This window comes from Pseudonocardia sp., from assembly GCF_025965585.1.
Classification (GTDB): Bacteria; Actinomycetota; Actinomycetes; order Mycobacteriales; family Pseudonocardiaceae; genus Pseudonocardia.
Genome location: NZ_JAOPWR010000073.1, coordinates 1 through 46,867, shown reverse-complemented (window position 1 = coordinate 46,867; position 46,867 = coordinate 1). Strand labels below are relative to the sequence as shown.

The following is a 46,867-nucleotide window of genomic DNA, read 5'->3' as shown; positions in this document are numbered from 1 at the left end:
GGCGCGCCCCAGCGTGGTGCGTCGGACGCAGGCCCCGGCCGTGCCGCCGCCCCCGGTCCTGCCGCTCCCGCCGGCCCCGACGTCGGCGGCGGCGAAGCCCGTCTCGGTGGCGCCCACCGCGGCGGCGACCACGACGTCAAGGCCCACCGCGACGTCAAGGCCCACCGCGACGAGGGCGCGGTCGGACGACCTGCCGCTGCTCGACGGCGGGGACGAGGCGACCCCGAAGTCCCGCGGGGCCGCGACGGCGACCCGCCCGACGCCCCCGGGCTAGCGCGCCGCCGCGTTCCCCGCGTCCTGGGCCTGGAACGCGTGACGGTGGTGGCCCCGTCCGCCGACGGCCCGTCGTCCGCAGGGGCGGGCGAGCACGCTGCGAGCGCCACCACGGCGGCGGCGGACAGCACAACGGACAGGCGGCGCAGTCTTCTCAGGCGGACCCCACCTCGCGTCGAGAACGTCTCGGGCACTGCACGGCGGGCAGTCCACGGCGGACGATCACCTGCGGTCGGGCGGCCGGGGCGGCCCTGCGAGGATCGAGGTCGTGCGCAGTAACACCGACGGCCCGATCACCCTCCGTTCGATCGCCCCGTCGGTGTTCCTGCCCGCGCTCGTCTACGAGATCGGCAACGGCGCGATCGCGCCCGTCATCGCCCTGACGGCGCTGGACCTCGGGGCGTCCCCGGGCACGGCCGGGTTCATGCTGGCGTTGCTGGGCGTCGGCCAGATCCTGGGGGACGTGCCCGCGGCCCGGCTGGCCGACCGCATCGGCGACCGGCACGCGATGGTGCTGGCCGCGGGCGTGGCGGTCGTCTGCCTGCTGGGATGCCTGCTGGCCGGGTCGCTGCTGGTGCTGGGGCCCGCGCTGCTCGTGATCGGGGCCGCCAACTCCACGTTCTACCTGGCCCGGCAGAGCTACCTCACCGAGGTCGCCCCGGTGACGTTGCGGGCACGGGCCATGTCCACGCTCGGCGGCTCGCACCGGATCGGGCTGTTCCTCGGGCCGTTCGTGGGCGCGGCGGCGATCGGCCTGCTGGGCCTGCGCGGGGCCTACGTCGTGGCGATGGTCGCGGCGACGTCCGCCGCCGTGCTGCTGCTGGTGGTGCACGACGTCGAGACGTCGGGGGCACGGCCGGTCCGGGGCGGGGTCAGCCCGCGGGAGATGCTCTCGCGCTACCGCGCGCTGTTCGCGACGCTGGGGCTGGCCGTACTCGCGGTGGGTGCCGTGCGGGCCGCCCGGCAGACGGTGCTCCCGCTCTGGGGCGACCACCTGGGCCTCGGCCCGGGGCAGACGAGCCTCGTCTTCGGCATCGCCAGCGCCGTCGACATGGCGCTGTTCTACCCCGCGGGCAAGGTCATGGACCGCTACGGGCGCCTCGCGGTGGCGTTGCCGTCGATGCTGATCCTCGGCGGGGCGATGATGGCCATCCCGCTCACGCACGGCGTGGTCACGCTGACCGTGGTGGCGATGATCATGAGCTTCGGCAACGGCATCGGCTCCGGGATCATGATGACGCTCGGCGCCGACACCGCCCCCGCCGACGCCCGGACGCAGTTCCTGGCCGTCTGGCGGCTGTTCAGCGACTCCGGCAACGCCGCCGGGCCGGTCGTGGTGTCGGTGGTGGCCCTGTTCTCGACGCTGGCCGCGGGCATCGTCGCCATCGGGTCGGTGGGCCTGCTCGCCGCCGTCGCGCTCGGGATCTGGGTGCCGCGGTGGTCGCCGTACGCCACGCCGCGCTCGACCCGCGAGCACCGCGCAGCCGGCTGACCTCCAGCGGAAGCCGGTGATCGTGATCGACCGGATGACGTGCCGCTGGAACACGAGGAACAGCACGCGCAGCGGCAGGATCGCCACGGTGGTGGCGGCTTCCAAGATCGCACGTGCGGCGCTGTCAAGCGCTGGTGAGCGGCCGGTTAGCCTCAGGTGTGCGGTATTTCTACGATACTGAGTTCATCGAGGACGGCACGACGATCGACCTCGTCTCGATCGGTGTGGTCGGGGAGGACGGTCGCGAGTTCTACGCGGTGTCCACGGAGTTCGACCCCGACAAGGCCGGTGCCTGGGTGCGGGCCAACGTGCTCCCCAAGCTCCCCTCGCCCGCCGACAAGGCGTGGCGCTCGCGTGAGCAGATACGCGCCGACCTGCTGGCCTTCCTCGCCGACGCGCCCGGTGAGGTCGAGCTGTGGGCCTGGATCGCGGCCTACGACCACGTGGCGCTCTGCCAGCTGTGGGGCGCGATGCCCGCCCTGCCGAGAGCCCTGCCGCGGTTCACGCGCGAGCTGCGCCAGCGGTGGGAGGACGCCGGCCGCCCGCTGCTGCCGCCGCCCACCTCCGACGCGCACGACGCCCTCGCCGACGCCCGGCTCAACCGCAAGCGGTGGGACGCGATCGAGGCGGCGATGGCCGCGCGCCGGTGAGGGTGCATCCGGCGCCCGGAACCCAGCGGCCCCCCGCCCGTCGGACCGCCTAGTCTTAGGGTGTGAACTGGACCGTCGACGCCCCGGTCGAAGTGCTGCCCGAGCTGCCCCCCCTGCCCTCCGACCTGCGTGCCCGTCTCGACGATGCGCTGTCCCGTCCGGCCGCCCAGCAGCCCGACTGGCCCGACGCCGCGCACGTGGCGCACGTGCGCACGGTGCTGGAGAGCGTCCCGCCGGTGACGCTCCCGCCCGAGGTCGACCGCCTCCAGGAGCGCCTCGCATCGGTCGCGAAGGGCGAGGCGTTCCTGCTGCAGGGCGGCGACTGCGCCGAGACGTTCGTCGACAACACCGAGCCCCACATCCGCGCCACCATCCGCACGCTGCTGCAGATGGCCATCGTGCTGACCTACGGCGCGTCGCTGCCGGTGGTCAAGGTCGGGCGCATCGCCGGCCAGTACGCCAAGCCGCGCAGCGCCCCGATCGACGCGCTCGGACTGCCGTCCTACCGCGGCGACATCGTCAACTCGCTCACGCCCGACCCTGCGCTGCGCGTGCCGGACCCCTCGCGCATGGTGCGTGCCTACGCCAACGCGAGCGCCGCCATGAACCTCACGCGGGCGCTCACCGCCACCGGCATGGCCGATCTGACGAAGGTCCACGACTGGAACAAGGACTTCGTCCGCACGTCGCCCGCGGGCGCCCGGTTCGAGACCATCGCGTCGGAGATCGAGCGCGCGCTGCGGTTCATGGACGCGTGCGGCGTGGACGACCACAACCTGCACAACGTCGAGTTCTACGCCTCCCATGAGGCGCTGCTCGTCGACTACGAGCGCGCGATGCTCCGCATGGACAACCGCGACGGTGTCGAGTCGCGCCTCTACGACCTCTCGGCGCACTTCCTCTGGATCGGGGAGCGCACCCGCCAGCTCGACGGCGCGCACATCGCGTTCGCGGAGCTGCTGTCCAACCCGATCGGGCTCAAGATCGGCCCCACGACCTCGCCCGAGCTGGCCGTCGAGTACGTCGAGCGGCTCGACCCCCACAACACCCCCGGCCGGCTCACGCTGATCAGCCGCATGGGCAACGGCAAGGTCCGCGACGTGCTGCCCGCGATCATCGAGAAGGTCGAGGCGTCCGGGCACAAGGTCATCTGGCAGTGCGACCCGATGCACGGCAACACCCACGAGTCCACCACCGGCTACAAGACGCGCCACTTCGACCGCATCGTCGACGAGGTGCAGGGCTTCTTCGAGGTGCACGCCGGGCTCGGCACCCACCCGGGCGGCATCCACGTCGAGGTCACCGGGGAGGACGTCACCGAGTGCCTCGGCGGCGCCCAGGAGATCTCCGACGCCGACCTGGCCGGCCGCTACGAGACCGCCTGCGACCCCCGCCTGAACACCCAGCAGTCGCTCGAGCTGGCGTTCCTGGTGGCGGAGATGCTGCGCGGCTGAGCTCCACCCTTCCGACGGGAGAGGCCCGGCGTACGTGCACGCCGGGCCTCTCCAGTCGTTCCGGGGACTACTGCTCGAATGTCGGCGTCACCGTCGCGCGAGCGAGGGTGTGACCGAACATGTTGAAGCCCAGGAAGGCCGGGGACGCCTCCGCGGGGACCTCCAGGGCGTCGACGTCCAGGGCGTGCACCACGGTGAAGTAGCGGTGCGGGCCGTGGCCCTCGGGCGGGGCCGCGCCGATGTAGCCGACCCCGCCGCCGTCGTTCCTGAGCTGGACGGCGCCCTCGGGCAGGCCGGAGCCCTTCTCGTCGCCGGCCCCTGCGGGCAGCTCGGTGACCGAGGCGGGGATGTTGAACACCGCCCAGTGCCAGAAGCCGCTGGCCGTGGGGGCGTCGGGGTCGTACACGGTGACGGCGAAGCTCTTCGTGCCCTCGGGGAACCCCGACCACGCGAGGTGCGGGGAACGGTCCTCGCCGCCGGGCACGCCGAACGCGCCGCTCGCGTGCGGGTCGGCGAGGCGTTCGCCGTCGGAGATGTCGTCGCTCGTGACGTCGAAGGCGGGTACGTCGGGAAGGAAGGAGTAGGGGTCGGGCGCCGTGGCCATGACGGGTCCTCTCAGGTGGTTGCGTACCGAACCACCATTCCCCTCCCGCCTCACGGGGCAAACGTGGGGTGGTTCAGCCGTCCCCGTGGGAGTGTGCCCGTAGCCGCTCCGACCACGACAGCGCCCGCGGCGGATCGCCCACATCGGCCACGAGGACGCCGTCGTGCTCCCGCACCGGGTAGGTGCCCAGCTCGTACTGCGAGGTGGTCTCGCACGCGCCGGTGTCGACGTCGAAGCGGTACCAGTGCCACGGGCAGACGACGATCTGCCCGTCACGCACCCAGCCCTGTTCCAGCGGGCCCTGGTTGTGCGGGCAGACCGCGTCGGTGACGCGCGGCCCGTCCTCCAGCGCGAAGACGGCGAAGCTGCGCCCGTCGTCCGCGCGGACGACCCAGGCGTCCCGCCCGTTCGCCTCGCCCAGCGGGACGAGCGTCACCTCTTGCCAGAGGCCTTGAGGTCGGCGAGCGACTCCCCGCCGACGAACCACAGCTCCGGCTCGCACTGCTGCACCACGACACGCACGTTCCCGACGGGTGCCCCGATGGACTCGTGGACGGCCGCGGTGACGGCCTCCCCGAGCGCGGCGAGCTGCTCGGGCGTGCGTCCCTTGGCGAGCGTGATCTGAACGAGCGGCACGACAAACTCCTCCTCTGTGCTGACTGTTCGCTGCCGTGCTGAATGTTCGCTGCGCAAGCTCCGCTCAGCGGCAACCCAGCTCGACGGTGCCGAGCCGGTCGATCGAGGCGACCACCACGTCACCGGGGGCGACGGGCACGGCCGCGGTGAGCCCTCCCGAGAGCACGACGTCGCCGGCGCGCAGGCCCTCGCCGTCGGCGGCCATCGTGCGCACCATCCAGGCCACGGCGGCCGCGGGGTGTCCGAGCGACGCCGCGCCGGACGCGGTCGACACGACCTCGCCGTTCTTCTCCAGCACCACCCCGACGAGACGCAGGTCGATGCCCGCGGGCGGCACCGGCGTGCCCACGACGAACCGACCCGCCGAGGTGTTGTCGGCGACGACGTCGGCCATCGTGAAGCGGTAGTTCCGGAAGCGGGAGTCGAGCACCTCGATGCCCACGGCCACACCGGACGACGCCGAGATCACGTCGGACGCGGTGACGTGCGGGCCCGCGAGGTCGCGGCCCAGGACGAACACGACCTCCGGCTCGCAGCGCGGCTGGATGAGCTGCGAGGTGTCCAGCGGCTCGCCGAGGTCGAGGGCGTTCCTGCCGGCGAGGAACCCGAAGACCGGAGCGCTGACGCCGACCTGCGCCTGCTTCGCCCGCGACGTGACGCCCAACTTCCAGCCGACCAGCGGGCCGGCCTCGTCGCGGAGCACCCGCTGCACGGCGTAGCCGCCCGCGAGGTCGAGCTCGGGGGCGTCGTCGGAGAGCTGGTCGATCGCTGCCCGGTCGGCGACGGCCTTGGTCAGCCGGCCCGCCAGCTCGGTGGTGTCGATGCTCATCTCAGGCTCCTACCCGGACCGTGATCGGGCCCAGCCGGTCGAACTCGGCGCGGAAGACGTCGCCGGCCTGCATCGGCACGGCCGCGTGCAGAGCGCCGGTCATGATCAGGTGGCCCGGTTCGAGGGCCACCCCGTTCTCGCCGAGCACGTTGGCGAGCCAGGCGACGACGGCCACCGGGTCGCCCAGTGCGGCGGCGCCGGCCCCGGTGTCGATCAGGTCGCCGTTTCGGGTGAGGGTCATGCCGATCAGCCGGGAGTCGATGCCGTCGAGCGGGACGACGCGGCTGGACGTGGCCATCGCGCCGTTGGACGCGAGGTCGGCGACGGTGTCGGCAAGCTTGATCCGCCAGTCGGCGATGCGGGAGTCGACGATCTCCATCCCGGCCACCGCACCGGCGATGGCGGCGTGCGCCTGCGTCACCGTCACGCCCGGGCCCTGCAGCCGCTCACCCAGGACGAAGACGATCTCGGCCTCGATCTTGGGCGCGATGAAGCGGCCCAGCGGGATCGTGTCGCCGTCGCGGTAGACGGTGGAGGCGAGCACCGGGCCGTAGTCGGGGGAGTCGACGCCCACCATCTGCTGCATCGGCTTGCTGGTCAGGCCGACCTTGTGGCCGATGATCCGGTCGCCGTCCGCCAGCAGCAGGCCGATGAGCTCCTTCTGCACGGCGTACCCGTCGGCCATGCCGAGGCTCGGGTCGTCGTCGGTGAAGGGGGCGATCGGCACGCGGCTGCGGCGGGCGTCGTAGAGCGCCCTGGCCTTCGCCGGGGCATCGGTCACGGGCATGCAGGAGCTCCTCGTCGATGGGGTACTGGTGTGATCGTGTCGACCACGCGGCCGGCCGTCACCGCCGTGGTTCCGCTCACCGGAACGCGCGCGGCCGAGCCGCGATGGTCAAGGCCCAGACGTCGCGTGTCGATCTCCGCGAACGACATCGTCGCCGTGGTCAGCGGAGTGGCTGTCATGCCTCGCGGCCCCTCGCCGCCGACTCCTCGGTCCAGCCGAGGCGGCGGCTCACGGCCTCGCCCGCCTCCACCAGCGCGCGGGCGAACCGCCGCCGGGGGACCGCGCCGAAGCGCGCCACCGGCGCCCCGATGCTGACGGCCGCGACGACGTCGCCGTGCAGGTCGCGGATCGGCGCGGCCAGGCTGGCCACCCCGATCTCCCGCTCGTTGATCGCCTCGGCCCAGCCGCGTGCGCGGACGGTGGCGAGCTCGCTGCGCAGCACCGCGGCGTCGACGATGGTGTGCGGCGTGAGCGTGGCCAGCGGGCGGGCGAGGAACGCCTCACGCTCGTGCTCGGGGGCGTGGGCCAGCAGCACCTTGCCGCTGGACGTGCAGTGGGCGGGCACGCGGCGTCCGGTCTCGGTGAACAGGCGCAGCGAGTGGGCGCTCTCGAGCCGGTCGACGTAGACCACCTCGTCGCCGTCGAGCACCCCGACCTGCGACGACTCGCCTGTCTGGTCGCGCAGGTGGGCGAGCACCGGGCCGGCGGCGGCGTGCAGGTCGAGGTGCACCCGGACCGCCTCGCCCAGCTCGAACATCACCACGCCCAGCCGGTAGCCGCCGGTACGGGACTCCTGCTCCAGGAGCCCTTCGGCGACCAAGGTGGTGAGCAGCCGGTGGACGTTGGACTTGCCGAGATCCAGCCGGCGGGCCAGTTCGGACACCCCGAGCGAAGCCTCCCGCGACCGGAACTCCTTGAGCAGCCGCGCGGCGTTGCGCACGGTGGACAGCATCGCGTCGGTCATTCGGGGGCCTTCGGCGTCCAGTCGCGTCTGCCGCCCACCGATTCCAGGAGCGTCCTGCGGATCTCGTCCGGGTCCGGGTTCGGCGTGGCCACCAGCTTGTCGATCTCCGCATTGTGCGGGGCGATGGCCTTCGCCAGCAGGGCCTGGGCTCTGGGGAGGCCGGCGCTCGCGGCGCCCACCAGCTCGTCGACGAGGCTCTCCCGCCCGCGGACGCGGCTGCGGATCGTCTCGAAGTCCCGTGCCGCGGCCGAGTCGTTGCTCGCCAGCCCGGAGCCGACGTGCCCGGCGTGGTGCGGGGTCAGGCCCGAGCCGGGCTGCGCCACCACGTGGTAGACGGCGGTGGACAGGCCCAGCGCGTGCTTGACCTCGGCGTATGCGGGCTGCTCGCGCTCGTCGATCAACCCGAGCGCGGGGACGACGACCGGGTCGTAGAACCGCAGCGACCAGGTCAGGCCGGGAAGCTCGCCGGGCAGCGAGACCTCCTGGCCGCGCAGCGGGCCCAGGTCCTCGCGGGTGGCGAGCAGGTGCAGGTTGCGCGCGCCGACCGCGGCCACGGTCAGCGGCGGCGTCGACGAACTCAGGCCTGCCAGCAGGGGCATCCGGCCACGTACGGCGGGCGGGAACGTGTCCGCCTGAGCGAGGTAGGAGCGGTGCAGGGCGGTGACGTAGTCGGCCACGGCCGCGCGCATGTCGAGCGGATCGGCCACGGTGTCGTCTCCGTTCTGATATGCGGAACAGTAGGTCTTCCTTCCGGAACGCTAGGCGGGTTAGCGTCGCAGCGTCAAGGAGCCACCCAACCCCGGGAGCTGATAGCCGTGGGGATCCTCCGCCTCGCTCACATCGACGTCCGCACACCGGATCTCGAGCTCGCCACCGCCTACTACACCGATGTCATGGGCCTCCAGCAGGTCCAGCGCACCGACGACACCGTCTGGTTCAAGTGCTGGGACGAGGAGGACCACCACTCGCTGCGCATGCGCCGCAACGCACGTACCGGGATGGACTCCTTCACCTTCCGCGTGGAGGCCGAGGACGACCTCCACGAGTACGAGAAGAAGCTCGCCAACTACGGCTGCCAGGTCAGCCGCGTCTCCAAGGGGGAGGCGGTCGGGCAGGGCGAGTCGATCCGGTTCGAGGTGCCGTCCGGCCAGATCATGGAGCTGGTCTGGGACGTCGAGAAGACCGGCAACATCCTCGGTAAGCACAACCCGTCACCCGTGCCGCCGCCGGACCTGCCCGGCATCGCCCCGCCGCGGATGGACCACATGCTGGTCAACGCCGAGGAGGTGGGCGAGTCCGCGCGCTTCTTCCAGGACGTGCTGGGGCTGCGCCTCACCGAGCAGGTGCTCGACGGCAACGGCCACCAGCTCGGCGTCTGGCTCGCCGGCAAGACGAACTCGCCGCACGACATCGCGATCGTCAACGGCCCGAACGGCGCGCTGCACCACTGGGCGTACTGGCTCGACGACTGGGACGACATCCGCAAGGCCGCCGACACGCTCGCCTACAACGGCGTGCAGATCGACCAGGGCCCGACGCGCCACGGCATCACGCGCGGCAACACCATCTACTTCTTCGACCCGCTGGGCATCCGCAACGAGGTGTTCACCGGCGGGTACTGGTCCGAGGCCGACCAGGAGATCATCACCTGGACCGAGCAGGAGTTCGGCAAGGGCCTGTTCTACTACGAGAACGTCGTCGCGCAGCGCTTCCTGCGGATGCACACATGAGACCTGTTTACAGGGTCGAATCATCGATACAGAGACCTGTTTGCAGGGTCGAATCACCGATACAGCGAGAGGACGGCCATGCCTGATCGGATCCTGCGGCTGCAGCACGTCGAGGTGCGCGTCCCCGACCTCGAGCTGTGCACCGCCTACTACACCGAGGTGCTCGGTCTCGTCGAGACCGCCCGCGACACCAAGGACGGCGCCGACCGCGTCTTCCTCAAGTGCTGGGACGAGCACGAGCACCACTCCGTCGTCCTGCGTCAGGCGCCCACCTACGGGCTGGACCACATGTCGTTCAAGGTGGCCGAGCAGGGCGACCTGGACTACTTCACCGACAAGCTGCAGGCCGTCAGCGTGCCGGTGAAGCGCTACGCCGCCCGTGAGCTGGGCCCGGGCTGGGGCGAGGCCATCCGCTTCGAGTCGCCGTCCGGCCACCTCGTCGAGCTCGTGTACGGCATGGAGCGGCTGGGCAACATGCTGCCGCTGACCAACCCGCCGCCCAAGCCCCAGGGCCTCGTCGGCATCGCGCCGCCGCGCCTGGACCACGTGTTCGTCATGGCCGAGGACGTCGAGGCGTTCACGGCGTTCTTCACCGAGGTCCTGGAGTTCCGCCTCACCGAGCAGATCGTGGCCAACGACGGCCACCAGCTCGCCGCGTTCCTCGAGCGCAGCCACACCCCGCACGACATCGCCGTCATCACCGGCCCGAACGGCGCGCTGCACCACTTCGCGTTCTGGATGGACGACTGGAACGGCATCCGCGACGCCGCCGACACGCTGGCCTACCACGGCGTGACGATCGACGTGGCGCCCACGCGGCACGGCGTCACCCGCGGGTACACCACCTACTTCTTCGACCCGGTGGGCAACCGCAACGAGCTGTTCACCGGCGGCTACTGGGTGGACCCGGACTTCGAGCCGATCACGTGGACGGAGGAGGAGATGGGGCGCGCCATCTTCTACTACCACCGCCAGGTGAACGAGAAGTTCTTCACGGTGCACTCATGAGCACCCCTCACGACCCGCGCAAGATCGACCGGTACGAGGCGCCCAACTACCTGGCGAAGTACCGGGAGCGCCAGGGCGCGAAGACGGCCCCTCCTGACGACGCGGATGGCCAGGACGCGTCCACGCCGCTCTACCTGCGGCGGTTCCGGGCGCGGGCCGCCTCGCCCGAGGTGCCGGTCATCCAGGTCGACGGCGAGAGCTTCACGCGTGACTTCGCCGAGGCGTCGCGGGAGAAGGAGATCGTCGCGCCGCCCTCGCGTAAGGCGGCGGAGGACTTCGTCGCGGAGATCCGGATCATCCGCCACGGCATCACCCAGGGCTACTCCACCGACGCCGGCCTGACGCCGATGGGCGGCTGGCAGGCCCACCAGCGCGGGCACTCGCTGTCGAAGAGCCTCAAGGAGGGCCACAAGGTCCGCATCGTCTGCGCCGACACCAACCGCGCGCGGCAGACGGCCGAGCAGATCCACCGCGGCATGCTCGACGGGCTCGACCAGTGGCAGCGCAAGGCGGAGGTGTCCGAGCCGGAGTCCATCCCGGAGCTGCGCAACTTCGGCGTCTGGACCCCCGACGGGCTGCGCGACGTCACGTCGGCGTTCCGGCAGTACCAGGCCACGATGGAGAAGCTGGAACGGATGGCCGTGGGGGACCGTCCGCGCTGGCTCGTCGAGATCGACCGGTTCTACCGCGTGCAGCTGGGCGGGGCCGACCCGATCCACATGTGGCTCACCATCCCGCTGATGTACTTCGAGCCTCCCGCGCTGTGCGTGCGCCGGTTCTGGCGGGGCTTCCACCGGCTGATCGCCGAAGGCGAGGACGGCCAGCGGATCGTCGCGGCCACCCACTCGGGCCCGATCCGGGCATTCGCCACCTGGGCGCACGGCTACGACCCGGGTGAGCCCTACAACACCGAAGAGGTCGTGGTGAAGGTGCGCCGCGGCGGTCAGACTGCCCTGGTGGCCTACCGCAACCGAGTCACCGAGGTGAACGTGCCGCCGCCGGACGAATTTCCCCAGTGGGAATCATGACTGCCTCGGAGAGCTGATGCCATGACGCTGACGGATCTCGACGCCGCGATCCTCGATCCCGCCTCCCTCGCACCGGAGGTCCCGGAGCTCGTGCCGGAGCGGGAGGACGGCCCGCTCCGGTCGGTCTCCATCGCCATGGCGGTGCTGGGCTGCTTCGAGCAGGAACGGGAGCTCGGCGCCACGCGTGTGGCCGCCGAGCTGGGCATCGCCAAGAGCACCGCGTGCCGGATGCTGGCGGCGCTGGCCACGAGCGGGATGCTGGAACGGTCCCGCTCCGGGCGCTACCGGCTGGGGCTGCGGCTGTTCGAGATCGGGCAGCTCGCGGTCGACCGGCTGATGCTCCGCGAGCTCGCCCTGCCCGTGCTCGGCGAGCTGCGCGAGATCCTGCGGGAGACCGCGCAGCTCGCGGTGCCCGTCGGCGCCGACGTGCTCTACGTCGACCGGCTGGAGGGCAACAGCGCCGGCACGATGTTCCACACCGAGCTCTACCGGCGTGGCCCGGGCCACAGCTCCAGCGCGGCCAAGGCCATCGCGGCGTACAACCCGTCGATGGCGAGGGCGATCCTCGAGCGCGGCTTCCAGCGGCGCACCCCGTTCACGATCGTCGACCCGCAGCGCTACAAGCAGGTGCTGCGCCAGGTGCGGATCGACGGACACGCGGCTTCGCGGGAAGAGCACACGATGGGCATGTCGTCGGTGGCGGCGCCGATCGTGGTGAAGCGCGGTGACCGCACGGTCGCGGTCGCGGCGATCTCCGTGGTCGGCGGGACCTCACGCGTGCTGGGGGCGCGCAAGATCGCGGTCGTGCAGAGCGTCCGCCGGGCGGCCGCCTCCGTCTCCGCGGCGCTGGAGCGGTCTCAGGAGTAGCGGGGTCCCGTGCAGCTGGAGTGGATCCAGGCGTTCCTCGCGGTGGTCGACCGCGGCGGGTTCACCGCCGCGGCCGTGCACCTCTACCGCTCGCAGGGCCGCGTGAGCAGCTACATCGCCTCGCTCGAACGCGAACTGGGCACACAGCTGTTCGACCGGGACCAGCGGCCCGCCCGGCTGACGTCGACGGGGGAGGCGTTCGTCCCGCACGCCCGCGCGATGGTCGACGAGCTGGACGCCGGTCGCGCCGCGATGGCGTCGGTGCAGGGGCTCATCCGGGGCGACGTCGCGCTGGCGACCTATCCGAGCGCCGGTGCGGCGTTCGTGCCGGACGTGCTGGCGCGCTTCGCCCGTGACTTCCCGGGCATCCGGGTGGAGCTGGTCGAGCAGGCCGTGCACGGCATCGACCTCGCGCTGGACAGCGGGCCCGCCCTGCTCGCCGTGCGCCCGACCCTGCCGCCGCCGCGGAGCACCCAGCCGCTGGAGCACGCGATCCTGTGGCGGGAGCCCATGTGCGTGGTGGTTCCCGAGGGGCACCCGCTCGCGGGCGCGGAGTCGGTGGACCTGGGGGAGCTGCTCGACGAGCAGCTCGTCGTCTCCGGTCACAACCTGCGCCTCGACACCGAGGCCTTCCGGCTGCTCGCCCGCACGGGTGTGGAGCCTCGCATCCGGTTCCTCTCCGACCAGCCGCAGATCCTCGTCGGGCTGGTGCGCAGCGGTCTCGCGATCGGGTTCACCAACCGGCTCGCGATGGAGAGCGTCCGCACCGAGGGCGTCGTCGTGCTGCCGGTCGGGCCGCCGATGCAGCGGGAGGTGGCCGTGTACTGGACGCCGGCGCTGGCGGGTTCCCCGGCGGCAAGGGCTCTCCTGCGGACCGTGCTCGCCACCCCCGTCCCCCCGACGGCGACGGACCTGAGATCCGACGAGCATCCGGATTCCGGATGGCCAAGCCCGAGGACATGCGATTGACCCCTGCCCGTGGCCTGTCGATGCTGGGGGGACCGCGTGAGCCGGACCACATCCACGGAGGGAGGCGGCCATGACCAGCACCGACCTCGGCGGCCTCGTGGCGATCGTGACCGGCTCCAGCTCCGGTATCGGCAGGGCCGTCGCGGCCCGGCTGGCCGCCGGCGGCGCCGCGGTCGTCGTGAACTCCCGCGACGACGGCCGGGCGAAGGAGGCTGCCGATGAGCTCGTGGCAGCAGGGCACCGGGCCGTCGGCGTGGCCGCGGACGTCGCCGCCCCGGACGCGGGCCGCCTGCTGGTCGACGCCGCGCTCGATGCGTTCGGCCGGCTCGACGTGCTCGTCAACAACGCGGGTCTCCCGCTCGTGCGGCCCGCCGAGGAGATCACGCCCGACGAGTGGCGCACGGTGTTCGCGACCAACGTCGACGGCCCGTTCCGCTGCGCGCAGGCCGCGGCGACGGTGATGCTCCCGCAGCGCAGCGGGGTGATCGTCAACATGTCCTCGGTGTTCGGGTCCGTCGCCGTGCCCGGCCGCGCCGCGTACGTCACCGCGAAGCACGCCCTCGACGGCATGACGAAGTCGCTGGCCGTCGAGTGGGCCGACCGCGGGGTGCGCGTGGTCTCGGTCAACCCCGGCTACGTCGCCACGCCGTTCGTCGAGGCGACGATGGCCGCAGGCCGCTTCTCCGCCGACGACATCGCCCGCCGCACCCCTCTGGGCCGGCTCGCCCAGCCCTCCGAGGTGGCGGAGCTCGTCGCGTTCCTCGCCTCGCCCGCCGCGTCCTACCTCACCGGAGCCCAGGTGCCGATCGACGGCGGCTGGCTCGCCTACGGGGGCTGGTGACCAGCCCCGCATGTCCCGGTCCACCACCACGCAAGGGAGTGATCATGCTCGACGCCGAGACCGTGCTCCTCGTCCACTGCCGGATCTTCGACGGCACCGGTGAGGAGGTGATCCCCAACGGCGCGATCTGGATCGACGGCGAGGAGATCCGCCGCGTCGGACCGATGGACCAGTTCACCGACATCGACGAGGACGTGCCGCGCATCGACGTCGGCGGCCGCTTCGTGATGCCCGGGATGACCGAGGCCCACAGCCACCTGTCCTACTTCAACGCGGGCAGCCTGCAGGACCTCGACATGAACTGCACCGCCGAGGCCACCACGATCTTCGCGGTCAGCAACGCCCGCACGATGCTGCGCTGCGGCTACACCTCCGCGCACAGCTTCGGCTCGCTGCACGCCGTCGACGTCGCGGTGCGCAATGCGATCAACTCCGGCGGGGTGCCCGGCCCGCGCTACGTCGCCTGTGGCCGGGACGTGCTCGGCACCGGCGGGATGATCGACTGGAATCCCGACCACCTCAAGCTCGGCATGGACGGTCTCGCGCTGCTCGCGGACGATCCGTGGCAGGTGCGCAAGGTGATCCGCTCGGTGCGCAAATCCGGCGCCGACACCGTCAAGGTCTACCTCGACGGCGAGGGCATGATCGAGTCCGACCTGCCCGGCGAGCTGTCCTACACGCAGGAGGAGGCCGACGCCGCGGCCGACGAGGGCCACCGCCGCAACCTGCGGATGATCTGCCACGCGCGCTCCGCCGACGCCGTGACGATGGCGATGAAGGCCGGCTTCGACGTGATCGGCCACGCCAACTACCTCGACGACGAGTCGCTCGACCGCATGCGCCGCGAGCGCCACCGCATCTTCGTCACGCCCGCCATCCACTGGCAGGTCGGGCTCTACGAGAACGGCGAGCCCTACGGCTTCACCGCGCCCGCACTGGACTCCCTGGGCTACAAGGACGAGATGGTCGAGACCATCGCCAGCGTCGCGAAGATGAGGGCCGCGGGCATCCGGGTGCTGCCGGGCGGCGACTTCGGCCTGGCCTGGACCCCGCACGGCACCTACGCCCGCGACCTGCAGAACTTCGTGGAGCTGTTCGGGTTCACTCCGCGGGAGGCGCTGACCGCCGCCACCCGCGACGCCGGTGCGCTCGTGGACTTCGGTGGCAAGGTCGGCACGCTGGAGGCGGGCAAGTTCGCCGACATCGTGGTGGTGGACGGCGACCCGCTCACCGACATCACGGTGCTGCAGGACCTCGATAAGATCGTCACGGTGATCAAGGGCGGCCGGGTGTACCACAACACGCTCGACTCCGGCCCGCGCTTCGACCTGTCCGCCACGCCCGGGATCACCGCGGCCTCCTACCGCGAGCTGGCCCGCACGCCGTGACGGGACTGGACGTCGCCGCCCTGCGCCGCGCTGCCTCGGCGCAGGGCGAGGACGGCCCGGGACCGTGCAACCGGCGGTGCCGGGAACGCGGCCGGTGTGCGTTCGGCCGGTCCGACCCGCCGGGCTCGTTCTGCCGGGAACGCCGCCCGCCACGCCGTGGCGATCTCCGGAACACGAGTACGGATGGCACCGGTCCTGTCGCGTAGCGTGCAGAAACGGTGATCGTCCCGACCGGAGCACGATGGCTCCGCGCGTTCCCGCGCGGTGCGCACGCCCCCGAACGGAGTAGAGAATGACGTTGGACACCGGGATCCCCGCGCCGACCGAGCCGGTCGACTTCGACCTCTCGGCCCGGTACCGAGCGGGGGCCGGCCCCGTCCTGCTGACGGGCGTGCAGGCCATCGCCCGCATGCTCGTGGAGCAGCACGCGGCCGACGCCGCCGCGGGCCTGCGCACGGCGTCGTTCGTCTCCGGCTACCAGGGCAGTCCGCTGGGCGGGCTCGACCAGACCCTCGCGAAGGCCTCCGAGCTGAAGGAGAACGCGGGGCTCACGCTCGTGCCCGGTGTCAACGAGGAGCTGGCCGCCACGTCGGTGTGGGGCAGCCAGGTGGAGGTGCCCGGCCACGAGCGGAACGTCGACGGCGCCGTCGGCGTCTGGTACGGCAAGGCGCCCGGCGTCGACCGCGCGGGCGACCCGCTGCGCCACGGCAACATGTGCGGTGCCCACCCGAAGGGTGGGGTCATCGTGCTCGCGGGCGACGACCCGAGCTGCAAGTCCTCCACCATCCCGTGCATCTCCGAGCGCACGCTCGCGGGCTTCGGGCTACCCGTGCTCTACCCGGGCTCCGCCGAGGAGATCGTGCGCCTGGGCCGCTACGGCGTCGCGATGTCGCGCGCGTCGGGCATGTGGGTGGGCATGAAGATCACCGCCGACGTGGCCGACGGCATCTACACCGTCGACGGCGGCGCCGGGGACGTCGAGATCACCGTGCCGGAGATCGAGTGGGACGGGAAGCCCTGGGAGTACAAGCAGATCCCCATGCTGGTCCCGCCCGCGTCGCTCGAGGCCGAGGCGCAGATGTACGGGCCGCGATGGGCGATGCTGCGCGCGTTCCTGGCGGCCAACCCCATCAACACCGTCGAGGTCGACGCGGATGGTCATGCTGCGTGGCTCGGCATCGTCGCCGGTGGCAAGGCGTTCACCGACGTGCAGCAGGCACTGCGCGACCTCGGGCTCGACGACGACGGCTGTCGCCGCGCGGGCATCAAGCTCCTGCGGCTGGGCATGATCCACCCGCTGGAGCGCGACCTGCTCCGGGACTTCGCCGAGGGCCTCGACACCGTGCTGGTGGTGGAGGAGAAGAGCGCGTTCGTCGAGACGGCGGTGCGCGACGTGCTCTACGGCCTGTCGCCCGCCCCTGCGGTGATCGGCTCCACCGACGGGTCCGGCGCGCCGCTCGTGCCCGTCGCGGGCGAGCTGACCGCCGGGGCGCTGGCCGGGCCGCTGCGCCGGGTGCTGGGGGACCGCGTCGATCTGACGCCCGTGCGCCGCGACCCCCCGAAGCTCGAGCTGCTGCCCGTCAACCGCACGCCGTACTTCTGCTCCGGCTGCCCGCACAACCGCTCGACGATCGTCCCCGAGGGCGCGGTAGCGGGAGGGGGCATCGGCTGCCACGCCATGGTCGCGCTGACCCACCGCCCCGAGAGCGAGGTCAGCTCCCTCACGCAGATGGGCGGCGAGGGCGCGCAGTGGATCGGACAAGCGCCGTTCACCCGTGCCGAGCACATGTTCCAGAACATGGGTGACGGCACGTTCGCCCACTCCGGCCAGCTCGCGGTGCAGGCGTGCATCGCGGCCGGGGTGTCGATCACCTACAAGCTGCTCTACAACCGCGCCGTCGCCATGACCGGCGGGCAGGACGCGTCCGGCGGGCTCGAGGTGCCGCAGCTGACGGCGAAGCTCCTCGCCGAGGGTGTCTCGAAGATCATCGTGTGCGCCGACGAGCCGGAGCGCTACCGCGCGCTGCCGTCCCTGCCCGTGGGCGTCGACCTGTGGCACCGCGACCGCTTCGACGAGGCGCAGAAGGTGCTCGCGTCGGTCGAGGGTGTGTCGGTGCTGGTGTACGACCAGCGCTGCGCCGCGGAGTCGCGGCGGCTGCGCAAGCGCGGCACGCTCGCGATCCGGCCCACCCGAGTGATCATCAACGAGGCGGTCTGCGAGGGCTGCGGTGACTGCGGCGTCAAGAGCAACTGCCTGTCGGTGCAGCCCACCGACACCGAGTTCGGCCGCAAGACCCGCATCGACCAGACCTCCTGCAACACCGACTACTCCTGCCTCGCGGGCGACTGCCCGTCGTTCGTGACGGTGGAGCTGCCTCCCGAGCGGAGCGTAGGCGGAGCGGGTATCGGCGCGGGCTCGTCGTCGACGTCCCGGCCGGACCGCTGCGAACCCCCGCCGGTCCCGGACGTGGCCCGTCCGGCCACGGGTGACGTGTTCCTCGCGGGCATCGGCGGCACCGGCATCGTCACGGTCAACCAGGTGCTCGGCTCGGCCGCCGTCCGCGACGGGCTGGCCGTGCACGGCGTCGACCAGACCGGCCTCTCGCAGAAGGCCGGTCCCGTCACCTCGCACCTGCGCATCGCCGCCGACGCCGCCACGCTCGGCCCGGCCAACCGCGTCGGCGTCGGCACCGTGGGCTGCTACCTCGCGTTCGACGCTCTGGTCGGCGCCGACACCAAGAACCTCGCCTACGCCGACCCGGAGCACACCTTCGGCGTCGTCTCGACGAGCCCGGTGCCGACGGGCGCGATGGTCCGCGACGTCGCGGCCGCCAGGCCGGACGTGCCGGCGCTGGTGGGGCGCATCCGCAGCGTCACCCGCGACGTCGTGACCCTCGACGCGCAGGCGGCGGCCAACGCCCTGTTCGGCGACGCGATGCCGGCCAACCTGCTGGTTGTGGGGGCCGCGTACCAGTCCGGGGCGTTGCCGCTATCGGCCGAGGCCATCGAGTGGGCCATCGAGCTCAACGGCGTGGCCGTGGCCGTCAACACCGCCGCGTTCCGGTGGGGCCGTGTGGCCGTCGCCGACCCGGCCGCTTTCGCCGCCGCCACGGCGTCGTCCACGGCGGCGGTTCCGCCCGCACCGCTCCCGGCGTCGATCTCGCTGCGGGAGCTCGACGGCGAGACCCGCCGCCTGGTGGAGATCCGCGCCGCCCAGCTCGTCGGCTTCCAGAGCGAGCGCACCGCGCGGCGCTACGTCGACGACGTGCTCGCCGTCTGGCGGGCCGAGCGCAGGCTCGGCCAGGACGCCACGTTCAGCGAGGCCGTCGCCCGCGGGCTGTACAAGCTCACCGCGTACAAGGACGAGTACGAGGTGGCGCGGCTGCTGACCGACCCGGCGTTCGAGGCCACCCTGGCCGCGGAGGTCCCGGGCGGGGTCAAGCAGCGCTACCGCCTGCATCCGCCGATGCTCAAGGCCATCGGCCGCGACAAGAAGATCGCGCTGGGGCCGTGGGCCAAGCCCGTGCTCCAGACCCTCGCCCGCGGCAAGGCGCTGCGCGGCACCCCGCTCGACCCCTTCGGCCGCACCGAGATCCGGCGCCTGGAGCGGCAGCTCCGCGACGAGTACCGGGCCATGGTGCTGCGGCTGGCGAGTGGGCTGACGGCGGACTCGTACGCCACCGCCACGGCCGCGGCCGAGGCGGCCGACATGGTGCGCGGCTACGAGGACGTCAAGCTGGCCAACGTCGAGCGCTACCGCGCGCGGCTGGCCGAGCTCGGCGTCGCCTGACGGTCCCGCCGGCACCCGGACGCGGGGATCCACCGGAGCAGCCCGGCCTCGGTGAGATCCTCGGCGCCCGGGTGCTCGGCGTGACCCCCCGGGGGCCCGCGCCCACTATGACCGCCTCCGCGACCGGGCACCGCTGCGACTCGGCAGCCGACGTCATGTGATGTCCGACCCGACCAACCCCACGCTCAGGCCGCCCCACCTACCCGCGAGGGCCCGGTGTGGCGGCTTTTTGCGCACCCCGACACCATCACCCGATAGTGACAACGGTTATCGTTTAACCTCCAATACTGAGGTTGAACGAGGGGAGGCCGGGTGCGCATCGCGTTCGTCGGCAAGGGCGGCAGTGGCAAGACGACGTCGGCGGCGGTGTTCGCGCGGTACCTGGCCGCGCTGGGCCGGCCCGTCCTCGCGATCGACGCCGACATCAACCAACACCTCGGGCAGGCGCTCGGGCACGACGGCCGGGCTCCGCGCGCGCTCGGCACCGACCTGCCGTGGCTCAAGGACCACCTGCGCGGCGCCAACCCGCTGATCGCCTCGGCCGATCAGATGATCAAGACGACGCCGCCGGGCCCGGGCTCGCGGATGCTGGACCTCGACCCGTCCGGCGAGCTGCTCACCCGCTACGCGGCCACCTCCCCGGACGGCGTGCGCTACCTCGTCACCGGCGAGTTCGACGAGGCCGACATCGGCGTCTCCTGCTACCACTCCAAGACCGGCGCGGTGGAGCTCTACCTCAACCACCTCCTCGACGGCCCCGGGGAGTACGTCGTCGTCGACATGACGGCGGGTGCCGACGCGTTCGCGTCCGGGCTGTTCACGCGCTTCGACCTGACGGTGCTGGTCAGCGAGCCGACCCGGCGCGGCGTCGGGGTGTTCCGGCAGTACGCCGAGCACGCCGACGGGCACGGCGTCGCGCTGCGGGTGCTGGGCAACAAGATCGCCGACGACGCCGACGCGGCCTGGCTGCACGAGCAGGTGGGTGACGCACTGGTCGGGTGCGTCGGGCAGTCGGCGTGGGTGCGGGCCGCCGAGCGCGGTGCGGTCGCGCGCGTGACGGACCTGGAGCCGGCCAACGTCGCCGCGTTCGACTCGGTGCTCGCCGCCCTCGACGCCCGCGAGCGGGACTGGGCCGCCTACCACCGGGGCACCGTCGCCTTCCACCTCCGCAACGCCGAGGCCTGGGGCAACCGGGCCGTCGGTACCGACCTCGCCGCCCAGGTCGCCCCCGATTTCGTGCCCGCGCCGGTCACGAGCCCCACCCACTAGGAGGATCCGTATGTCGCTCGACGTCCCCACCGCTGTTCTGGCCTCGGCCGAGCGCCGCGAGCTGGACGACGCGCAGTTCGTCGCCGTCGTCCGTGACTCGCTGCCCTACGCCTGGGACGTGATCTCCGCGGCGGCCGACGACCAGGCGCCCGGCAAGCCCTTCGGCGAGCACGAGGTGCCGCCGCCGTCCGAGAAGGAGCGCGGTCAGCTGCTGCGTGCCATGGCCAGCAACGCGATCCGCGCCGCGCTGGAGCGGCACTTCGGTGTGGTGCTGGCGTTCCAGAACTGCCATCGGGTGGCGGCGTTCGCCCCCTCGGCCGTCGACGGCGACGTGTACCGCGAGTTCGTCAGCCCGCGCGGCCAGGTGCTCAACCAGAGCCCGGAGCTGCGCGACTGCTGATCGCGGCAGACGCAGAACGACCCCGGTGCAGCGTGCACCGGGGTCGTTCGCCGTTCGGGTGCCTACTCGGCGAGCAGGCGGTAGATGGTCTTGCGGGCCTCGGTCAGCGCCTCGGTGGCCGCGGTGATCTGCTCCGGCGTGCCGGCTCCGATCACCTGCTGTGCCGCCGCGTGCAGCTGACCCAGCTGCTCCCACAGGCCGGCGGCCTCGTCGTCGGCGTCGTGGCCGACCGACGCCCAGACGGCGTCGAGCTCCGCGCGGTGCTCGGCGACGTAGGTGGTGCCGGCCTCGGTGAGGCTGACGACCCGGCGGCCCTCGGTCTTCTCGATCGTGACCAGGCCCTCGTCCTCCAGCTGCGACAGGGTCGGGTAGACCGAGCCGGGGCTGGGACGCCAGGCGCCGGCGGAACGCTCGGCGATCTCCTGGATGATCTCGTAGCCGTGGCGCGGTTGCTCCGCCACCAGGGCGAGCACGGCGGCGCGGATGTCACCGCGGGCCGTGCGACGGCCGCGGCCGCGACCGCGCGGGCCGGGGAAGCCACGGCCGAAGCCGGGGGGCATGCCCGGGCCGAAGCCCGGACCGAAGGGTGGACGTCCGCGCCGGGCGCGCCGTCCCGGGCCGCCGCGGTGACCGCGGGGTCCCTCGTTCTCGTCGTCCACCGGGCCCGCGAAGGGCAGGGCGGACGGGTTGTCCGTCGCCGCGGCCATCGGGCCGAACGGCGGGCGGGGCCGGCCGTGCCGGCGGCGGTGTCCTGGGAACGGGCCCGCGAACGGACCGCTCCACGGTGATTCCCACGGGGGGTTCATGGCAGTCATGGTCGATGTCTCCTCAGACGTTGCGAGCCTCCTGCTCCGATAGCACTGAGTAGCTCGTGTGCCATCACGATATATCGCGATAAGTCAGATAGCGATATGATGTGGGTCACATCGACGAGGTTAGTCCTCGTGCCAGCGCGGCGACGTGGTACGGGGCGGCGTCAGCAGGGCGGGAACGCGCACGAGATGCGGGCCGCCCGAGGCCACGGCCGCGATCAGGGCCTTCTCCAGGCCGACCCCGACGGACGGGACGTTCGTGGCCGGGAGCCCGAAGGCCGTTGCGAGCGCGACGAAGTCCGGAGTGGTCAGGTCGACGCCCACCTCCGCGTCGCCCGCGCGGACCTGGTCGTAGCGCAGCATCCCGTACCCGCCGTCGTCCACGACGAGGACGGTGACGGGCAGCCGCTCCTGCACGAGGGTGGCCAGCTCGCCCAACCCCATCGCGAGCCCGCCGTCGCCGCACACGGCGATCACCGGGTGCCCGGCCGCGGCCGCGCCGATCGCCGCGGGTAGCCCGAAGCCGAGCGTGCCCCAGCCGACGGGGTACGCGACGCGGCGCGGGCCCGGCACTGTCGCGTAGCCGCCCACCCAGTACCCGGCCACGGCCATGTCGCACACCAGCACGGCGTCGTCGGCCGAGTCCCGGGCGGCCTCCACGGCCTCGACCAGCGCGATCGCCTCGGCTGTCGCGGGATCCGCGGCGATCCGGGCGAGCACCTGCCCACGCAGGCCGGGCGGGGCCCACGCCGGTCTCGCGGGCAGGCGGTCGCGCAGCCCGCGCATCGCGCTGCCGAGCGTGCCGGTGACGGCGACGTCGGCCGGCCACTCGGGCACGTCGCGGCGCAGGGCCGGCTCGAGCGTGACGAGCTCGGGCGGCCGCGGCATCGTCCAGTTGCGGGTGTTCATGCCGTCGAGGTCGCCGCCGACCGCGAGCAGCACGTCGGCCGCGCCGATCAGCGCCGCCACCTCGGGCTCGTGCGGCGGCAGCCCGACCGCCACCGGATGGCCGGTGGGCGGGCAGCCCCGGCCCTGGTAGCTCGTGACGACGGGCGCCCCGAGGTGCTCGGCCAGCACCGCGAGCGACGGTTCCACGTCCACCGCTCCGCCCCCGGCCCAGATCACGACCCGCGCGTCGGCCAGCACGGCGGCCGCGGCGTCGAGGTCGGAGTCGGCGGGCTCCATCTCGTGCCAGACGGCGCCGCGCCCGGGCCGCAGCGGCACGGCGTCGTGGCCCAGCACGTCGGCGGGGACGTCCATGTAGACGGGGCCGCGCGGGTGCGTCATCGCGCAGGCGATCGCGCCGTCGAGGGACTCCGCCACCTCCTCCGCGGTGCGCGGCGTGAACACGGCCTTGGCCAGCGGCGCGAACATGCCGGCCTGGTCGCGCGACTCGTGCAGCACCCCGCGCAGCCGCCCGTCCCGGCGCAGCGTCTGCGGGATCTCCGACGCGACGAGCAGCACCGGCGACCCGACCGACGCGGCCTCGCCGAACGCCGCGAGCGCGTTGGCGGCACCGGGCCCGGTGGTGACGACGGCCGCGCCGAGCCGTCCGGTGGCGCGTGCCCACCCGTCGGCCGCGTAGACGGCGGCCTGCTCGTGCCGGACCACGAGCGGCGCCTGCGGCACGTCCTTCCAGAACGCGAGGTTGTGCACCCCCGGCAGGCCGAACACGGTGGTGGCACCGTGCACGGCAACGGCGTCCAGTACGGACCGGGCCACGCTCGCGCTCGCCGCGCCACTCGTCATCGGGCAGACCCTAGTGGCGGTGGCCGCAGACATTCACCGGTTCTCACGGGCCCGGGCCGCCGCTGAACCGGTGCCGAGGTCAGGGCGTGCCCGTGCGCAGCACCCGGGAGAGCCCCAGCGCCGCGGTCCGGACGGCCGGGGCGAGGCGCTCGGTGTCGAGCCGGTTGGCCCAGCCGGTGATCGAGATCGCGGCCACCGCGTCCCCGCTCCCGTCGAGGACGGGGGCCGCGACGCACGCGATGCCGACCGTCGACTCCTCGTGCTCCTCGGCCACCCCGCGCTCGCGGATGCGGGCGAGGTCCTGGTCGAGCAGTCCGGGCGCGACGACGGTGCGCGGCGTGCGGCGGACCAGCCCGGCGGCGACCACCGCGGCCAGCCGCTCCGGCGGTGAGAACGCGAGCAGCGCCTTGCCGACGCCGGTGCAGTAGGCGGGCATCCGGCCTCCGACGCGCGAGTTCACGCGCGGCCCGCGGCGACCGGCGAGCTTCTGCACATAGACGACGTCGGTGCCGTCGGGCACGGCGAGGTGCACGGTCTCGTGGGTGGCCTCGAAGAGGTCGGCGAGGAACGGGGCAGCAGCCTCGCGCAGTCCGCGCTGCAGGGGCGCGAGCTGGCCGAGCTCGAACAGCGCCATCCCGAGCCGGATGCCGTCGGGCGTCCGCTCCACGACGTTCCACGTGGCCAGCTCCGCGAGCAGGCGGTGGGCGGTGGGCTTGGGGATGCCGGTGCGGCGGGTGAGCTCGGCGAGCGTCAGCTCCGTGTCGCCGGGCCGGAACGCGGTGAGCAGTGTGAGCGCACGACCCAGCACAGAGTTGGGGACGTCTCGCTCACCGGAACGCACCGGCCCATGGTGGCCCCGGATGCGGGCCCGGTCCACCGGCACTCCCGTCGGAACCCGGCGACGGGCGTGCTCCTCGGCGTCCGCGCGACGCATACGTTTCGCTGACCGGAACGTGGACGTTCCGCTCCCGCCAACCGGCCGCCACGCTCGACGGCATGAGCACCGAGAGAGTGCCGGCCGCGATCGTCGGGCCGGGGAACATCGGCACGGACCTGCTGGCCAAGCTGCAGCGCAGCAGTGCCATCGAGGTCGCCTACATGGTCGGCGTCGTCGAGTCCGACGGTTTGGCGCGCGCCCGCGACAAGGGCATCGCCGCCTCGGCCGAGGGCGTGGACTGGCTGATGCGCCAGGATCCCCTCCCTCAGATCGTCTTCGAGGCCACCTCGGCGAAGGCCCACATCGCCAACGCCCCGCGCTATGCGGAGGCCGGCATCCAGGCTGTGGACCTCACGCCCGCGCACCTCGGGCCGATGGTCTGCCCGCCGGTGAACCTCCGCGACCACATCGCCGCGCCCAACGTCTCGATGATCACCTGCGGTGGCCAGGCGACGATCCCGATGGTGCACGCGGTCTCGCGGATCACGCCGGTGCCCTACGCGGAGATCGTCGCGTCGGTGGCCTCGCGCGGCGCCGGGCCGGGCACGCGCGCCAACATCGACGAGTTCACCCACACCACGTCGCAGGCCGTGGCCGAGGTCGGTGGCGCGGCGCGGGGCAAGGCGATCATCATCCTCAACCCCGTCGAGCCGCCGATGATCATGCGCGACACGGTGTTCTGCATGATCGGCCCGGACGCCGACCGCGACGCGATCAGCGCGTCGATCCACGAGATGGCCGTGGAGGTCCAGCAGTACGTGCCCGGCTACACGTTGCGCGCCGAGCCGCAGTTCGACGAGCCCCGCGACAACTGGTCGGGCAACGGCCGCGTCGCGGTGTTCCTCGAGGTCAAGGGCAACGGCGACTACCTGCCCGAGTACGCGGGCAACCTCGACATCATGACCGCCGCGGCCGCCCGCGTGGGCGAGCTGATGGCCCAGGCGAAGCTGGGAGCCTCCGCATGAGTGACATGCCGACCATCCGCAACGACGTCCGGATCACCGACACCACGCTGCGCGACGGCAGCCACGCGATGGCCCACCAGTTCACCGAGGGCCAGGTGCGCGCCACCGTGCACGCGTTGGACGGGGCGGGTGTGGAGGTCATCGAGGTGACCCACGGCGACGGCCTGGGCGGCTCGTCGTTCAACTACGGCTTCTCCGCCGAGGACGAGATCAAGCTGATCGCCGCCGCCGTCGACGAGGCCACGCAGGCCGAGATCGCGGTGCTGCTGGTGCCCGGCATCGGTACCCGCGACGACCTGCAGCGAGCCTTCGACGCAGGTGCCCGCGTGGCGCGCATGGCCACCCACTGCACGGAGGCCGACGTCTCCATCCAGCACTTCGGGCTGGCCCGTGAGCTGGGCATGGAGACCGTCGGGTTCCTCATGATGGCGCACAAGACCACTCCCGAGGAGCTCGCCGGGCAGGCCCGGATCATGGTCGACGCGGGTGCGCAGTGCGTCTACTGCGTCGACTCGGCCGGGGCGCTCGTGCTCGACACCGCCCAGGTGCGCGTCGAGGCGCTGGTGCGGGAGATCGGCCACCAGGCGCAGGTCGGCTTCCACGGCCACCAGAACCTCTCGATGGGCGTCGCCAACTCGGTGCTGGCCTACAACAACGGGGCCAAGCAGATCGACGGCGCGCTGTGCGCGCTGGGCGCGGGCGCGGGCAACGCGCCCACAGAGGTGCTCGCGGCCACGTTCGACAAGCTCGAGATCGCCACCGGCGTCGACGTGCCGGGCGTGCTGGCCGCCGCGGAGGACGTGGTCAAGCCGTTCATCCCGCGCTGGCCCTCGATGGACCGCAACGCCATCGTGCAGGGCTACGCGGGCGTCTACTCGAGCTTCCTGCTGCACGCCGAGCGCGCGTCCGAGCGCTACGGCATCCCGGCCTACGACATCCTCGCCCGCGTCGGCGAGCTCGGGTACGTCGGTGGCCAGGAGGACATGATCATCGACGTGGCGATCGAGCTGGCGACGAAGAAGGCCGAGGCCAAGTGATGGAGTTCTTCGGACACGTCATCGACGGCAAGGAGCGCGAGAGCCTCGACGGCAGGCGCTTCGACTCGATCGATCCCTATACGCAGGAGCCCTGGGCGCAGGTCGCTCTGGGCGGCGCGCCCGAGGCCGACCTGGCCGTGACGGCCGCGCGCAAGGCGTTCGACGAGGGCCCCTGGCCGCGGATGGGCTTCGCCGAGCGGGGCGCGCTGATCCACAGGTTCGCCGACCTGATCGTCGAGCACAGCGACGAGCTGGCCATGGCCGACACTCGGGACATGGGCAAGCCGATCAGCGACGCCAAGGGGAAGGACGTGCCGCGCGCGGCGCAGAACTTCCGCTTCTTCGCCGACCACGCCCGCCTGGCGATGGCCGAAGCGCTGCCGATGGACACCGGCCACCACGCCTACACCCGCTATGAGCCCGCGGGCGTCGTCGCGGCGGTGGCGCCGTGGAACTTCCCGTTGATGCTGGAGAGCTGGAAGGTCGCGCCGGCGCTGGCCTGGGGCAACACGATCGTCCTCAAGCCCGCGGAGGACACCCCCGCATCCGCGACGATCATGGCGCGGCTCGCGCTGGAGGCGGGCATCCCGGCGGGCGTGCTCAACGTCCTGCACGGCTACGGCCCGGACTCCGCCGGCTCGGCGCTCACCGAGGACCCCCGCGTCGACCGGATCACGTTCACCGGTGAGTCGGGCACCGGTCGCATCATCACCGGCGCGGCGGCGAAGAACCTCACGCCCGTCAGCCTGGAACTGGGTGGCAAGGGCGCCAACCTGGTGTTCGCCGACGCCGACCTCGACTCCGCCGTCGACTGGTCGATCAAGGCGATCTTCACCAACGCCGGGCAGGTGTGCCTCGCGGGCTCCCGGCTCTACGTCGAGCGCGGGGTCCTGGAGGAGTTCCTCGAGCGGTTCGTCGCCGCGGCGGAGGCGCTGGTGATCGGCGACCCGAAGGACCCGGCCACGCAGCTGGGCCCGCTGGCGTCGCAGGAGCACTACACCAAGGTCACCGGCTACCTGGAGACCCCGGCAGGGAAGGTGCTCACCGGCGGGCTGGGGGAGGGCTGGGTCGTCAAGCCGACGGTCGTCGTCGACGCCCCCGCCGACTCGCCGATCCAGTGCGAGGAGATCTTCGGCCCGGTCGTGACCGTCACGCCGTTCGACTCCGAGGCCGAGGCGGTCACGGCGGCCAACGACTCGCCCTACGGCCTCAACGCGATGATCTTCACGGAGAACCTGTCGCGGGCCCACCGCGTCGCCGCGCAGCTGCGCGCAGGGACGATCTGGACCAACTGCTTCTTCATCCGGGACCTGCGCGCGCCCTTCGGCGGCTTCGCCGACTCGGGTTGGGGCCGGGAGGGCGGCAACTTCAGCCGCGAGTTCTTCACCGAACCCAAGGCCGTGGTGATGGCGATCAAGAATTAGCGACGGTTCTTCACCGATCGGTGCATGGCCGTGGTGATGGCGATCAAGCAGTAGGCGAGTGGCGCGCCCCCGCCCCACGCGCGCGTTCCCGCCCTACGCGCGCGCAGCTACGCACGCGCTGGTGACCCGACGCGCGTGCAGGGGCGGACGCCGTCACGCCCGTCGTCGCAGCGCGAAGGACGGACGGATCGCAGATCCGGCGGATAGGGTGGTGCCCGTGGCTGACGACGGGATGGCCCTGCGGGTCGAGGCGCTGGAGATGATCCTCGTCGAGAAGGGCTACGTCGATCCGGCCGCGCTCGAGAAGATCATCACCACGTACGAGCACGATGTCGGGCCGCGCAACGGGGCCCGCGTCGTCGCCCGGTCCTGGACGGACCCGGCCTACCGCGAGCGGCTGCGCGCCGACGCCACCGCGGCCATCGCCGAGCTGGGCTACGGCGGGCGGCAGGGCGAGCACATGGTGGCGCTGGAGAACACGCCCGAGCAGCACCACGTCGTGGTCTGCACGCTGTGCTCCTGCTATCCGTGGCCGGTGCTCGGGCTGCCGCCCACCTGGTACAAGTCGGCGGCGTACCGCTCGCGCGTGGTGCTCGACCCCCGCTCCGTGCTCGCCGACTTCGGCGTCACGCTGCCCGCGTCCACGCGGGTGACGGTGCACGACTCCACCGCCGAGGTCCGCTACCTCGTCGTGCCGATGCGCCCGGCCGGCACCGAGCACCTCGACGAGGACGCACTCGCCGCGCTCGTCACCCGCGACTCCATGATCGGGTGCGGTCTGTTGTGAACAGTGCCGCCGACCTCGGCGGGATGATGGGCTTCGGCCCGGTCGTCCCGGAGCCCGAGGGTGAGTACTTCCACGCCGACTGGGAACGTCGCGCACTCGCGCTGACCCTCGCGATCGGTGCCGCCGGGCGCTGGAGCATCGACGCGGGCAGGCACGCGCGGGAGAGCCTGCACCCCGCCGAGTACCTGACGTCGAGCTACTACGCGATCTGGGTGAAGGCCCTCGAACGCCTGCTCGTGGCCACCGAGCTCGTCGACGCCGACGAGATCGCCCAGCGCCGCGTGCTCACCCCCGGGGTCCCGGTGCGGGCGTGGTCGGCCACCGACGCCGAGAAGGCCCTCGCCGCGGGCAGTCCGTACGACCGTCCCGCCCAGGGCCCGGCGCGCTTCGCGGTCGGCGACGCGGTGCGCACCCGTGTGGTGCACCCCACCGGCCACACCCGGCTGCCCCGCTACGCCCGCGGGAAGACCGGTGTCGTCGAGCGGGTGCACGGCGCGCACGTCCTGCCCGACGCCCACGCGCACGGCGCGGGTGAGCAGCCGCAGTGGCTCTACACCGTCCGGTTCGACGGCCGGGAGCTCTGGGGCGCGGCCGCCGCGCCGGACCTGAACGTGACGATCGAGGCCTGGGAGGGCCACCTCGACCCGGTATGAGTTGTCCGTCCTGTGTGGACATCCCGTTCACATGCTCCTGACAGAACGGCCACAGCCCGTTGACGGGTGGGGGCGACATGGTGGTCCTCGGCGCACGGAAGCGCCGTCATCCCCGAACACGAGGAGCCCCGACCCCCCATGCTCACCCTCCAGCAGATCATCTCCTACCTCCACGCGCACGGCGCCCCGAACTCCGTGATCCAGCAGGTGATGGACCTGAGCCGGCGCCACGGCCTCAACGGGCCGGGGTTCCAGGACCTGCTCACCCGGTACCACTGGCGGCCGCGCGGCGTCAGCTGGAACGACGCCGTGAACTGGGCCCGCCACCGCCGCTGACCGCGGGCACCACCGGCGCGGGGAGGATCAGCGCCGGCTGCAGTTCTGCTGGACGTAGGTCGTCACGCGCTCGCCTGCGGCGGTCACCTCGGGCGAGTTGACCGCCGCCGTCACCGCCGGGTCGCGGGCCGCCTTCGCGGCGTCCCCGCCGGCGGCGACGAGCGCGTTGAGCTCGACGTCCATGGCGTCGACCACGCGCTGCACGTCATCGCGGATCTCGGCGGGCGCGGCGTCGGCCAGGGCGATGCCCGACAGGCGCGCACTGCTGACGGCCGCGGCCAGGCCGTCGCCCGCGGCGTTGACGGGGCCGCCCAGCGAGAGCCCGTTGAGAGGGCGGATCGCGTCGGCGTTGGCCTGCACGGCCGCGCAGAACGACGCCGCCTGCGGCGACACGGGACGCGTGGTGGTAGGCGGCCGGACCGTGTCGGCGTCGGCGACCGACCCGCCGCACCCGGCGAGCAGGGCGAGGGCCGCGACGGCGCCGAGCACCCGCAGAACGCCTGGCACGAGACCCATCGAGTGCTCCCCGGGAACGATAGGTGGAGATCGACAGCCTAGCGGCGGTGCGGCGCCACGACCGTGGCGGTGTCCGGATCGGAACCGCCGGGTGACGCGTGGCGTTGTGGCCGGTATGGCCACCTTCGGGCCTCGGCGGCTCGCGGCGTTCCGCGCACGGTGGCGCGCCGTCTCGCAGGGCAGGCGTCCCGAGACCGAGCGCTACCCGGCGTGGGAGCGCGCGCGCCCGGTGGTCATCGAGCACGACCGGACCTGAGCGCCGAACACCGACCTTGGCGTGGGCGTGGTCGATCATTAGCGTGACGCCATGCCGATCCTCGAGGTGCATCTCGTCGACGGGAAGCACACCGCCGCCCAGCACGCCGAGCTGCTCACCTCCATGAGCGCCCGGTACGCCGAGGTGCTGGAGTCGCCCGTGGAGCGGGTGCGGGCCTACGTCACGCTGCACCGCCCCGAGCACTGGGCCACCGGCGGCGTCCCGGCCGCGGCAGGGTCGGCTCCCTACTTCACCGCGATCGTGCTGGAGGGCCGCCCGGCCGAGCAGCGCAGGCGGCTGCTGGGGGCGTTCACCGACATCATCGTGGACGTGCTCGGCGTCGACCGGAAGCTCGTCCGCGGCCGGATCATCCAGGTGCACCCCGACGACTGGGCGATCGGCGGGGTGCCGGCCAGCGTGGCGCGGAAGCCCGAGATCGCCGCGCGCGCCGCCTCCGCCTGACGCCCGGCGCGGGCTGTCAGAAGATGCCCCTCCGGGCACCGACGTCGAGCGACAGCGTCGAGCCCAGTAGCGCGTCGGCCTCCGGGGCCAGCAGCATCGCCACCGACCACGCCACCTCCTCGGGCGTGACGAGACGGCCCAGCGGCGACTCCGCGGCCCGCTCGGCGAGCACCTGCTCCACCGGCACCCCCCGCTGGGCGGCCGCCTTCTCCGACAGGCCGCGCAGCCGCGGGGTGTCGGCCGGGCCGGGCGCGACGAGGTGCGTGGTGATCCCGCGCGGCCCGTACGCGATCGCGAGCTGGCGCACCAGGTTGGCCAGCGCCGCGTTGGTGACGCCCGCCGCGCACGCGTACGGCGCGGGCTCGATGCCGTAGTGGCCGCCGAGCGCGACGATGCGTGCGCCGCGCTCCAGCCGCCCGTCGACCGCGCGGATCAGGCGCAACAGCCCGCCCGCCTTCAGAGCGACCGCGTGGCCCAGTGCGTCGGGGACGATCGTCTCCACCGGCCCGGCCGCGGGCAGCCCGGCGGCCTGCACCACCATCCGCACGGGCCCGTCCCCGGCGGCCGCGACGGCGTCGGCGATGGCGGTGACCGCGTCGTCGGAGCCGATGTCGGCGGCGCAGGCGAGCGGGTCGGGCCCACCGGACCGCGACACCGCGACGACGGACAGCCCCTCCTTGCCGAGCCGGTCGGCGATGGCGGACCCGAGCGCCCCGGACGCCCCGACGACGACGGCGATCCCGGCGCTCACCCGCCCCCACCACCGATCACGGCGAGAGGGCGGCCCGCGCAGCCCGTCGGACGACCATCCGCCCGTGATCGCGGCCGGATGGGGGTGGTCACGGCGTCGTCCCGGTCGACATCAGCGCCTCGCGGGCCTCGTCGAACACCTTGTCCGGCGCCGTCAGGTCCAGCTCCAGCGCGATCATGCCCGCCTTCCGCGCGCCCTCGACGTTCCACGGCATGTCGTCGACGAACACGATGTCGGCCGGGTCCGCGCCGAGCTCCGACGCGGCGAGGGCGTAGGCGCGGGGGTCGGGCTTGAGGATGCCGGTGACCGACGCGTCCACCATCGCGTCGATGTTGCGCAGGAACGGGTGCGACGCCATCGCCGTGTCGCCGTGGAAGGCGCGCAGGTCGTTGGTGAGCACCCCGACCCGGTGGCCCGCCGCCCGCGCGTCGGCGGCCAGCTCGGCGGCCGCGGGCCGGATGATGTCGTGGCCGGCCATCGAGTAGAGGGTGTGCATGAACTCCTGGATCGGCCAGTCCCGGCCCAGGGCGGCGCCCATCTCGTCGGAGCGGAGCTGCCAGTAGTCGCGCTCGCTGATCTCCGAGCGCAGCATCCGCTCCCACAGCTCGTCGCGCTCGGGGCCCAGCGGGCCGCGGCGCGCCACCACCTCGCGCACCGCGGGCTCGGCCTCGCCGAACAGCCCCATCATCTCCGAGCCGGAGCGGAAGACCGTCCCGCCGAGGTCGAGCAGCAGTGCTTTCAGTGTTCCGGCTCCGTTCCGACGAGTGCCCCGATCACCACGGTGCACATGAGCTCACACGCCGCGCACCAGCACAGGAAGTGCCGGTCGGCGCCCGACCAGAACTCCTGGACGAACGCGGCCTCCCCGAGCGCGGCGCCGCACCCGGGACAGTACGAGACAGTGTCACCTGATGACCTCGCAAGCTCGGTCAACTCGCCCACGCCGGGACCGGGTCGCCGAACAGCTCGAAGATCTCGTCCTTGATGGGGGAGTAGCGGATCGAGCTCTCCCGCGTCCAGAGCTGCCGGAACTCCACGGCCGAGCCGAACTTGTCCTTCTCCATCGGCAGGTCGATCACCTCGTGCGGCTCGCGGAACGTGCACAGCGGGTCCTCGCCCGCCGCCACCTTCTCCATCTGCTCCGCGTAGAGCTTGCGTAGCAGGATGACGCCCAGGTCGGACCTGCCCAGGTGCTCCTGCGAGCGGTCGGAGATCCGGCCCTGCGTGATCCACGCGACGATGTCCTGGCCGTCGACGTAGTCGCGGAGGTACTCGCCCTTCTCGTCGCGCAGGGGCACCTCGTAGACGGGGATCTCCGGCTGGGGCGGGGCCCCGCCCTCGGGTCGGTAGGTCTGGTACCAGACGTGCCAGGTGTTCTCGTCGTCGATCGGCACCCGGATCTGGAACGTCGCCAGCCCCGCGGCGCCGACGCGCAGCATGTGCGGGAACACCAGCGGGTGGCCGACCTTCCAGTCCTCGTCCTCCTCGGTGTGCCCTTCGAGCACGCGGCGCTTGAGGATGCCGTGCTCGAACACCTCGAACGCGACCTTCACGTGCTTCTTCGTGACAACGGGCAGCGGGGTGGTGTTGCCGTCCAGCTCGCGGAGGAACGTTCCGTAGCGCCCGTGCAGCCACTCGACGTGGTACGGGTCGACGGAGTTCTCCATGATCTGCACGAAGTTGCAGGGCAGCTCGGCGTGGCCGATGTCGCGCCATGCGTCCTCCCACACGAAGAGGTCGTAGCGCGGCAGCTCCGGCGCCGGCAGCGGCCCGAGGTAGGCGAAGATCAGCCCACCCAGCTCCTGCACGGGGTAGGCGGTGGCCTTGATGCGGTCCTTGAAGGTCGACTCCGCCGGCTCGCCGGGCTGCTCCAGGCAGTTGCCCTCGGCGTCGAAGCGCCAGCCGTGGTAGCCGCAGCGCAGCCCCTGCTCCTCGGTGCAGCCCAGCCAGAGGGCCGCCCGGCGGTGCGGGCACTGCTCGGCGAGGAGCCCGACGGTGCCGCTGCCGTCCCGGAACAGGACCAGGTTCTCGCCGAGCAGTCGGCGCTTGACGGGGATGCGCGTCGCCATGTCGTGCGTGGCCACCGGCCACCAGTAACGGCGCAGCAGCTCACCCATGGGAGTGCCCGGTCCGACCCGGGTGAGGCGTTCGTTCTTCTCCGCACTCAACATGAGCCGGACGCTAGGAAATCGCTCCCACCTGCGGGAAGGGTGATGTTCGCCGCCGCCGAACGGCCCGGCAAAGCTCCGTTTCGGACGGTGGCACGTTCGGCAGAGGAGAACGGCCCGCTTGCCGCGGGCGTGTGATCACTGACACGGTCCGACGAACGTTTCATCGGACCGAGGAGTTCGCATGGCCACTGTCGTCCCTGTCGAGCCGTACACCGGCGAGTGGTACCCGGGCTTCAAGCCCGAGCACATCGCGTCCCCGTACGTCATCGACGGCACCGGGCCGTTCAAGAAGGAGGACGAGGACAAGTTCTGGTACCTCGACTTCCACTGGTCGCGCGGCATGACGCCGCTGGCCGCCTTCGCCTGGGGTCACGACGGTTACTGCTGGGGCACCCAGCACGCCGCCGAGGCCCTGCCGCTGCCGCCCGGGCGCGGCATCACCTCGCGGTTCGCCGGCACCCACCTGTACGGCTCGGCCATCCCGGAGTCCGACCCCCGTGAGATCGGAGCCCGCGCCCAGCGTCTGGGCACGAACCTCCCCAGGTTCCTGCAGAACTACAAGCAGACCTGGGAGAGCGGCCGCGACGAGCTCGAGGCGACCTGGGACTACTTCCAGGGGATCGACCTGACCGCCGTCCCGACCGGTGACTTCGCGAGCCTGCTCACCCAGGCCCGGCGCTACCACCAGCGCTCGATGGAGATCCACTTCGGTGTGATGTACCCGCTGCTGGTGAACTTCCTCGGTTTCTACGGCGCCTGCGCCGAGATGGGCATCAACACCGCCGACATCGGCAAGTTCCTCCAGGGCGAGGACACCAAGATCATGGAGACCGACCGCGAGCTGTACAAGCTCGCGACCAAGGCCAAGCAGGCAGGCCTCGGGCAGGTGTTCGCCGACAACGCCGGCGCCCCCATCCGTGACGCGCTCTCGGCGCACGGCGGCTCCGCCTCGCAGTGGCTCACCGACTTCGACGACTTCCTGCAGGTCTACGGCCACCGCCAGGAGGCCACCTGCGACGTGGGCGTGCCGAGCTGGATCGAGGACAACACGATCCCGCTCGACCTGATCAAGACCTTCGTGCTGAAGGAGGAGGCCCACGACTTCGAGGCCGCGGCGCGCAACGCCATGGCCGAGCGCGAGGCGGCGATCGAGACCGCCCGCTCGGGCCTGACCAAGGAGGAGCAGTCGGTCTTCGACGCCGGCCTGCAGTCCAACCTCGATGCGAACTTCCCGTGGTGGCAGGACGACCACAACTACTACATCGACCTGAAGGTCATGATCCCGCTGCGCAGGGTCTCCCAGGAGCTGGCACGCCGCGTGGGCGCCGACCACAAGGACGACATGCTCTACCTGTTCTGGCCGGAGCTGCTCGGCGTCGCGAACGGCTCGACCTACCAGGGCGAGCTCAAGAGCCTGGTCTCCGACCGCCGCCAGTACTTCGACCACTGGGGCGCGCTGCGCAGCTCGATGCCGAAGGTGCTCGGCACCGTCCCCGAGACGGTCGAGGACCCGGTGCTCATCGAGATCTTCGGGCTCAACCCGGCCGCGATCCGCGCCGTGCAGAACCCGAACGCGGCCGCGGAGACCGTGCTGACCGGCGTCGCCGCCGCGAAGGGCACCGCCACCGGCATCGCGCGCGTGCTGCAGAGCAGCGACGACATGCACCGCCTGGAGCCGGGCTCGATCCTGGTCTGCGAGTCCACCTCGCCGAGCTGGACGCCGGCCTTCGGCAAGATCGCCGCCGCGGCATGCGACGGTGGAGGCATGCTGAGCCACGCGGCGATCGTCGGCCGCGAGTACGGCGTGCCGACCGTCACGGCCATCGGCATCGCGACCCTCGCGATCCAGGACGGCGACGAGATCGAGGTGGACGGCACCAACGGCCGGGTCACCATCCTGAAGCGGGCGGCCGACCTGGCGGCTGCTGCCCAGTGAACGAAGGAGTTCTCATGGCCGAGCACGCGGCGACGACCGCACCGGGACGATCCGTCGTCTGGGTCGACGAGGTCGATCCGGCGGAGGCGGTCGCGCTGGCGGGCTCGAAGATGGGGCGGCTCACCGAGCTGCACCGGGCCGGGGTGGAGGTCCCGCAGGGGTTCGCCGTGACGGTGGACGCCTACCGGCGCCACTGCTCCGAGTCCGGTCTCGACCCGCGGATCGAGGACGTGATCTCCCGGTTGGGTACCGAGCCCACCGACGCCGAGGTGGAGAAGGCCTCGGCGGAGATCCGATCGCTGTTCGAGGCCACCCCGATGTCCGAGGCCCTCGAGGCGGAGCTCACCGACGCGTACGAGGAGCTGTGCCTGCGCTGCGTGGACGTCAACGTGCCCACCGCGGTGCGCTCGTCGGCCACGGGTGAGGACGCCGCCGACGCCTCGTTCGCGGGCATCTTCGACACCTACCTCGGGATCTCGGGGCCGCAGCGCGTGATCGACGCGGTGCGGAAGTGCTGGGGGTCGCTCTTCACCTCCCGCGCCCTGGCCTACCGGCTGCGCAAGGGCATCTCGCACCACGCGATGCCGATCGCCGTCGGGGTCATCGAGCTCATCCACGCCCGCGCGTCGGGCGTGGGGTTCTCGGTGCACCCGGTGACCGGCAAGCCGGACCGGATCGTCATCGAGACGAGCTGGGGCTGGGGCGAGGCGATCGTGCAGGGCCTGGTCAACCCCGACCATGTCGAGGTGGGCAAGGCCGACGGGCGGCTGCTCAAGTACGACGTCGCGCACAAGACGGTCGTCTCGGCGTTCGACTTCGCCGACGGCGCCGTCACCGAGATCGACATGCCGGCCAAGCTCGCCGACCGCAAGGTGCTCGACGACGAGCAGATCGCGGCGATCGCCGCGGCCATCAAGGCCATCGAGGAGCACTACGGCTACCCGGTCGACGTCGAGTGGGTCATCTCCCGGCACCGCCGGGCCGGTGACCCGGTCTGCATCGTGCAGTCGCGGCCGGTCACGGTCACGGCGGCCGAGACGGAGAAGACGCCGGCGGCGTACGACCCGGTGGCGCTGGCGCAGAAGTTCGTGTTCAGCGGGAAGCCGATCCCCGGCCGCTGACGCGGCCCGTGCGCGGAAAACGTGGCTCTGGCCACGATTTCCGCGCACGACCCCAACTCTGCGTGGCCCCGTCCCACGACGGAAACACATTCCTGGTAGGCATCCCCGCGTGGAGAGCATGCGCGTGATCACGCAGCTGTCGACCGGCGGGCCGGAGGTCCTGGAGATCGGCGAGGCCCCTGTGCCGCAGCCGTTGCCCACGGAGATCCGGGTGCGGGTGGCGGCGGCGGGCGTCAATCCGGTCGACTGGAAGACCCGTGCCGGGTCCGGCATGGCGGCGGTGTTCGGCCCGCCCCCGTTCACCGTCGGATGGGACGTCGCGGGCACCGTGGATGCCGTCGGCACCGGTGTCACGCGGTTCGCCGTCGGCGACGCCGCGTTCGGGATGCCGTGGTTCCCGCGGCAGGCGGCCGCCTACGCCGAGTACGTCACGGCGCCCTCGCGGCATTTCGCGCACCGCCCCGCCGGGCTGTCGGAGGTCGAGGCCGCCGGGCTGCCCCTGGCCGGTCTCACGGCGTGGCAGAGCCTCGTCGACATCGCGGGCATCCAGCCGGGGCAGCGGGTGCTGATCCACGCGGCCGCGGGCGGCGTCGGGCACCTCGCCGTCCAGATCGCGAAGGCCCGCGGCGCGTACGTCATCGGCACGGCGTCGCGCGGCAAGCACGACCTGCTCCATGACCTCGGCATCGACGAGGCCGTGGACTACCGCGCGGAGGCCTTCGAGAAGGTGATCGACCCGGTGGACCTGGTCTACGACCTCATCGGCGGCGAGGTCGCCCTGCGTTCGCTCGACGTCATGAAGCCCGACGCCCGGCTGATCTGCCTGCCCTCCGCGGCCGCGGCCGACGCGATGGCCGCGGCGCGGGAGCGGGGTCTGCGCGCCACGGGGATGCTCGTGGAGCCCGACGGCGACGGCCTCGAGGAGCTCACCCGTCTCGTCGACGACCGGCGGCTGCGGGTGCTGGTGGCCGAGACGTTCCCGCTGGAGCGGGCGAGCCACGCCCACCGCGCGGGGGAGATGGGCCGCACCACGGGCAAGCTGGTCCTCACCACCTGAGCCCGGGGGCCTACGGTCGCAGCGTGGCCACCGCACAGTTCTCCGCCGAGACGGCGCTTTCCGGCGGGTTCGTCCGCCAGACCAACCGCTTCACCGACCGCATCACGGCCGACGGCTCCTCGGGCCGCCGTCCGGAGCCCGGTCGGTACCGGCTGGTCGTCAGCCTCGCGTGCCCGTGGGCGCACCGGTCGGTGATCGTCCGGAGGCTGCTCGGCCTCGAGGACGCGATCTCGCTGGCCGTCGTCGACCCGATCCGCGACGAGAGCGGATGGCGCTTCACCCTCGACGAGGGCGACCGGGACCCGGTGCTCGGCATCGCCTACCTGTCCGAGGCCTACCGCGCCACGGACCCGGAGTACACCGGCCGCGTCACGGTGCCGGCGCTCGTCGACACCACGACGGGCACGGTCGTCACCAACGACTACCCGCGGATCAGCCTCGACCTCTCCACCGAGTGGCGGGCCTTCCACCGGGACGGTGCCCCGGATCTCTACCCGGAGCACCTGCGCGCGGAGATCGATGCCGTGAACGCCGACGTCTACCGCGACGTCAACAACGGCGTCTACCGCTGCGGTTTCGCGTCGTCGCAGGAGGCGTACGAGCAGGCCTACGCGGCGCTGTGGACGCGGCTCGACCTACTGGAGGAGCGGCTCGCGCGGCAGCGCTACCTCGCGGGCGACGCCCTGACCGAGGCCGACATCCGGCTGTTCACCACGCTGGTGCGCTTCGACGCCGTATACCACGGCCACTTCAAGGCCAACCGGCAGAAGATCACCGAGATGCCGGTGCTGTGGGCGTACGCGCGTGACCTGTTCCAGACGCCGGGCATCGGCGAGACGGTCGACTTCTCCCACATCAAGCCGCACTACTACGCCACGCACCGGGACATCAACCCGACGGGCATCGTGCCGGTCGGGCCGGACCCGTCGGGCTGGCTGGAGCCGCACGGGCGCGGCTGAGGGGGCTCACCGCACGGGCGTGGGGGCGCATCCGCGCCCGTGCGGGAGGACGGTGGGCCTACGAGTACGAGTGGTCCGCGTCGGGGTAGGACCCGCCGCGCACCTCGTCCCCGAACTGCTTCGCGGCGCCGAGCAGGATCTCGCCCATCGCTGCGTACTGCTTGACGAACTTCGGCTTGCGGCCGCGGTTCATGCCCGCCATGTCCGACCACACCAGCACCTGGGCGTCGGTGTCCGGGCCGGCGCCGATGCCGACCGTCGGGATCAAGAGCTCGGCCGTCACGCGCTTGGCGACGTCGGCGGGCACCATCTCCAGCACCACCGCGAACGCCCCGGCCGCCTGCAGTGCCAGCGCGTCCTCGACGAGGTGCTCGCCGGCGTCGCCGCGGCCCTGGATGCGGAACCCGCCCAGCGCGTGCTCGCTCTGCGGCGTGAACCCGAGATGCGCCATGACCGGGATGCCCGACTGCGACAGCGCCTCGACGTGCGGCACGAAGCGCTTGCCGCCCTCGAGCTTGATGGCGTGCGCGCCGGCCTCCTTCATGAACCGGTAGGACGTGGTGAGCGCCTGCTCGGGGCTGACCTGGTAGCTGCCGAAGGGCAGGTCGGCCACCACGAGCGCGCTCTTCGTCCCGCGCACCACGGCCTTGACCAGCGGCATCAGCTCGTCGACCGTGACCGGCAGGGTGTTCTCGTAGCCGTAGACGTTGTTGGCAGCCGAGTCGCCGACGAGCAGCACCGGGATGCCGGCCTCGTCGAAGATCTCGGCGGAGTACATGTCGTAGGCGGTGAGCATCGGCCACCGCTCACCGCGCTCCTTGAGCTCGCGCAGGTGGTGGATGCGCGTCCGCTTGGGCCTGCCCTCCGTGGTGCGGTAGGGCGCTTGTACCTCGGCTGAGCCGATTGGTGGTACAGCGGCAGCGCTGTTCTGCGTCTCAGACATCGTCGTCCGTCCCTCCCTCGAGGCCCGTTCGGCGGGTCCCCGGGTCATCAGGTGCTGACGACGAAAGCGTGACAGGGGGATGTCCGGCGCGCATCGGCGTGGGACGAGGTTCACACCCGTGGGAGGGCCGTCAGCCCTCGGGGACCTCGCGACGCAGCTCGTCGAGCCAGATCCGGGCCGACATGTCCGACGGCGCGCGCCAGTCGCCGCGCGGGGAGAGCGAGCCGCCCGCCGAGACCTTGGGTCCGTTGGGCATGGCCGACCGCTTGAACTGGCTGAACCCGAAGAACCGCTGGGCGAACAGCTCCAGCCAGTGCCGGACGTCGCCGAGGGTGTAGGCGTAGCGCTCGTCGGCGGGGAAGCCGGGCGGCCACTCGCCGTGCTCGGCGTCGCGCCACGCGTGCCACGCCAGGAACGCGATCTTCGACGGGCGGAAGCCGTAGCGCAGCACGTGGAACAGCGAGAAGTCGGCCAGCGCGTACGGGCCGATGGCGTCCTCGGTGCTCTGGGCCCTCCCGTCCTGGCCCGCGGGCACGAGCTCGGGGGAGATCTCGGTGTCGAGCACGGCGTCGAGGACCTCGCCGACCTCGGCGTCGAACTGCCGCGACGACACCACCCACCGGATGAGGTGCTGGATCAGGGTCTTCGGCACCCCGGAGTTGACGTTGTAGTGCGACATCTGGTCGCCGACGCCGTAGGTGCACCAGCCCAGGGCCAGCTCCGAGAGGTCGCCGGTGCCCAGCACGATGCCGCCGCGCTGGTTGGCCGCGCGGAACAGGTAGTCGGTGCGCAGCCCAGCCTGCACGTTCTCGAAGGTGATGTCGTACACGGGTTCGCCGGAGGAGAACGGGTGGCCGAGCTCGGAGAGCATCAGCCGCGCCGTCTCGGTGATGTCGATCTCCTCGAACGTGACGCCGAGCGCGAGCGCCAGCCGCGTGGCGTTGGTCTTGGTGCCGGCGCTCGTGGCGAACCCGGGCAGCGTGAACGCGAGGATGTCACTGCGCGGACGGCCGAGGCGGTCCATCGCCCGTGCCGCGACGATGAGCGCGTGGGTGGAGTCGAGCCCGCCCGACACCCCGATCACGATCTTGGGCTGACCGATCGCGCGCAGCCGCTGCTCCAGGCCTGCCACCTGGATGTTGTAGGCCTCGTAGCAGTCCAGCTCCAGCCGCGCCTCATCCGATGGGACGAACGGGAAGCGCTCCAGCTCGCGGCGCAGCCCGATGTCGCCGGCGGGCGGGTCGAGGCGGAACGTGATCTCGCGGAACGCGTCGGTACGCGCCGCGTGGTGGCGCCGGTTGTCGTCGAACGTGCCCATCCGCAGGCGCTCGGAGCGCAGCAGGTCGAGATCGACGTCGGCCACGGAGCTGCGCGGACCCTCGGGGAACCGCTCCGACTCGGCGAGCAGCATGCCGTTCTCCCACACCATCGTCTGGCCGTCCCAGGCGAGGTCGGTGCTCGACTCGCCCTCGCCCGCGGCGGCGTAGACGTACGCCGCGAGGCAGCGCGACGACGCCGAGCGCGCCATCAGCTTGCGGTCCTCGGCGCGCCCGACGGTGATCGGGCTGCCCGAGAGGTTGGCGAGCACCGTGGCCCCGGCGAGCGCGGCCTCCGCGCTGGGCGGGATCGGCACCCACATGTCCTCGCAGATCTCGGCGTGCAGCACGAAGCCGGGCACGTCCTCTGCGGCGAAGAGCAGGTCGGGGCCGAACGGCACCTCCGCCGCGCCGATCCGGATCGTGCCGTGCACGTCGTCGCCCGCCGCGACCTGGCGCCTCTCGTAGAACTCGCGGTAGGTGGGCAGGTACGACTTCGGGGCGACGCCGAGCACGGCGCCGCGGTGGATCACGACCGCGCAGTTGTGGATGCGGTGGCGGTAGCGCAGGGGTACGCCGACCACCAGCACGGGCAGTAGGTCGGCCGACGCCGCCACGACGTCGAGCAGGGCGGCCTCGGCGGCGTCGAGGAGCGTGTCCTGGAGCAGGACGTCCTCGATGGAGTAGCCGGTGAGCGTCAGCTCGGGGAAGACGGCCAGGCCGACGCCCTCGTCGTGGCAGGCGCGGGCCTGGGCGACGACGGCCGCGGCGTTGGCGGCGGGATCGGCGATCGCGGTGCTCAGCGTGCAGGCGGCGACCCGCAGGAACCCGTGTCGGTAGCTGGAGCGGAAGTCCACCCTGTCGAGTCTGCCCGACCATGCGCCACCCGACCGGAGGACCCGTCCGCGCGGCCACGGGATGCGGTGTCGGTGGGCGCTGGCATGCTGACTGCGTGTCACCACGGACGAGATCCACCGCCCTAGCCGTCGCACTCCTCGCTGTCGCCGCCGCCCTGGCGGCCTGTTCGCAGTCGACGTCGGGCAGCGCATCCCCGGATCTCACCGGCTCGGCGTCGCCCGCGTTGGAGAAGTTCTACGACCAGCAGCTTTCGTGGGGCCCCTGCGAGTCGTACGCCACCACGGACGACGACCGGAAGGCCTACGCCGACGCGAAGTTCGACTGCGCGCGCCTCGAGGTGCCGCTCGACTACGCCGAGCCCGACGGACCCACCGCGAAGATCGGTGTGCTGCGGCAGAAGGCGAGCGGGCAGAAGATCGGGTCGCTGCTGGTCAACCCCGGGGGTCCGGGTGCCTCCGGCATGAGCCTGGTGCCGTCGCTGTCCGGCGGGCTCACCCACAGCCCGGTCACGCAGCGGTTCGACCTCGTCGGGTTCGACCCCCGCGGCGTCGGTTCCAGCACGCCCACCATCGACTGCCTCACCGATGCCGACTGGGCCGTGCAGCGCTCCACCGTCTACGTGGACCCGTCGCCCGCGGGCGTCGCCAAGGAGGAGGCCGACAACAAGCAGTACGCGCAGCGGTGCACGCAGCGCTCCGGCGGCGCCGACGTGCTCGAGAACATGGGCACGCGCGACGTCGCCAAGGACCTCGACATCCTGCGCGCCGCCCTCGGCGACCAGAAGCTCACCTACGTCGGCTACTCCTACGGCACGCGCATCGGCACGCAGTACGCGGAGGACTTCCCGCAGAACGTGCGCGCGCTCGTGCTGGACGGGGCGCTCGACCCCACCGAGTCCACGGTCGACCGCACCGTGAAGCAGAACGCCGGCTTCCAGCAGGCGTTCGACGCCTACGCGGCCGACTGCGCGAAGAAGCCGAACTGCCCGCTGGGCACCGACCCGTCGCAGGCCACCGCGCGGTTCCAGGCGCTCACCCGCCCGCTGATCGACAAGCCGCTGGCCGTCGGCAACCGCACGCTGTCCTACACCGACGCCCAGATCGGCACCATCCAGGCGCTCTACGCGCAGGACTTCTGGCCGTACCTCTCGCAGGGAATCTCCGGGCTCGCCGCCGGTGACGGTCGCCTCCTGCTGGCCCTGGCCGACATCTACTACGGCCGCTCGCAGAGCGGGGTCTACAGCAACACCAACGAGGCGTTCACCGCCATCAGCTGCGAGGACGAGCAGCGCATCACCGACCGCGCGGTCATCGCCGACGAGGACAGGCGCGGCAACGCGGCCGCCCCGTTCCTCGACGACGGTCGCGGTGTGGTCGCGGCGCTCGACCCCTGCGCGTTCTGGCCGGTGCCGCCCACCAGCCAGCCGCACGTGCCGCAGGTCCACGGGCTGCCGCCCACCCTGGTCATCTCGACCACGGGCGACCCCGCCACCCCGTACCAGGCCGGCGTCGACCTGGCGAAGGCGCTCAAGGGCAGCCTGCTGACGTTCCAGGGCACCCAGCACACCGTCGCGCTGCAGGGGAAGGCGTGCGTCGACGACATCGTTGGCTCGTACCTGATCGACCTGAAGCTCCCCGCGGAGGGCGCCAAGTGTTAGTTCACACCGCTCCGGTCATTCCTGATCAGCCAGGAAACATGGCTGTAACACGGCGTTCCTAGGCTCGCGGCATGGACCGCCAGCAGGAGTTCGTGCTCCGCACGCTCGAGGAACGCGACATCCGCTTCGTACGTCTGTGGTTCACCGACGTGCTGGGCTACCTCAAGTCGGTCGCCGTGGCTCCCGCGGAGCTGGAGGGGGCGTTCGCCGAGGGGATCGGGTTCGACGGGTCCGCGATCGAGGGCTTCGCCCGTGTCTACGAGTCGGACATGGTCGCGCGGCCCGATCCCTCGACGTTCCAGGTGCTGCCATGGGAGACCGCGGCCGGTGAGCACTACTCGGCGCGGATGTTCTGCGACATCGCCATGCCCGACGGGTCCCCGTCCTGGGCCGACCCCCGGCACGTCCTGCGCCGCATGCTGAGCAAGGCCGCCGAGGCCGGCTTCACCTGCTACGTGCACCCCGAGATCGAGTTCTACCTGCTGCGCGACCTGCCCGCCGACGGGTCCCCGCCCCAGCCCGCCGACTCCGGGGGCTACTTCGACCAGGCCAGCCACGACGTCGCCCCGCACTTCCGGCGCAACGCGATCGAGACTCTGGAGTCGATGGGCATCTCCGTCGAGTTCAGCCACCACGAGGGCGGGCCGGGCCAGCAGGAGATCGACCTCCGCTACGCCGACGCGCTGACGATGGCCGACAACATCATGACCTTCCGGTACGTGGTGAAGGAGGTCGCGATCACGCAGGGCGTGCGGGCGTCGTTCATGCCCAAGCCCTTCAGTGACCACCCCGGCTCGGCGATGCACACGCACTTCTCGCTCTTCGAGGGCGACCGCAACGCCTTCCACGACCCGGACGACCCCTACGAGCTGTCCGAGACGGGCAAGGCGTTCGTCGCCGGCGTCCTGCGCCACGCCCGGGAGATCTCGGCCGTCACGAACCAGTGGGTGAACTCCTACAAGCGCCTCATCGTCGGCGGGGAAGCCCCCACCGCGGTGTCGTGGGGCCACGCCAACCGCTCGGCGCTCGCGCGCGTGCCGATGTACTCGCCAGGCAAGTCCTCCACACGGCGCGTCGAGGTGCGCACGCTGGACACGGCCTGCAACCCGTACCTGGCGTTCGCCGTGATCCTCGGGGCCGGTCTGCGGGGGGTGCAGAAGGGCTACGAGCTCGGCGCCCCCACCGAGGACGACGTCTGGTCGCTCACGGAGACCGAGCGCCGCGCCCTGGGCTACGAGTCACTGCCCCAGAACCTCACCGAGGCGCTGTCGGCCATGGAGCACTCGGAGCTCGTGGCCGAGGTGCTGGGGGAGCACGTCTTCGACTTCTTCCTGCGCAACAAGCGTGCGGAGTGGGACGGCTACCGCCGCCAGGTCACCCCGTACGAACTGGCGACGTACCTGCCGGTCCTCTGACGAGCTGATCGCACAGGCCGAGGGCGCAGGGAGCCGCTTCAGGGAGCGCCAGGGGCGGCGCTGACCGCCGTGACCACGCGCCGCCACGGGCGAAGCTGCTCCAGCTCCAGCTCCGGCCCGGACCGGACCGGAGCCGGCGGACGGTGATCGCTCCGCAGGCCCTGCGCCGACGGACCGTGGGCGACGGTGAGCGGGACGGGCGAGGGTGCACCGGGTCCGCCGCCGAGCGGGCGGGTGTGCCCTGACCACGGCGACAGCGTCTCGTGGAGGTGGAGGGCGCACCGGGTCCGGCGTCCCCGCGCGCCACGAGGGTGCTGCACCGGGTCGGAGTCCCCGCGCGCCACACCGACATGCTCACGGTGCTGGACGGCCTCGTGCGCAACGGGCCGCCCGCCGAGCATCTCCTGACGCCGCACGACGGCGGGGCGCTCACCGGGGCCACGCTGCGCACGACGGGCCGTCCCGTGCACGTCTCCGCGATGCCCGTCGCAGCGACGATTGCGGTCGAGAGCGCGCTGGCGGACGCCGATCCCGCCGTGCCCGCTGCGGTGGGTCCGCTCGGGAGGCCGAGGCGTACGCGGCCGCGCAGTCCGCCCGGACGGGATGCGCCGCCGTGGACGTCCGGGCGCGGATGCGGTTGTTCGCGGCCGGGGAGCTGCGACCGCCCACCGATGTGCAGGGCGCCGCCCGTCGCGCCTCGCCCGCCGACGCGCCCCTGCCAGGGGCCTGGCGTCACGCGCCGAGGTGGAGGCGCACCACGCCGACGCGGATCCGGCGGAGGCCGAGGAGGTCGTCGCGCGGTCGGTCGCCGGGGGAGCGGGCGAGACGCTGTGGGAGGTGGACGGCGTTCCGGTGTCGTAGGCGTCCGCGCGACCGCGGATGGCCGGCAGTCCCGGATCGCTCCGGTCTAAACACGGCCCGGAGCTCTACACACCGCCGGAGCACCGCCGCCACGGCCACGGCGCCGCGGTGACAGCTGCCGCGTCCCGCTGGGTCCTCGATGCGGGGGCGCGGACGGTCCTGCTCCTCACGGATCCGGCCGACCCGGCCACCGCACCAGCGGCCGGTGCATGGCACGGTCGAGCCGGGGTCCGGAGCCGAAAAGCCGCCCTGAGCTGGGGTGATGCAGGAAAGTGACCCCCCCTGAAACGGCCCTGGAAGCACCGTGTAACTTTCTCCAAGTCGCCAGCCGGGCAGCACGACAGACCGGGACGGAGATCCTCCGGCCCAGAGTCACAGCCCAGGACGGTGACAGCAGACGGAAGCCCCGGATGCCTCCTAGCGGTGGTGGATGGTGTGCGTGTGTCTTTTGAGAACTCAACAGTGTGTCGAGCTATTGTTTGAATTGGTTTTATGCCAGTTTGTTTGCTCGGTGGCGCGACCTCGTCGCGTTGATCGGGTATTTGTTGGGCCAGATTTTGTTGGAGAGTTTGATCCTGGCTCAGGACGAACGCTGGCGGCGTGCTTAACACATGCAAGTCGAGCGGTAAGGCCCTTTCGGGGGTACACGAGCGGCGAACGGGTGAGTAACACGTGGGCGACCTGCCCTCAGCTCTGGGATAAGCCTGGGAAACTGGGTCTAATACCGGATATGACCGATCACTGCATGGTGGTTGGTGGAAAGTTTTTTCGGCTGGGGATGGGCCCGCGGCCTATCAGCTTGTTGGTGGGGTGATGGCCTACCAAGGCGACGACGGGTAGCCGGCCTGAGAGGGCGACCGGCCACACTGGGACTGAGACACGGCCCAGACTCCTACGGGAGGCAGCAGT

General features: G+C 72.1%; 43 protein-coding genes and 1 rRNA gene. 28 read left to right on the top strand and 16 right to left on the bottom strand.

Annotated features, from left to right (window positions below):
• Nucleotides 1–541 precede the first annotated feature (541 nt).
• From JWR81_RS04830 to JWR81_RS04820, 3 genes are all read left to right on the top strand, one after another.
• Nucleotides 542–1,765: an MFS transporter gene (locus JWR81_RS04830; RefSeq protein WP_297647002.1), complete on the top strand. Its 1,224-nt coding sequence runs from the start codon at nt 542–544 to the stop codon at nt 1,763–1,765.
• Between the two features lie 158 nt (nt 1,766–1,923).
• Nucleotides 1,924–2,415: a polyadenylate-specific 3'-exoribonuclease AS gene (locus JWR81_RS04825; protein WP_297646998.1), complete on the top strand. Its 492-nt coding sequence runs from the start codon at nt 1,924–1,926 to the stop codon at nt 2,413–2,415.
• 62 nt (nt 2,416–2,477) lie between these two features.
• Nucleotides 2,478–3,869, top strand: a complete 1,392-nt coding sequence (locus tag JWR81_RS04820) for a class II 3-deoxy-7-phosphoheptulonate synthase (RefSeq protein WP_297646995.1) — start codon at nt 2,478–2,480, stop codon at nt 3,867–3,869.
• 67 nt (nt 3,870–3,936) lie between these two features.
• Here JWR81_RS04820 and JWR81_RS04815 read toward each other — a convergent pair whose 3' ends face one another.
• The 7 genes from JWR81_RS04815 to JWR81_RS04785 all read right to left on the bottom strand — a co-directional run bounded on the left by JWR81_RS04815 (nt 3,937) and on the right by JWR81_RS04785 (nt 8,396).
• Nucleotides 3,937–4,473, bottom strand: a complete 537-nt coding sequence (locus tag JWR81_RS04815) for a YbhB/YbcL family Raf kinase inhibitor-like protein (RefSeq protein ID WP_297646993.1) — start codon at nt 4,471–4,473, stop codon at nt 3,937–3,939.
• A 73-nt stretch (nt 4,474–4,546) separates the two neighbouring features.
• Complete coding sequence (locus JWR81_RS04810; RefSeq protein ID WP_297646990.1) at nt 4,547–4,909, bottom strand: Rieske (2Fe-2S) protein; 363 nt, start codon at nt 4,907–4,909, stop codon at nt 4,547–4,549.
• A complete protein-coding gene (locus JWR81_RS04805; protein WP_297646989.1) occupies nt 4,906–5,109 on the bottom strand; it encodes a 2-hydroxymuconate tautomerase in 204 nt (67 codons plus the stop codon). The genes JWR81_RS04810 and JWR81_RS04805 overlap by 4 nt, the downstream gene beginning before the upstream one ends.
• Nucleotides 5,110–5,173: 64 nt before the next feature.
• The gene (locus JWR81_RS04800; RefSeq protein ID WP_297646987.1) at nt 5,174–5,938 is read right to left on the bottom strand and encodes a fumarylacetoacetate hydrolase family protein; all 765 of its coding nucleotides are present in this window, start codon (nt 5,936–5,938) and stop codon (nt 5,174–5,176) included.
• A gap of 1 nt (nt 5,939) precedes the next feature.
• On the bottom strand, nt 5,940–6,725 hold the full coding sequence (locus JWR81_RS04795; protein ID WP_297646985.1) for a fumarylacetoacetate hydrolase family protein: 786 nt from the start codon (nt 6,723–6,725) through the stop codon (nt 5,940–5,942).
• A gap of 175 nt (nt 6,726–6,900) precedes the next feature.
• Nucleotides 6,901–7,689, bottom strand: a complete 789-nt coding sequence (locus tag JWR81_RS04790) for an IclR family transcriptional regulator (RefSeq protein WP_297646983.1) — start codon at nt 7,687–7,689, stop codon at nt 6,901–6,903.
• Nucleotides 7,686–8,396: a hypothetical protein gene (locus JWR81_RS04785; protein ID WP_297646981.1), complete on the bottom strand. Its 711-nt coding sequence runs from the start codon at nt 8,394–8,396 to the stop codon at nt 7,686–7,688. Before JWR81_RS04785 ends, JWR81_RS04790 begins: the two co-directional genes overlap by 4 nt.
• 108 nt (nt 8,397–8,504) lie before the next feature.
• Between JWR81_RS04785 and JWR81_RS04780 the strand changes: the two genes are divergently transcribed.
• From JWR81_RS04780 to JWR81_RS04735, 10 genes are all read left to right on the top strand, one after another.
• Nucleotides 8,505–9,419, top strand: coding sequence for a catechol 2,3-dioxygenase (locus tag JWR81_RS04780; RefSeq protein WP_297646979.1), 915 nt, complete (start codon nt 8,505–8,507; stop codon nt 9,417–9,419).
• A 78-nt stretch (nt 9,420–9,497) separates the two neighbouring features.
• Nucleotides 9,498–10,427 carry a catechol 2,3-dioxygenase gene (locus JWR81_RS04775; protein ID WP_297646977.1) on the top strand — a complete coding sequence of 310 codons (930 nt, stop codon included), beginning with the start codon at nt 9,498–9,500 and terminating at the stop codon, nt 10,425–10,427.
• Nucleotides 10,424–11,455, top strand: a complete 1,032-nt coding sequence (locus JWR81_RS04770; RefSeq protein WP_297646975.1) for a histidine phosphatase family protein — start codon at nt 10,424–10,426, stop codon at nt 11,453–11,455. The genes JWR81_RS04775 and JWR81_RS04770 overlap by 4 nt, the downstream gene beginning before the upstream one ends.
• A 21-nt stretch (nt 11,456–11,476) precedes the next feature.
• Nucleotides 11,477–12,322 (top strand): IclR family transcriptional regulator, encoded by an 846-nt coding sequence (locus JWR81_RS04765; protein ID WP_297646973.1) that lies wholly within the window; start codon nt 11,477–11,479, stop codon nt 12,320–12,322.
• 9 nt (nt 12,323–12,331) lie between these two features.
• On the top strand, nt 12,332–13,291 hold the full coding sequence (locus JWR81_RS04760) for a LysR family transcriptional regulator (RefSeq protein WP_297646971.1): 960 nt from the start codon (nt 12,332–12,334) through the stop codon (nt 13,289–13,291).
• A gap of 70 nt (nt 13,292–13,361) precedes the next feature.
• Nucleotides 13,362–14,132 (top strand): SDR family NAD(P)-dependent oxidoreductase, encoded by a 771-nt coding sequence (locus tag JWR81_RS04755; protein ID WP_297646969.1) that lies wholly within the window; start codon nt 13,362–13,364, stop codon nt 14,130–14,132.
• A 44-nt stretch (nt 14,133–14,176) separates the two neighbouring features.
• Nucleotides 14,177–15,520, top strand: a complete 1,344-nt coding sequence (locus JWR81_RS04750) for an amidohydrolase family protein (protein WP_297646967.1) — start codon at nt 14,177–14,179, stop codon at nt 15,518–15,520.
• A 292-nt stretch (nt 15,521–15,812) separates the two neighbouring features.
• Nucleotides 15,813–19,310, top strand: a complete 3,498-nt coding sequence (locus JWR81_RS04745) for an indolepyruvate ferredoxin oxidoreductase family protein (protein ID WP_297646966.1) — start codon at nt 15,813–15,815, stop codon at nt 19,308–19,310.
• Nucleotides 19,311–19,622: 312 nt separating this feature from the next.
• Complete coding sequence (locus JWR81_RS04740) at nt 19,623–20,579, top strand: ATP-binding protein (RefSeq protein WP_297646964.1); 957 nt, start codon at nt 19,623–19,625, stop codon at nt 20,577–20,579.
• A 10-nt stretch (nt 20,580–20,589) separates the two neighbouring features.
• Nucleotides 20,590–20,979, top strand: coding sequence for an SCO5389 family protein (locus JWR81_RS04735; RefSeq protein ID WP_297646961.1), 390 nt, complete (start codon nt 20,590–20,592; stop codon nt 20,977–20,979).
• 62 nt (nt 20,980–21,041) lie between these two features.
• On the opposite strand, the gene JWR81_RS04730 is transcribed toward JWR81_RS04735, so the two are convergent.
• The 3 genes from JWR81_RS04730 to JWR81_RS04720 all read right to left on the bottom strand — a co-directional run bounded on the left by JWR81_RS04730 (nt 21,042) and on the right by JWR81_RS04720 (nt 24,381).
• A complete protein-coding gene (locus tag JWR81_RS04730) occupies nt 21,042–21,686 on the bottom strand; it encodes a PadR family transcriptional regulator (protein WP_297646959.1) in 645 nt (214 codons plus the stop codon).
• 228 nt (nt 21,687–21,914) lie between these two features.
• Complete coding sequence (locus JWR81_RS04725) at nt 21,915–23,540, bottom strand: thiamine pyrophosphate-binding protein (protein WP_297646957.1); 1,626 nt, start codon at nt 23,538–23,540, stop codon at nt 21,915–21,917.
• A 79-nt stretch (nt 23,541–23,619) separates the two neighbouring features.
• On the bottom strand, nt 23,620–24,381 hold the full coding sequence (locus JWR81_RS04720) for an IclR family transcriptional regulator (RefSeq protein WP_297646955.1): 762 nt from the start codon (nt 24,379–24,381) through the stop codon (nt 23,620–23,622).
• 155 nt (nt 24,382–24,536) lie between these two features.
• Between JWR81_RS04720 and JWR81_RS04715 the strand changes: the two genes are divergently transcribed.
• The 6 genes from JWR81_RS04715 to JWR81_RS04690 all read left to right on the top strand — a co-directional run bounded on the left by JWR81_RS04715 (nt 24,537) and on the right by JWR81_RS04690 (nt 29,679).
• A complete protein-coding gene (locus JWR81_RS04715; protein WP_297646953.1) occupies nt 24,537–25,442 on the top strand; it encodes an acetaldehyde dehydrogenase (acetylating) in 906 nt (301 codons plus the stop codon).
• A complete protein-coding gene (dmpG, locus tag JWR81_RS04710) occupies nt 25,439–26,479 on the top strand; it encodes a 4-hydroxy-2-oxovalerate aldolase (protein ID WP_297646951.1) in 1,041 nt (346 codons plus the stop codon). Before JWR81_RS04715 ends, dmpG begins: the two co-directional genes overlap by 4 nt.
• Nucleotides 26,479–27,903, top strand: a complete 1,425-nt coding sequence (locus tag JWR81_RS04705) for an aldehyde dehydrogenase (RefSeq protein ID WP_297646948.1) — start codon at nt 26,479–26,481, stop codon at nt 27,901–27,903. Before dmpG ends, JWR81_RS04705 begins: the two co-directional genes overlap by 1 nt.
• Nucleotides 27,904–28,135: 232 nt before the next feature.
• A complete protein-coding gene (gene nthA, locus JWR81_RS04700; protein WP_297647017.1) occupies nt 28,136–28,690 on the top strand; it encodes a nitrile hydratase subunit alpha in 555 nt (184 codons plus the stop codon).
• Complete coding sequence (nthB, locus tag JWR81_RS04695) at nt 28,675–29,343, top strand: nitrile hydratase subunit beta (RefSeq protein ID WP_297646947.1); 669 nt, start codon at nt 28,675–28,677, stop codon at nt 29,341–29,343. The genes nthA and nthB overlap by 16 nt, the downstream gene beginning before the upstream one ends.
• Nucleotides 29,344–29,481: 138 nt before the next feature.
• Entirely contained in the window at nt 29,482–29,679 is a 198-nt protein-coding gene (locus JWR81_RS04690) for a hypothetical protein (RefSeq protein ID WP_297646945.1), read from the top strand.
• Between the two features lie 27 nt (nt 29,680–29,706).
• On the opposite strand, the gene JWR81_RS04685 is transcribed toward JWR81_RS04690, so the two are convergent.
• Nucleotides 29,707–30,195 (bottom strand): hypothetical protein, encoded by a 489-nt coding sequence (locus JWR81_RS04685; RefSeq protein ID WP_297646943.1) that lies wholly within the window; start codon nt 30,193–30,195, stop codon nt 29,707–29,709.
• Nucleotides 30,196–30,310: 115 nt separating this feature from the next.
• Here JWR81_RS04685 and JWR81_RS04680 point away from each other — a divergent pair, with 115 nt between their 5' ends.
• On the top strand, nt 30,311–30,451 hold the full coding sequence (locus JWR81_RS04680; RefSeq protein WP_297646941.1) for a hypothetical protein: 141 nt from the start codon (nt 30,311–30,313) through the stop codon (nt 30,449–30,451).
• 51 nt (nt 30,452–30,502) lie between these two features.
• On the top strand, nt 30,503–30,913 hold the full coding sequence (locus JWR81_RS04675; RefSeq protein WP_297646936.1) for a tautomerase family protein: 411 nt from the start codon (nt 30,503–30,505) through the stop codon (nt 30,911–30,913).
• 16 nt (nt 30,914–30,929) lie between these two features.
• On the opposite strand, the gene JWR81_RS04670 is transcribed toward JWR81_RS04675, so the two are convergent.
• From JWR81_RS04670 to JWR81_RS04660, 3 genes are all read right to left on the bottom strand, one after another.
• Nucleotides 30,930–31,664: an SDR family oxidoreductase gene (locus JWR81_RS04670; protein WP_297646934.1), complete on the bottom strand. Its 735-nt coding sequence runs from the start codon at nt 31,662–31,664 to the stop codon at nt 30,930–30,932.
• An 88-nt stretch (nt 31,665–31,752) separates the two neighbouring features.
• Complete coding sequence (locus JWR81_RS04665) at nt 31,753–32,451, bottom strand: HAD-IA family hydrolase (protein WP_297646932.1); 699 nt, start codon at nt 32,449–32,451, stop codon at nt 31,753–31,755.
• A gap of 142 nt (nt 32,452–32,593) precedes the next feature.
• Entirely contained in the window at nt 32,594–33,835 is a 1,242-nt protein-coding gene (locus JWR81_RS04660; RefSeq protein ID WP_297646930.1) for a Rieske 2Fe-2S domain-containing protein, read from the bottom strand.
• A gap of 181 nt (nt 33,836–34,016) precedes the next feature.
• On the opposite strand from JWR81_RS04660, the gene JWR81_RS04655 reads away from it, so the two are divergent.
• The 4 genes from JWR81_RS04655 (at nt 34,017) to JWR81_RS04640 (ending at nt 38,908) form a co-directional block, all read left to right on the top strand.
• Complete coding sequence (locus JWR81_RS04655; protein ID WP_297646929.1) at nt 34,017–35,771, top strand: PEP-utilizing enzyme; 1,755 nt, start codon at nt 34,017–34,019, stop codon at nt 35,769–35,771.
• 14 nt (nt 35,772–35,785) lie between these two features.
• Nucleotides 35,786–36,892 (top strand): PEP/pyruvate-binding domain-containing protein, encoded by a 1,107-nt coding sequence (locus JWR81_RS04650; RefSeq protein ID WP_297646927.1) that lies wholly within the window; start codon nt 35,786–35,788, stop codon nt 36,890–36,892.
• Between the two features lie 118 nt (nt 36,893–37,010).
• Nucleotides 37,011–37,949, top strand: a complete 939-nt coding sequence (locus tag JWR81_RS04645) for an NADP-dependent oxidoreductase (RefSeq protein WP_297647014.1) — start codon at nt 37,011–37,013, stop codon at nt 37,947–37,949.
• 23 nt (nt 37,950–37,972) lie between these two features.
• Nucleotides 37,973–38,908: a glutathione S-transferase C-terminal domain-containing protein gene (locus tag JWR81_RS04640; protein ID WP_297646925.1), complete on the top strand. Its 936-nt coding sequence runs from the start codon at nt 37,973–37,975 to the stop codon at nt 38,906–38,908.
• Nucleotides 38,909–38,966: 58 nt separating this feature from the next.
• Here JWR81_RS04640 and panB read toward each other — a convergent pair whose 3' ends face one another.
• On the bottom strand, nt 38,967–39,851 hold the full coding sequence (panB, locus tag JWR81_RS04635; RefSeq protein WP_297646923.1) for a 3-methyl-2-oxobutanoate hydroxymethyltransferase: 885 nt from the start codon (nt 39,849–39,851) through the stop codon (nt 38,967–38,969).
• A gap of 130 nt (nt 39,852–39,981) precedes the next feature.
• Nucleotides 39,982–42,024, bottom strand: a complete 2,043-nt coding sequence (locus tag JWR81_RS04630) for an NAD(+) synthase (protein ID WP_297646922.1) — start codon at nt 42,022–42,024, stop codon at nt 39,982–39,984.
• Between the two features lie 95 nt (nt 42,025–42,119).
• Between JWR81_RS04630 and JWR81_RS04625 the strand changes: the two genes are divergently transcribed.
• The 3 genes from JWR81_RS04625 to JWR81_RS04615 all read left to right on the top strand — a co-directional run.
• On the top strand, nt 42,120–43,682 hold the full coding sequence (locus JWR81_RS04625) for an alpha/beta hydrolase (protein ID WP_297646920.1): 1,563 nt from the start codon (nt 42,120–42,122) through the stop codon (nt 43,680–43,682).
• Nucleotides 43,683–43,753: 71 nt separating this feature from the next.
• The gene (locus JWR81_RS04620) at nt 43,754–45,097 is read left to right on the top strand and encodes a glutamine synthetase family protein (protein WP_297646918.1); all 1,344 of its coding nucleotides are present in this window, start codon (nt 43,754–43,756) and stop codon (nt 45,095–45,097) included.
• A gap of 1,418 nt (nt 45,098–46,515) precedes the next feature.
• Nucleotides 46,516–46,867: ribosomal RNA gene (locus JWR81_RS04615) — 16S ribosomal RNA — on the top strand; the annotation flags it as partial.

Coding starts and splice junctions, on each gene's coding strand:
- JWR81_RS04750 (WP_297646967.1), top strand. CDS start 14,177: ATGCTCGACGCCGAGACCGTGCTCCTCGTCCACTGCCGGATCTTCGAC.
- JWR81_RS04775 (WP_297646977.1), top strand. CDS start 9,498: ATGCCTGATCGGATCCTGCGGCTGCAGCACGTCGAGGTGCGCGTCCCC.
- JWR81_RS04680 (WP_297646941.1), top strand. CDS start 30,311: ATGGCCACCTTCGGGCCTCGGCGGCTCGCGGCGTTCCGCGCACGGTGG.
- JWR81_RS04755 (WP_297646969.1), top strand. CDS start 13,362: ATGACCAGCACCGACCTCGGCGGCCTCGTGGCGATCGTGACCGGCTCC.
- dmpG (WP_297646951.1), top strand. CDS start 25,439: ATGAGTGACATGCCGACCATCCGCAACGACGTCCGGATCACCGACACC.
- JWR81_RS04715 (WP_297646953.1), top strand. CDS start 24,537: ATGAGCACCGAGAGAGTGCCGGCCGCGATCGTCGGGCCGGGGAACATC.
- JWR81_RS04645 (WP_297647014.1), top strand. CDS start 37,011: ATGCGCGTGATCACGCAGCTGTCGACCGGCGGGCCGGAGGTCCTGGAG.
- JWR81_RS04765 (WP_297646973.1), top strand. CDS start 11,477: ATGACGCTGACGGATCTCGACGCCGCGATCCTCGATCCCGCCTCCCTC.
- JWR81_RS04790 (WP_297646983.1), bottom strand. CDS start 7,689: ATGACCGACGCGATGCTGTCCACCGTGCGCAACGCCGCGCGGCTGCTC.
- JWR81_RS04690 (WP_297646945.1), top strand. CDS start 29,482: ATGCTCACCCTCCAGCAGATCATCTCCTACCTCCACGCGCACGGCGCC.
- JWR81_RS04705 (WP_297646948.1), top strand. CDS start 26,479: ATGGAGTTCTTCGGACACGTCATCGACGGCAAGGAGCGCGAGAGCCTC.
- JWR81_RS04650 (WP_297646927.1), top strand. CDS start 35,786: ATGGCCGAGCACGCGGCGACGACCGCACCGGGACGATCCGTCGTCTGG.
- JWR81_RS04620 (WP_297646918.1), top strand. CDS start 43,754: ATGGACCGCCAGCAGGAGTTCGTGCTCCGCACGCTCGAGGAACGCGAC.
- JWR81_RS04675 (WP_297646936.1), top strand. CDS start 30,503: ATGCCGATCCTCGAGGTGCATCTCGTCGACGGGAAGCACACCGCCGCC.
- JWR81_RS04800 (WP_297646987.1), bottom strand. CDS start 5,938: ATGAGCATCGACACCACCGAGCTGGCGGGCCGGCTGACCAAGGCCGTC.
- JWR81_RS04770 (WP_297646975.1), top strand. CDS start 10,424: ATGAGCACCCCTCACGACCCGCGCAAGATCGACCGGTACGAGGCGCCC.
- JWR81_RS04725 (WP_297646957.1), bottom strand. CDS start 23,540: ATGACGAGTGGCGCGGCGAGCGCGAGCGTGGCCCGGTCCGTACTGGAC.
- JWR81_RS04660 (WP_297646930.1), bottom strand. CDS start 33,835: ATGTTGAGTGCGGAGAAGAACGAACGCCTCACCCGGGTCGGACCGGGC.
- JWR81_RS04745 (WP_297646966.1), top strand. CDS start 15,813: ATGACGTTGGACACCGGGATCCCCGCGCCGACCGAGCCGGTCGACTTC.
- JWR81_RS04815 (WP_297646993.1), bottom strand. CDS start 4,473: ATGGCCACGGCGCCCGACCCCTACTCCTTCCTTCCCGACGTACCCGCC.
- JWR81_RS04735 (WP_297646961.1), top strand. CDS start 20,590: ATGTCGCTCGACGTCCCCACCGCTGTTCTGGCCTCGGCCGAGCGCCGC.
- panB (WP_297646923.1), bottom strand. CDS start 39,851: ATGTCTGAGACGCAGAACAGCGCTGCCGCTGTACCACCAATCGGCTCA.
- JWR81_RS04655 (WP_297646929.1), top strand. CDS start 34,017: ATGGCCACTGTCGTCCCTGTCGAGCCGTACACCGGCGAGTGGTACCCG.
- JWR81_RS04685 (WP_297646943.1), bottom strand. CDS start 30,195: ATGGGTCTCGTGCCAGGCGTTCTGCGGGTGCTCGGCGCCGTCGCGGCC.
- nthA (WP_297647017.1), top strand. CDS start 28,136: ATGGCCCTGCGGGTCGAGGCGCTGGAGATGATCCTCGTCGAGAAGGGC.
- JWR81_RS04730 (WP_297646959.1), bottom strand. CDS start 21,686: ATGGCCGCGGCGACGGACAACCCGTCCGCCCTGCCCTTCGCGGGCCCG.
- JWR81_RS04795 (WP_297646985.1), bottom strand. CDS start 6,725: ATGCCCGTGACCGATGCCCCGGCGAAGGCCAGGGCGCTCTACGACGCC.